The following is a 57,671-nucleotide window of genomic DNA, read 5'->3' as shown; positions in this document are numbered from 1 at the left end:
GCCTCGCCGCTGTCCGCCGTCATGCAGCGAATGCCATCGAGCCCGAGAATTTCCGCCAGCAGTTCACGGGCGTCTTTATCGTCATCGACGATCAGCACCCGTTGCGGCGGTAGATCAGGCTCCAGCATCACGGCGCTCAGCGCCTCGCGCTCGGCATCACTCAAAATATCTTGGTCGGGCATAGATTTCTCGGCAGTTTCTCTCAATCTCCCAGCACAGAAGTCAGACATCGCCGGAAGGGCGAACAATGTGCACTTCGTCGGATAGATTTCCTAGTGGGAGATCTACGGGGTTTGGACCATATTCATGTAAGGTTTTTCCCTAGTCATTGAAGGCCGGATAGCTACCTAGACTTACGTCCAATGGGCACCCGCCGCGTGGGGGTCGACCATGAGGGACGATAACGACAAAAAAACTGCGGTCATGGTTATGAGTAAAGCTGATGCTTTCACCCAGGCAGGGAAAACTGCGGTGTTGCAGAACATTCACGGCACCCTGCAATTCCTGCAACGCTTCCCGCCGTTCAACCAAATGGAAAACGCCCACCTGGCGTTTCTGGTGGAACAGTGCCAATTGCGCTTCTATGGCCCCGGCGAGAGCATTCTCAAGCCTTCGGCAGGCCCCGTGGAGCACTTCTACATCGTCAAGCAAGGGCGTGTGGTGGGCGAGCGGCCGGATTCGGCGCAAACCACCTTCGAAATCACCACCGGCGAATGCTTCCCCCTGGCCGCGCTGCTGGGGGAGCGGGCGACCCGCACCGAGCACAAGGCCGCCGAAGATACCTTCTGCCTGCAATTGAACAAGCCGGCCTTTATCAAGCTGTTTGCCCTGTCCAGCCCGTTCCGTGATTTTGCCTTGCGCGGGGTCAGCAGCCTGTTGGACCAGGTCAACCAGCAGGTGCAGCAAAAGGCCGTGGAAACCCTCGGTACCCAATACTCGTTGAACACCCGCCTGGGCGAGTTGGCCATGCGCCACCCGGTGACGTGCAGCCCGCTGACGCCGCTGCGCGAGGCGGTCACGCTGATGCACGAGCAGCAGGTCGGCAGCATCGTGGTGGTCGATGAACACAAGGCGCCCCTGGGGATCTTCACCCTGCGCGACCTGCGCCAGGTGGTCGCCGATGGCACCAGCGACTTCAGCCAGGCCATCGAACAGCACATGACCCAGGCGCCGTTTTTCCTCAGCCCGGATCACAGCGCATTTGATGCCGCGATTGCCATGACCGAACGGCATATCGCCCACGTGTGCCTGGTCAAGGATCGGCGCCTGTGTGGCGTGGTGTCCGAGCGCGATCTGTTTTCCCTGCAACGGGTCGACCTGGTGCACCTGGCGCGTACCATCCGCAACGCGCCCCGGGTCGACAACCTGGTGGCGATCCGTGGCGAAATCGGCCAGTTGGTCGAACGCATGCTGGCCCATGGCGCGTCCTCGACCCAGATCACCCATATCATCACCCTGCTCAACGACCACACGGTGTGCCGGGTCATCGAGCTGAGCATCGCCGACAAGGGCGACCCCGGCGTGCCGTTCAGTTGGCTGTGTTTCGGCAGCGAAGGCCGCCGCGAGCAGACGCTGCACACCGACCAGGACAACGGCATTCTGTTCGACGCCCGTGACGCGGCCCATGCGGCCGAGATTCGCGGCCTGCTGTTGCCGCTGGCGCAGCAGATCAACCAGAGCCTGGCGCTGTGCGGCTTTACCCTGTGCAAGGGCAATATCATGGCCGGCAACCCCGAACTGTGCCTGTCCCGCGCCGAGTGGGCCCGGCGTTTTGCGGCGTTTATCCGCGAGGCGACGCCTGAGAACCTGCTCAAATCCAGCATCTACTTCGACCTGCGGGTGGTGTGGGGCGATGAACAGGGTTGCGAGCAACTGCGCCAGGGCATTCTTGACCAGGTCGCGGACAATCGCCTGTTCCAGCGGATGATGGCCGAGAACGCCTTGCGCCAGCGCCCGCCGGTGGGGCGCTTCCGTGACTTCGTGCTGACGCGCAAGGGCTCGGACAAGGCCACCCTGGACCTCAAGGTGCAGGGTTTGACGCCCTTCGTCGATGGCGCACGCCTGTTGGCCCTGGCTAACGGGATCGCAGCCAACAACACCCTGGAGCGTTTACGCCAACTGGTGGAGCACGAGGTGATCGAACGCCTGGACGGCGCGGCCTATGAAGAGGCCTACCACTTTATCCAGCAAACCCGCATGCAGCAGCACCAGTTGCAGACCCGCGAGAACCAGCCGTACTCCAACCGGGTCGACCCCGACAGCCTCAACCATCTGGACCGGCGCATCCTGCGTGAATCCCTGCGCCAGGCCCAGCGCCTGCAAAGCAGCCTGGCCCTGAGGTATCAACTGTGAGTCTGTTCAGTTGGCTGCGCCCTGCGCGGCCGGGCCTGGATGCCGCTCAACAGGCGCGCCTGCAACACCTGGCCGCCCCCAAGGCGCTCGGCGAACACAGTTTGCGCGAGCAGCGCTGGGTCGTCCTCGACCTGGAAACCAGCGGCCTGAACCTCAATCGCGATCTGGTGCTATCGATTGGCGCGGTGGTCATTGAAGACGGTGCCATCGACTTTTCCCAGCAGTTCGAACGCACCCTGCTACGGGCTCAAACCAAACTCAGCCCCAGCGTACTGATCCACGGCCTCGGCCCCAGTGCGATCGCCGCCGGTTGCGATCCGGCCGAGGCGTTGCTGGACTTCATGGATTTTGTCGGCGACAGCCCGCTGCTGGCGTTCCATGCACCGTTCGACCAACACATGCTTGGGCGCGCGCTCAAGGACAGCCTGGGTTACCGCCTGGTTCATCCATTCCTCGACGTGGCGGACCTGGCGCCGCTGCTGTGCCCGCAGGCGCATATTCGCGAAGCGGGCCTGGATGACTGGATCGGCCACTTCAACCTGCAGGTCGGCGAACGCCATCACGCCAGCGCCGACGCCCTGGCCACCGCTGAATTGATGTTGATTCTGTTCAGCCGCGCCCGCCAGCAAGGGCTGGACAGCCCGGCGGCACTGCAACAGCGCCTGAGCCAATGGAAACGCCGCAAGCAGGCCCCCTCCCTATAGGAAGCATCACCCGACCAACGCCAATTGCACCCATCCGCTGCCTCTGCCACAATCGCGAATAATTCTCGTTAGTTTAAACATCTCGATTGGTGATGCCTTGTCGTCAGCCCAAAGTCCCCACAGTGAGCTTGTTGGCACGTTGTACCGTGACCATCGCGGCTGGCTGCTGGCATGGCTGCGGCGCAACGTGGCCTGCCCCAGTCGGGCCGAAGACCTCAGCCAGGACACCTTCATGCGCCTGCTGGGCCGTGAAGAACTGCGCGAACCCCGCGAGCCCCGGGCGTTCCTGGTGGCCATCGCCAAGGGCCTGTTGTTCGACTATTTCCGCCGCGCCGCGCTGGAACAGGCCTACCTCAGCGAACTGATGCTGCTTCCGGAAAGCGAACACCCGTCCCCAGAAGAACAGCACCTGATCCTCGAAGACCTCAAGGCCATCGACCGCCTGCTCGGCAAACTCTCCAGCAAGGCCCGCGCCGCCTTCCTCTATAACCGTCTCGATGGCCTGGGCCACGCCGAAATCGCCCAGCGCCTGGGGGTTTCCGTGCCACGGGTGCGCCAGTACCTGGCCCAGGGTATTCGCCAGTGCTACATCGCGCTGTATGGCGAGCCGCTGTGACTCAGATCAGTTCCAAACCGGTTTCGGCACGAGTGCTGGATGCTGCGATAGCCTGGCAACTGTCCCTGGATTCCGGGAATCGCAGCGCCGTAGAGCAGGAAGAATTCAATAAGTGGCTGGCCAGCAGCGATGAACATGCCCGTGCCTGGCGCCAACTGGGCATGCTCGACCAGCGCTTCAGTGTGGCCAGCGGCCCGGCGCGGGCGGCGTTGCTGCAATCGCGTGAAAGTATCCGCCGCCGGGTGCGCAAGCTCGGCAGTGGCCTGGCCAGTGTGGTGCTGGTCTGCGGCCTGGCGCTGTTCGCCGGCCAGCGCTACGCACCCCTCGACTATTGGCTGGCCGACCAACGCACCGCCACCGGCGAACAACGCACCCTGAAACTGGCCGATGGCACGCTGATCAACCTCAATACCCACAGCGCCATTGATGTGCGCTTTGACGAAAAGCGCCGGGTGATTGTGTTGCAGGACGGCGAGATTCTCGTAGAGACCGGCCATAACGACGCGCGCCCCTTTTTCGTCCAGACCCGCGACGGCAGCCTGCGCGCCCTGGGTACGCGGTTTATCGTCAAGCGCGAGGACGACGGAACGCGGCTCAGCGTGTTGCAGTCGGCCGTCGCGGCGCAGCCCGAGGCGGTGCAGCAGGAGCAGGTGTTCAAGGAAGGCCAGCAGGTGCTGATGCGCCATGACGGCCTTGGCCCGTTGCTCGCCGTCAGCCCCGGCACCGACGCCTGGACCCGCGGCATGCTGGTGGTCGACAACGCGCGGCTGGCGGATGTGGTCGAGGAACTGTCGCGCTATCGCACCGGCTACCTGGGCGTGGACAAAAACGTCGCCGACCTGCGCATCACTGGCAGCTTCCCGCTGCACGACACCGACCTGGCCTTGAATGCCCTGCTGCCGACTTTGCCGGTGCAGATCCAGCAGCGTACGCCATGGTGGGTAAACGTGGCCGCCGGGCCCGCGCCAGGCGGCTCTGCTAGTAACAACTGAATAAAGACAATTTCGAAAAAGTCCAAAAAACTGTCATTTTTCACAGGTTATGAACACTACCTTTTGCCATCCAATAAGCCTTCGCTTTGCCGGCAACCCGCTGGCTAAAGCGTTTCTGTTAGGCCAACGAGGATGGACCCATGTCAACCCAACTCAATGTTTACCGTCAGAACTATGTCTTTGGCTTTCCTGGCCAAGGCAGCGACCCCTGTGGCGCTTTGGCAGAGTTGTATCAGTGCGTTCCCCAAGCGCGGGAGCAAATTGACGCGACCCTGGCGATCATCGAACACCAGGCGGCCCAATACGAGCCAGATCCGCACCCTGGATTAGTGACCCAGGTTCTACTGACCCATGATCACGCACTCCCCCTGCCTTCCGGCGTTGCCCAGTTGGCGCTATATGGCGCAGCGGTGGTACTCAATCAATTGCTCCAGGCGGCAGGTGTGGTCCCTGCCCTGATCGTAGCGCAAAGTTTCGGCGAAATTGCGGCCAGGGTCTGTGGCGGCGTGCTCGACATTGCGCAGGGGGCACGCGCGGTGTGCGCTCTCAATGCCGCCTACCGCGACGAGGAGGGCCGAGGCAGCATGCTGCTGATCAACCTTTCGGCGCCGGCCACCCAAGCACTGCTGGACCGCTTCCCCGAGCGCAACCTGGTACTGGGCTCGGTCAACGCACCGGCGCAATGCATCATCAGCGGCGAGACGGCAGACCTTGCGCACCTGTGTGCCCACCATGACGGCAACGCGCCGCCCTTGCGCCCGATCCCCATCGCGTACGCTTCCCACTACCCCCCTCACCTGGAAGTTGCCCGCAAGCTCTACGAAAACCTGCAGCCCCTGATACCCCAGCCGTTCCATACACCGATCTACTCCACCGTACTGGGGCGCCGCTACGAACCCGAGGATGACCTGCACCACATGTTTACCCGGGGTGTCACGCAGCCGACCAACCTGCCCCACACCTTGGCGCAGCTGCCGACGGACGAACACACCGTGTTTATCGACCTCGGGGTGAACAACGGCCTGTCCACGTGCATACACAAGAGCTTGCCCGATGCACAGGTCTACGCGCCGCTGGCACAACCCATCGAAATCCTGCGCCTGTTGCTGACCAAGACACCCCTCGAACACGAAGCGATCATGGCCCTGCGCGGCCTGGCCAATGGCCCGGTCGATGCCCAGGTTCACGCACACATGGCGAAAATCTTCCGCGACCCTGAACTGCGCCCCCGCGCCAACCAGAGCTTTCACGACGGCCACCGCCATACCTACCAGCGCTTGCAGCACCTGATGCGGCAACTGCCCGAAGGCATTCACGGGTTTGCACAACCGCAGTTACTGATGGCCGTGGCCTCTCACGCGGCGATCAACGACCCCTCGCTTTTTATGGGCTGCGTGATTCAGCAAGGGCTTTGCATCGGCACACTCCTGGCGTTCGAACAGGATCACCCGCACGCTGCGCAGTGGCGACATCAACTGGAAACCGGCGCGAGACTTGGGGTGTACGCACTGACTGAGATAGGTCGCAGCAACTCCCATATGGGGGCCTGTGTCGAAGCAGTATTCGACCCCCAAACCCGCACGTTTGTGCTGAACACGCCAAACAAAGCGGCGCTGAAATTCGCCAACGTCGGCATCAATAACCTGGACAAGATGGGCGTGGTGTTTGCCCAGGTAACCGTGCAGGGCCAGGCCTGTGGCGTGTTCGCGTTTGTACTGCCACTGAGTGACGCCAAGGGCCCGCGCCCAGGGGTTTGCATGTCGTCACCGGCGGAGATTCGCGCAGTGCCGCTCGATTATGGCCTGGCAAGCTTTGATCGGGTGCGCCTACCGTTCGACGCGTGGCTGTGCGATGGCGCCTCGATCGACGCGGCCAATCACTTCCACGACCCATTGGGCAGCACCGACCGCCGCCTGATTCGCTCACTGTTTGCGCCCAAAAATGTCTGGGCCATGGTCGGTATCGGCTTGAGTTCGGTGATGCTGGCCTGTGCAACCCTGGCCCTGACCCATGCCAACCGGCGCACCACCCAGGCGCGGATCGGCAACGGCACCGGCTTGCTGGCTTTTCGTACCCAACGCCGTGCGCTGTTCGGCTGCCTGGCCACGGCCTACGTCATGAAGTGCTTTGCCAATGACTCCGCGCGCCTGTGGATCGAAGGCACGGCCAGCCAGGCATCGCTGCAGACCACCGGCAGCGGCGACGTGACGTGGACCCCATGGGCCGCCATCAGCCAGACCCTGGCCCTGACCAAGGCCCTCTGCGCGCCCGCCGCCGAGGCGCTGGCCACCGAATGCCGATTGCGCTGCGGAGTGGCCGGCGCGCTCAACCTCAATCGCTTCGCCGACTACGAAGGCATGGCCAAGATCTACCAGGATGCCGGGGGCAATAACCGCATGATCCTGTTGGACGCAGCCAAGGTCCTGATCGGCCAGCCCTTGGACGAACCCACCCGGCCAGACCCGCAAGGCGCACTGGATGATGCCGCGTACTGGCAGGCCATGGCGCACACCCTGGAGTATCGCTTGCTCAAGCAAGTGGCCGAACATGTCGCCCAGCATAGCGGCGAGGGTGAGGACGACATGCAGGTATGGAACTCGCAATTGATGATCGTTGCCCGCGCGGGTGAGGCCTACGCCCAGCGCCTGGCCATCGAGAGCGCGGTGCAGGCGAGCCACTCGCTGCCCCAGGGCCTGGCCAGGGAACTGGGTAGCGCGTTGTGCGGGATGTATGTGCTGGAATACCTGAATAAACACGCCGCCTGGTTTATCAGCGAAGGCCTTATGGACATTGCGCGCTACCGCGCCCTTGAGGAGCGCCTTGATGCGTTGAGCGATTACCTGGCCGCGCACGTTGAGCTATTGATTGAAGCGTTCGGCCATGGCGAGGCCACCCGCGCGGCAATCGCCGATACAGCGCCATACCCCGATGCACTGGCCAACAAACTGCAGTGGGCCGTCGGCTGAAAAACCCCGCTATCCTGAGCCTTGAGGGCCATGCATTACGAAGAGTTGTGAGCATTCACAGATTTATTTTCACTTGGCCCTATCACTTTTTGATTCTCGTCCGGCACCTAGGCAATTGAGAAATATTTCCATTCCGGAGCCGCCCTATGTCCCGCACACTAGACACCTTGTTGCGCCCCAGCCTGCTAGCCGTGGCGATCGCCCTCAGCGCCCCGCTGGCCAGTACTGCGCTGATCGCCGCCGAACAGGCATCCAGCGTGCGTGCCTACAACCTGCCGGCCGCACCGTTGGCCAGCACCCTGAACCAGATCGCCAGCCAGGCCGGCCTCGCGCTGACCCTCAGCCCGGCACTGGCCGCCGGCAAGACCTCGGCCCCGGTCAAGGGCCAGTTCGATGCCCCGGGCGCACTGCGCGAGGCCTTGCGTGGCACTGGGTTGCAGCTGGAGCAAAGCAGCGCGGGCACCTACAGCCTGGTAGCGATTCCAGAGGGTGTGGTGTCGTTGCCGCAGACCAATATCACCGGGCAGGGGAATTACGAGAGCGCGTGGGGGCCGGTGGAGGGTTATGTGGCTACGCGTACGGCGGCTGGGACCAAGACCGATACAGCCCTGGTAGAAGCACCTCGCTCGATTTCCGTCGCCACCCGCCAGCAAATGCAGGATCGCAACGTGCAGAACCTGGATGACGCGGTCAAGTACATGCCTGGCATCGTGTCCGCCAGCTACGGCAGTGACACCCGCTATGACTGGATGCGCGTACGTGGCTTCGAACCCACCCATTTCCTCGATGGCCTGCCATTGCCACGTGGCGTGTACGCCAACCCGAAAGCGGAAACCTGGAACCTCGACCGCCTCGCCCTGCTGCGTGGCCCGGCTTCGTCGGTCTACGGCCAGACCCCGCCAGGCGGTCTGCTGGATATGGTCAGCCGGCGCCCCAGCGCGGAATCGAGCAATGCCATCCAGGTGCAATACGGCAGCGACAACTACCGCCAGATCAACTTCGCCAGCACCGGCAAGATCGATGATGACGGCCAGTTCCTCTATGGCCTCAGTGGCGTGGTGCGCGACGCCGGCACCCAGGTCGATCACATCGACAACAAGCGCTACAACATTGCGCCCAGCCTGACCTGGAACATCGACACCGATACCAAGCTGACCCTGCTCTCGCAGTTCACTCGCGACGATACCGGCACCACCAGCCAGTTCCTGCCGATCGTGGGCACCAAGATCAAGTCGCCGCTGGGCGACGTCTCCCACCACAAGAACCTGGGTGACCCGGACTACGAGTTCTACGACCGTACCTACTACGCCTTGGGCTACGCCTTTGAACACCGTTTCAACGATACCTGGCAGTTCAAGCAAAACCTGCGTTATACCAAGTCGGAGCTGTCGTTCCAGCAACTGACCGTGGGCTCTTACTTCTACGCTCCGGTGGACGCCGAGGGCAACATCAGCCGCTCCTCGACCAATGTGGACGAGGACATCGCGCAGTTTGCAGTGGACAACAATTTCCAGGCTGACTTCGCTACCGGCAATATCAACCACACTGTGCTGATCGGCCTGGATCATCAGCGCACTAACTCCTCCTATCTGTCCATTTTCGGCGGCGCCGGCACAGTTAACATCTACAAGCCGGTTTATGGGCAGCCAATTGAGCGCCCGGCGCGCAAAGATGCGTACTACGACTACGACCAGAAAACCGTCCAGACCGGCCTCTACGTGCAAGACCAGATGGCCCTGGACCAATGGCGCCTGACCCTGGGCGGCCGTGAAGACTGGGTGCATCAAGGCACCACGTACCTCAACAAGAGCGACGTGACCAACACCGACCGCAGCAAGAACTTCAGTGGCAACGCGGCACTGAGTTATGTGTTCGACTCGGGTTTTGTACCGTACCTGTCCTACGCCGAATCATTCCAGCCAGCGAGCAACGCCAGCGTCGACCCGGTCAAGTCGTACAAACCTACCGAAGGCAAGCAGTGGGAACTGGGGGTCAAGTATCAGCCACCTGGCTCCAATACCCTGCTTAGCGCGGCGGTGTATGACCTGACCCAGAAAAACGTGCTGGTCACCCGATTCGGCTCGGCTGGCGAGTCGATCACCGACCAGGCCGGCGAAGTGAAGGTCAAGGGCCTGGAACTGGAAGCGGTGTCTGACGTGACCGAGAACCTCAAGGTCATCGCTGCCTACACCCTGGCCAAATCCGAAGTGCAAACAGGCATCTACAAAGGCAACCGCCTGCAACTGATACCCAACCAGCAAGCCTCCCTGTGGACCGACTACACCTGGCACGATGGCGTGCTCGACGGTTTCGGCATTGGCGCTGGCGCCCGCTACACCGGCAACACCTATGGCGACCAGGGCAACACCTGGCTGGGCAAGGCCGATGCCTACACAGTGTTCGATGCGTCGGTGCATTACGATCTCGGCCGCCTGGACAACAGCCTCAAGGGTGCCTCGGTGAAACTGAACGCCACCAACCTGTTCGACAAGCAGTACATCTCCACCTGTGATGCGTCCTACTGCTACTACGGTGATCAACGCAGCGTCGTCGCCAGTGCCACTTACCAGTGGTAATCGGCTGAGTTAACAACCAGGCCGCCCCGTGGGGCGGCTTTGGTGTGTCTGAAGGCTATGAAATGAAAAGCACAACCATCCGCCGCTGGTCCTTCATCCACACCTGGACCAGCCTGATCTGCACCGTGTTCCTGCTGATGCTGGCGCTGACCGGGCTGCCGCTGATCTTTCACCACGAGATCGATCACCTGCTGGGCAATGAACCCGAGCTCAAGCAGATGCCGGCCGATACCCCGCAGCTCAATCTCGAGCAACTGGTGGCCAAGGCCCAGGCCCATCGCCCTGGCGAAGCCATGCAGTACCTGGCCTGGGACGAAGACGACAAGAACGGTGTGATTGCGATCATGGCGGCCACCGCCGGGACCGAGCCCAATTCGTCCCACACCTTTATGCTCGACGCGCGCACCGGCGAAAGTGTGGAGATGCCGTCGGCCAATGGCGGCTTGACGATGTTCCTGCTGCGCCTGCATGTGGATATGTTCGCCGGGCTGCCGGGCAAATTGCTGCTGGCGTTCATGGGGGTGCTGTTTGTGCTGGCGATTGTTTCCGGCACGGTGTTGTACCTGCCGTTCATGCGGCGCTTGAAGTTCGCCACGGTGCGCCAGGACAAGTCCACGCGCCTGCGTTGGCTGGACCTGCATAACCTGATCGGTGTCGTCACCCTGACCTGGGCGCTGGTGGTGGGCGTCACCGGGGTGATCAGCGCCTGCGCCGACCTGATCATCGCCGCGTGGCGCAGCGACAGCCTCACCGCGATGATCGAACCCTACAAGAACGCGCCGCCGCTGACCTTGCGTGCGCCGGCCACCAACCTGCTGAACATCGCCGAACAAGTCGCACCGGGCATGACCCCAGACTTTATTGCGTTCCCTGGCACGCGGTTTTCCAGCGAGCATCACTACGCGGTATTCATGAAAGGCAGCACGCACCTGACCTCGCACCTGCTGACCCCGGTGCTGATCGACGCCAGCGACCTGAGCGTCACCGCCGTGGCCGAGCGGCCGTGGTACATGGACGCCATGGGCATGTCCCAGCCCCTGCACTTTGGCGACTATGGCGGCATGCCGATGAAAATCCTCTGGGCGGTGCTGGATGTGCTGACCATCATCGTGTTGGGCAGCGGTGTGTACCTGTGGTTGGTGCGGCGCAAGGCGGCCAAGCCATGAGGCCCCGGCAGTCGAATTTCTGGAAGGTGTTCGGGGTGCCCTTGGTGATCGGGCTGCTCAGTGCTGCCGGGTTGTTTGCGGCGTTGCTGGGGGATGGGGGTTGGGATTCCCTCAGTTGGCTTGGGCTGGGGATCCCGGCGGTAATCGGTGTCTGGGGGTTGCTGCGGCGGCCGTGAGGACGCCATCGCAGGCAAGCCAGCTCCCACAGTTTGATGTGCGAACACCGTCCAATGTGGGAGCTGGCTTGCCTGCGATGAGGCCCGCAAAAACAACCAAGATCCCCCTCGCCAGTCACCTCGCAACTGTCTAGTCTATGGCCGACCCTTTCCGAGGATTGCCCATGTTCGCGCCCAGCATGACCTTGTTCCACAACCCCGCTTCGCCGTTTGTCCGCAAAGTTTTGGTGCTGCTCCACGAAACCGGCCAGCAAGAGCGGGTTACCCTGGAGACCGTGCTGGTCACGCCGGTCAACCCGATCACCGCGTTGAACGAGGGCAACCCCCTGGGCAAGATCCCGGCCCTGCGCCTGGCCGATGGCAATGTGTTGCACGACAGCCGGGTGATCCTCGACTACTTCGACCACCAGCACGTCGGCAACCCGCTGATCCCCCGCGACGGCTCGGCCCGCTGGCGCCGCCTGACCCTGGCCTCGACGGCCGATGGGATCATGGACGCGGCGGTGTTGGTGCGCTATGAAACCGCCCTGCGCCCGGCCGACAAACACTGGGACAGCTGGCTGCAGGAGCAGCGCAACAAGATCCGCCGCGCCCTGGCCGAGTTGGAACAGGACGCCATCGCAGAGCTGGCCAGCCATTTCGACATCGCCGCCATCAGCGTCGCCTGCGCCCTGGCGTACCTGGACTTTCGCCATCCGGACCTGCGCTGGCGTTCAAGCAATCCCAAACTGGCTACCTGGTACGCCGAGGTCAGTCAGCGGCCTTCGATGTTGGCGACCCAGCCGCCGGCCTGAGTGGTGCCTCCCTTGTAGGGGCGAGCTGGCTCGCGAAGGTATTCCAGGCGCATTGTCGAGGGGGAGGCACGCCCGCTCCAAGGGTCGGGCAGCAATGCCCTGATCATCGCCACCAGCTCTCCCCTCTCCCGCTGATCCTCACGCAAGCCGATCATTGCACCGCCTCCAGGTCAAACGCCAACGGCTCGGCCACCTTGCGTTTGCCCACGCCATACCAGTCCAGTTTGCGCGTCAGGACCATCACCGTGCCCAGCAGCCCGAACAGCAACAACGAGCCCATCAGCAGCGCGTAGTCCTCGGCGCTCAACAACCCGTACAGCAAGCCATACAGCGCCGCCAACCCCGCCGAGAACCCCAGGCCGTGGGCCACGCTGCGCAGCACATGGCACACATAAAAACCGATCAACAACACACAGGCACTGGCCGAAATCAGGTACGCCAGGGCAAAGCCGATATGCTCGGACAGCGACAACAGCAGCAGGTAGAAAAACGCCAGGGCCACCCCCACCAACGCGTACTGGATCGGGTGTACCGCCAGGCTCTTGAGCACTTCGAACAGGAAGAAGCCGGCGAATGTCAGGGCGATAAACAGCAGCGCATATTTGATCGCGCGATCGCTCTTGAGGTACTGGTCCACCGGGTCGATAAAGTTCACGCCGAAGCTGCGCTGGTTGAAGTCCTCGCAGCGACTGCCGACCACACAGCCTCCCAGTGATTCTTCAAGGTTGGTGGAGAAAAACGAGGTCTGCCAGCTGGCGCTAAAACCTTGGTCGTTGATCTCGCGCTGCACCGGCAGGAAGTTGCCGACGAAGCTTGGATGGGGCCAGTTGGAGGCCAGCTTGACCTTACTCGTCTTGCCCACCGGCAGCACCAGCAGTTGTTCGGTACCTTGCAGCCGCAGGTCGAACGCGAAGTCCAGCGGCGCGGGGTTCTTGCTGTCCTGGGCGGGCAACGGTACATGCACACCGGCGCCAAGGAAGCTCACCTGGGTGCCCGGGGCAAACTCCAGGCGCTGGCTGCCCAGCTCCAGTTTCAGGGCGTTTTCAATGCCGCGGATATCGCTGATACCGACCGCCAAAAATGCCTGGCCAAACGTGTAATCGGCAAAGTCCTCCTTGATGCCCATCTGCGCCGGCAGCACAAAGCGGCCGCTGATGCGGTTGTCGGCATGGAACAGCCGCGCCTGGTAGATCCCCCGGGCGCGCAGTTCGGTTTGCACCTTGCCGTCGAGTTCGAACTGCTCCGGCAGGAAGTACAGGCGGCCGTCTTCTTCGCTGAGCACTTCATAGCGCTTGTTGAGTTTTTCGTTGAGCTTCCACTCACGCACGGTCTTGCGATACGGCACCACCATCAACGGCCCGCTGACCTGCTGGCTGTAGCTGGAGCTGCGGGCAATGTCCATCAAGACGCCGTCGCGCAGTTCCTGGCGGTCGTTGATGATGCCGTTGATCATCAGCAACGGAATCAGCAATAGCAGGATCAGCAGCGCGATGGCGCCCAGTTTGAATAGCAGGCTGCGGTTCATGGGTCTCTCCCTGTTTTGATGGGGAGAGTCTGGCGGCGGCCTGTGGGGGATTTATGAGGGCAATGTGGAGACTGTGTGGAGATGCAGCACCACTTGCACGCCACCCGGGACGTTGCCGATCTGCAATGAGCCGCCGTGCAGCTTCACTACTTCTTCGACAAAGTTCAGGCCCAGGCCGGTGCTTTTGCGCCCGCTGGCCGGGCGCGGCAGGGAGTAGAAGCGCTCGCTCAGGCGTGGCAGCGCGTATTCGGGGATCGGTGCAGCCTGGTTGAACAAGCACACATCCACATCGTGATGCCGCACCTGGGCACTAAAGCGCAGAGTGCCGCCGGGCGGGGTAAAGTCCAGGGCGTTTTCCAGCAGGTTGCCCAAGGCCTGGCGCAGTAAAAACGGCTCGCCATACAGCTTCACATCCGCTTCGATCAGGCGCTCGACCTGCAACCCGGCCTGTTCGATCCGCGCGCATTGCGCCTTGAGGACTTCATCGACCAAGGCGGCCAACGGTACCGGGACTTGCTGCTCCAGCCCCTGGCGCTGCTCGACCTGGGCCAGGTTCAGCAGGCGCTCGATCAACTGCTGCAAGCGCGCGCTTTCGCTGGCGATATTGCCGACAAACCGCTGTTGCTGGGCGACAGTCATTTCCCCCTGCAACAACTCCGCCGCGCCGCGAATCGCCGCCAACGGGCTTTTCAGTTCGTGGGTCAGGGTGTGCACGTAACGCTCGACGTAGGCCTTGCCCTCCAGTTGCGTGCGCATGTGCTCCACAGCGGTGGACAACTGCGCCAGTTCACCGCCGCGATAATGCGGCAACTCGGCGCGCCGCCCCTCGCTGACCGCCTGGGCATAGGTGGTCAGGCGGCGTAGCGCAGCACTCAACCACCATGACAGCAACGCCCCCAGCAACAAGCCCAGCGCCACCAGGCCGGCGCCGTACCACAGCAGGCGGCGCTCGGTGCGGTCGACATAGGGCTGTAGCGAACTGTTGGGCTTGGCCACGGTAACGGCGCCGATGATCTGCCCGTTATCGCGGATCGGCGCGCCGACATGCATCACCGACGACGCCGGGTCATCGGCATCGCTGCGGGTCGAGCGGGCGCCGTACTCACCGCGCAGGGTCAGGTACACGTCGTTCCATTTCGAGTAGTCCTGGCCCACGGCTGTTCCTGCCGAGTCCAGCAGCACAACGCCCCGGGCGTCGGTCACATAGATGCGGTGGTTGACCTGATTCTTCGCCAGCCCCCAGATCGTCGCGCCCGGCTGGCGCTCGCCGTACGCCTTGAGCACGGTAGGCCAGTGGCTTTGGCCAAGGGTGCCGTTTTTCACATCGTCACGCAGGATTTCCGCCAGCAGGTTGGCGGTATCTACCAGGGTTTCCTCGGTGGACTGACGCACGCCGGGGCGGATTTCCTTCATCACCGTGTTGAGCACAAAGTAGCCGGTGAGGCCGATAAACAGCGCATACACCAGGAAAATCCGCAGCCCCATGCGCATCAGGCGTGGCTCGGGCTGTAGCTGTAGCCCAGGCCCCGATGGGTCTGGATCGGCTCGGCCTCGGCGGCCACGCCACGCAACTTGCTGCGCAGGCTTTTGATATGGCTGTCGATATTGCGCTCGTAGCCGGCATCGGCGGCCACGCCGACGGCATCCAGCAGTTGCTCGCGGCTGAATACCCGCCCGGGCTGTTCCAGCAGGCAGTTGAGCAGGCGGAACTCATGCCGGGTCAGGCCCAGCAACTGGCCGCGATAGAGGATTTGCACCCGCTCGTGGTCCACCTGGAACGGCCCGCCGCTGGCCGGCGCTGCCACCGGTGCCACGCGCTTTAAGATCGCCTTGACCCGCGCCGCCACTTCCCGCGGGCTGAAGGGCTTGACCACATAATCATCCGCGCCGATTTCCAGGCCCACCACACGGTCGATTTCACCGTCGCGGGCACTGAGGAACATCACCGGTACTTCGCTGAAGCGGCGCAGTTGCTTGCAGGTTTCAAAGCCGCTGATGTCCGGCAGGCCGATGTCGAGGATCAGCAGATCGGCCGGGGTTTGGCGTTGATGCTCCAGCGCCGCCTGGCCGAGGGTCAGCCAGGTGGTGGTAAAGCCTTCGCCTTGCAGGGCAAAAATCAGCGTATCGGCTATGGCCGCTTCGTCTTCGACAATCAGGATATGAGGCATGGCGTCCGAGCACTGGGAGCTAAAGGTGAACGGTGCCCCATGCCTTATGCGGCGTCAATCAGCAGTCGGGCTTGTCCGCGGTATAGCGACGAGCCGGGTTCACGGCGGCGCCGAACTCACGCAGGGCCTTGGCCCCGATCAGCAGCGGGTAGTTGAAGCTGCTGCGGTCGGTAAGGTTGACCTCCACCGTGCGCTTGACGTTGCCCAGGCACATTTCCAGGTCCACCACCGGGCGCTTGGCCACGCTGGTTTCTTCGCCGTCTTCATCTTCGTCGGCGCGGTTCTTGATTTTGCTGATGCGCGCCACTTTGTGTTCGTAGACCTTGTTGCTCACGTCCTTGCCGCTGAGACGGAACCGCACCCAGTCCTCGCCATCGCGGGTGAAGGTCTCGATGTCGCGGGCCGACAGCGAGGCGGTCAACGCGCCGGTGTCCATCTTGGCCTTGAAGGTCTCGCCGATTTCCGGCAACTGGATATATTCGTAGCGCCCGTACAGGGTCGGCTCGGCGGCCATCACGGGCAGGGCAACCACGGCTAATAGGGCAAGGAGGGATTTCACGTAGGAGGATTCCTTGAAGTAAGTAGACGAATACTAGACTGCAAACGCTGCCTAAAGTTGGATCGTTGCCCAGCATACGCAACACAAAGTGAAACATTCGTCAGGCCATTTGCGATTTGGCCTCTAGACTCAAGCTGCTTATCATGGCCCGTCCAATCGCTTGCAAGAGTTGCTTATGCGCCGCCTGCTCACCGGCTGTTTCGTCACACTGCTGCTGTTACTCAACACACTGATCCTGATCGGCCCGCTGCTGGTATTCGCCCTGCTCAAGCTGGTGGCGCCCGGGCGGTCACGCGATTACGCCTCCTGGGCCGTGATGTGGATCGCCGAGACCTGGGCCGAGATCGACAAGCTGATCTTTGCCCTGTGCATCCCCACCCAATGGGATATTCGCGGCGACACTGGGCTGAGGGTCGATACCTCATACCTGGTGATCAGCAACCATCAATCCTGGGTGGATATCCCGGCGCTGATCCAGACCCTCAACCGGCGCACGCCGTTCTTCAAGTTCTTCCTGAAAAAGGAGCTGATCTGGGTGCCCTTCCTGGGCCTGGCCTGGTGGGCCCTGGATTACCCGTTCATGAAGCGCTACAGCAAGGCGTTCCTGGCCAAGCACCCGGAACTGGCGGGCCAGGACCTGAAGATCACCAAACAGGCCTGCGAGCTGTTCAAGCGCCAGCCGGTGACGGTGGTCAACTACCTGGAAGGCACGCGTTTTACCGAGGCCAAGCGTGCCCAGCAGGGCTCACCTTTCACTCACCTGCTCAAGCCCAAGGCCGGTGGCGTGGCGTTTGTGCTGGCCGCGATGGGCGAACAGCTGGATGCGATCCTCGACGTGACCGTGGTGTATCCACAGCAGAAGATTCCAGGGTTCTGGGACTTGATCAGCGGCGCGGTGCCGCGCGTCATTGTTGATATCCGCACCCGCGAGCTGGATCCGGCGTTGTGGCAGGGGGATTACGAGAATGATCCGGCGTTTCGCCAGACCGTCCAGAACTGGGTCAACCAGCTCTGGATGGAGAAGGATGCGCGCATTGCCCAACTGCGCGCCGAGCGACCTTAGCTACCGGTACCCCAGGCCTGGGCCAGTTTGCCAAGCAGTGAGCTGTCGGCACCCTGGCCGCCCAGGTATTGCAGGATCACCGGGGCAAACTGGCCGATCATGCCGCTGTCCATGCCCAAGGCGCTGAACGCGGTGTTCAGGTCGTTGGTGTTCTTCACGTTACCCAGCACGCCGTCCAGGCCGCTGGTCTTGCTGCCACCGTTCTGGCCAAGCATGCCGCTCAAGGCGCCAAGGCTACCCAATGCGTTGTTGCCCGACAGCTTGTCCAGGCCCGGTACGCTTTTGCCCAACTGCGAATAATCGGTGCTGCTCAGTTGGTTCTTGGCCAGGCCCAGCATCGCACCGGTACCGCCGACGGCCTGCTCCGGGGTGACATTCAGTTGCTGGGTCAGTGCGCCCAGCAAGCCAGCGGTCTGTGAGGTCGGCGCAGCGGCGGCGGCCTTGTTGGTGCCCTGGGCGCCAGAAACGGCGTTGGCCACATCGCCCAGGCTGAAACCTGCTGCAAATACCGGGCTGGCCGCCACGGTCAGGAGGCAGGACAGGGCAAAACCGCGTGAAATCTTCATCGAGACAACCTCGTAAATGTAGGAGCTAAAGCAGCCGTTTGACTCAGCATCCAACAGGTTGTTCCACGTCACAGATTTGTTCAGAAAAGCACCAAAGCCCGGCACCATCAAACTGCCACTAGGAACCCATCGCCTGCCACAGGGTCAATCAACACACTACAAAACTTGTCAGGAAGAGCCTTATGACTGCGTCCCAACCCCCAGTGATCGAGCACAAGCCCTCATTCTGGACCCGCCCGCGCCTGTTCATCGGCGTCTGCGTGGTGGTGGTTGCCGGTATCGGCGGCGCGCTCTACACCCAGGACAGCGTCAAGTCCGCCGCGACCCTGGTCAGCAGCACCCAACAACCGGCGGCGCAAATTGTGGCGCACAAGGATTACCTGGAAGTCCAGCCCATCGCCGCCACCGCGCCTGAGCCGGACCGCAGCCTCGAACTGTGGGCCCTGCCGGCCGGCGGCACGCCTGTGTCTTTGGGCCTGTTGCCTGAAGATGGCAAAGGCATCATCGGCCTCAACCCACGCCAGCAGGAAACCATCAGCCAGCCGGTGGAGTTAATGGTCAGTTCGGAAACCAAAGGTGGCTCGGTGAGCAAGCAGCCTACCGGCCCGACGGTGTACCAGGGCGCGCTGGCAATTCGCTAACCGCCCTGCCTCCCCCCAAAAAACACTGTGGAAACGGGCTTGCCCGTGATAGCGCACGCGCCGTGAAGTTCGCAAAAAAAACCTGCTCCTTTGCAGGTTTTTTTGCGCCTGCGCATTTGCTCGGTCGCAGTCGCGGCGTTTGAAATAAGACACGTACTTTTAATTGCATTTAATTTTATCTAACTGTCATTTCCCACAGTAGGCACCCTCCAACTCCCGTTGCAACATGAAGCCTCCCACAACAAAGGAACGTTGATCATGCACAGCAAAATTGCAATCGGAGCACTCGTCTTCATGGCCCTGACCGGTCAGACCCTGGCGGCAGACATTAGTAGTTGTCCCGACGTAAGCGCGATCAAATCGTCACCTTACAGCGACCCCGCGCTTGGAACGTTTGCTGATGGTTTCAAATACGAAGCCAGCAGCAACGGCAAGAAGTGGGAGGGCGTAACGGCCGGCACCGACGATGACTACCTTGATCCCAAATACAAACTCAAAGCTGAAGGCTTCAACCAGGCAAATGGCAAGCTGACATGTATTTATGGTGGCGAGGCGGTGAAGGCGGGCGAACCTGGCAAAGAAGTCTATTCCAACCCCTTCCTGAAATTACATGCCCCCGAGTAGTCCGCCCCGGTATCAAAACGCAAAAACGATGACCGTTGGATCTAATGCCGATCAGTCAAGAGAAGGCGCAGACAGGCCGCTGTTCGCTCTTGGTTGGTCGGCATTAACCTCGGGTCACCGTTTTGTATTACGAGTGCCTACGCCGCGCTGAACAGCTTGTGCGGATCAATCACAAACTTCTTCGGCACCCCGGCATCGAACTCGCCGTACCCACGCGGCGCGTCATCCAGGCTGATCACCTGCACGCCGACGATCTCGGCGATGTTGATGCGGTCCCACATGATCGCCTGCATCAACTGGCGGTTGTACTTCATCACCGGGGTCTGGCCGGTGTGGAAGCTATGGGACTTGGCCCAGCCCAGGCCAAAACGAATGCTCAGGCTGCCCATTTTCGCGGCGGCATCCACCGCCCCTGGATCTTCGGTGACGTACAGGCCGGGGATGCCGATCTTGCCTGCGACGCGCACCACCCCCATCAGTGAGTTGAGCACCGTGGCCGGCGCCTCGTGCTTGACGCCATCATGCCCGTGGCCGCGCGCCTCAAAGCCCACGCAGTCCACCGCACAGTCCACTTCCGGCTCGCCCAGCAACGCGGCGATCTGCTCGTGCAGCGGCGTGTCCTTGGACAAATCGGCGATTTCAAAACCCTGGGCCTTGGCGTGGGCCAGGCGGATCGGGTTGACGTCACCGATGATCACCACCGCCGCGCCCAGCAGACGCGCCGAAGCGGCGGCCGCCAGGCCTACAGGACCGGCGCCGGCGATGTACACGGTACTGCCAGGGCCAACGCCAGCAGTGACGGCGCCGTGATAGCCGGTGGGCAGGATGTCGGAGAGGCACGTCAGGTCACGGATTTTTTCCATGGCCTTGTCGCGATCCGGTAGTTTCAGCAGGTTGAAGTCGGCGTACGGCACCAGTACGTATTCGGCCTGGCCGCCGGTCCAGTCGCCCATGTCGACGTAGCCGTAGGCACCACCGGCACGGGCCGGGTTGACGGTCAGGCAGACGCCGGTGTGTTGTTCCTTGCAGGAGCGGCAGCGGCCGCAAGCAACGTTGAAGGGCACAGACACCAGGTCGCCGAGCTTCAGGTTCTCGACGTCGCTGCCCTTCTCGATCACCTCGCCGGTGATTTCGTGACCGAGCACCAGGCCGGTCTGGGCGGTGGTACGGCCGCGCACCATGTGCTGGTCGGAGCCGCAGATGTTAGTGGAGACCACGCGCAGGATGACGCCGTGCTCGATCTTCCTGCCACGGGGGTCCTGCATTTTGGGATAGTCGATTTTCTGTACTTCGACCTGACCGTTGCCGAGATACACGACACCACGATTACCAGACATGCTTTCACCTCGCTGTTGTTTTTATGGAACTGCGGTGCCCGTTCGAGTGGGCAGCGCGTTTAAGTGCTCGGGTTACAGATGCTGTTTTTGCGTTGTTTGTAAGGGCCTCATCGCGGGCAAGCCCGCTCCCACATTTGATCGGGTTCACATATCACCCTGTAGGAGCTGGCTTGCCTGCGATGGCGTCAGTCAGAGCACCACCGTTCTATTGGCATTCAAGAACACCCGCCGCTCAATGTGGTACCCCACCGCCCGCGCCAATGTCAGCCCTTCGATATCCCGCCCCTTGGCAATCAGGTCCTCGGGATAGTGGCTGTGATCCACCACCTCCACGCCCTGGGCGATGATCGGGCCTTCGTCCAGGTCGTTGTTGATGTAGTGCGCAGTGGCGCCGACCAACTTCACGCCCTTGTTGTACGCCTGGTGGTAGGGCTTGGCGCCCTTGAACCCCGGCAGCAATGAGTGATGGATATTGATCGCCTTGCCATCGAGCTTGCGGCACAGCTCCGGCGACAGCACTTGCATGTAGCGCGCAAGGATCACCAGTTCGGCACCCGCGTCTTCAATCACTTGCCACACCTGACGCTCCTGGGACGGCTTGTCGTTGGGGTCGAGGGGGAAATGGTAGTAGGGAATCTGGTGCCAGTCGGCCAACGGCTTGAGATCGGGGTGGTTGGACACCACCGCGACCACATCCATCGACAGTTGGCCGATACGCTGGCGGTACAGCAGGTCGTTAAGGCAATGATCGGCCTTGGACACCATGATCACTACTTTTGGCCGGTAGTTCGGTGCCGTCAGCTCGAAGATCATCCCAAAGGCTTCGCCTCGCGTGGCCAGGCCATCGCGAAAACCTTGCTCGTCGAAGCCATCGGGCTGACGGAACTCCACGCGGATAAAAAAGCGCCCCGAGAGGCGGTCATCGAACGAATGGTGCTCGGTGACGTAGCAGCCCTGCTCGAACAGATAGCGGGTGACCGCGTCCACCGTGCCGAGCACGCTGGGGCAGTCGGCGGTCAAAATCCATGTATCGGGTGCGCGGCTCATTACAGTTGACTCCTCAGGGATGCGTTCCCACGCAGCGCATGGGAACGATCATCAGGCTTGGACATTCAGGCCGAATTCGGCCGAGGCATCCTGCAACCACAACCACCAGTAGTCCGAGAAGCTGCGACGGATCAGCAGTTCCCAGGTGTCTTCGGCGGTATGGCGGATCACCAGCTGCGACTTGGCGAACACCGTGCCCACTGCCTTGCCCACCGGGAAGTTGTCGGGGTGCACGTCGTAGCTGGTGGACTTCATCAGCACATCGCGCACGTTCGGGCCGCTGAGTTCGAGGATCTGCTGGCCGCCGCTGACGTTGACGACCTGGATGTGCAGATCGCCCAGGGCGGCCCGCAGGTTTTGCTCGGCGGCAAATTCTTCACCGCCTGGCACGATCAGCAACCACTCATCCGGGCCGAGCCATTGCAGGCTGGTTTCGCCTTTGACGATGACCTGCAGGGCGCCGGGCAGTTCGATGCCCAGGGCCTTGTGCACGCCAGCGGCGAAGGCCGCATCGTGGCCGTCGCCGCGCAGGGTCAGGTGGCCGAGGAGTTTCTTTTCGCGCACGGTCACGCCGGCGTTCTTGCGGCCCTTGCCCACCTGGCTGGCGAGGTCGGCATGGTGCAGCGACGACTCGGCCTTGGCGCCGGAGGTGGGGCGTTGTTGGTACACATTGGCTGCTGTCATAAAGCACCTATCTGAATTCCAATGAACACCACAACCCCTGTAGGAGCCGGCTTGCCGGCGATGAGGCCCTCAAGCCTGGCGGCGATTTCCGAAACGCCATCGCCGGCAAGCCGGCTCCTACAGGGAGTGGTGTCAGATGTTTTGGCGATCGCCTTTCGGGTCGAAGAACACCGAAGACACAATCTCCGCTTCGATCACGCTGCCATCGGCCTGGGGCGAGAACACCCGCTCGCCGATACGCTTCAAGCCGCCCTTGACCACCGCCATCGCAAACGAATAGCCGAGGGAGTTGTGCGCATAGCTGGAGGTGACGTGGCCGACCATCTTCATCGGGATGCTCTGCTTCGGATCAAACACCAGTTGCGCGCCTTCCGGCAGCCACACCTTCGGATCGATCGGCTTCAAGCCCACCAGTTGCTTGCGCTCTTCACGCACGCAATCCTCACGGTTCATCCCACGCCAGCCGATCCACGAGAACGGTTTGGTACGACCCACGCACCAGCCCATGTTCAGGTCGTCCGGGGTCATCGAGCCGTCGGTGTCCTGGCCGACGATGATGAAGCCCTTCTCGGCCCGCAGCACGTGCATGGTCTCGGTGCCATATGGGGTCAGGTTGTACTGTTTGCCGGCCTCTACGATCTGTTCGAGCACGCCCATGGCGTAGTCGGCCTGCACGTTGACTTCGTACGACAGCTCACCGGTAAACGAGATCCGGAACACCCGCGCCGGCACACCGCCCACCAGGCCTTCTTTCCAGGTCATGAACGGGAAGCCATCCTTGTCCAGGTCGATATCGGTGACCTCGCTCAACAGCTTGCGGCTGTTGGGCCCGGACAGGGTCATGGTCGCCCAGTGGTCGGTGACCGAGGTGAAGTACACCTTGAGGTCCGGCCATTCGGTCTGCTGGTAGATTTCCAGCCACTGCAGCACGCGAGCGGCGCCGCCGGTGGTGGTGGTCATCAGGAAGTGGTTGTCGGCAAGGCAGGCGGTCACGCCGTCGTCGAAGACCATGCCGTCTTCCTTGCACATCAGGCCGTAGCGCGCCTTGCCCACGTCGAGCTTGGTCCAGGCGTTGCTGTAGATGCGGTTGAGAAACTCCCGGGCATCCGGGCCCTGGATGTCGATCTTGCCCAGGGTCGAGGCGTCCAGCAGGCCGACGCTGTCGCGCACGGCCAGGCATTCGCGCTTGACTGCCGCATGCAGGTCTTCACCGTTGCGCGGGAAGTACCATGGGCGTTTCCACTGGCCGACATCCTCGAACTCGGCGCCGTTTTTTACGTGCCAGGCTTGCAGCGCGGTGTAGCGCACCGGCTCGAAGATATGCCCGCAGTGCCGGCCCGCCACGGCGCCGAAGGTCACCGGCGTGTAGTTGGGGCGGAACATGGTAGTGCCCATCTGCGGGATGGTCACGTTCAGCGAGCGCGCGGCAATCGCCAGGCCGTTGACGTTACCCAGCTTGCCCTGGTCGGTGCCAAAGCCCAGCGCGGTGTAGCGCTTGACGTGTTCCACCGACTCGAAGCCTTCGCGGGTCGCCAGTTCGATGGCGGCGGCGGTGACGTCGTTCTGCAGGTCGACAAATTGCTTGGGCGCCCGTGCAGTGGCTTTTTCGTGAGGCACCTGGAACAGGGCCAGGGTCGGCTCTTCCAGGCGCGTCAGGGCCTTGGGCAGCGTACCTTCCACCGGGGCAAACCCGGCCTCGCTGGCCGCGCGCACGCCGCCTTCAAAGCCATCGGCCAGGGAATCACCCAGGCCGTAGACGCCATTGATACCGCCCACGCACACGCGTTTTTGCGGTGCTTGGCCCGGTACAAAACCGAGGATATCTTCACGCCAGGTCGGCTTGCCGCCCAGGTGCGAGGCCAGGTGAACCACCGGGCTGTAGCCACCGGAGCTGGCCACCAGGTCGCAGTCCAGCCACTCGCCGGGGCTGGTGACCTTATGGGCTTTGACGTCGATGGCCGCCACACGGGCGCCAGTGACGTGCTTGCTGCCACGGGCTTCGATCACGGCGCTGCCGGTAAGGATGCGAATGCCTTTGGCGCGGGCCTCTTCCACCAGCGCGCCGCGTGGGTTGTGGCGTGCATCGGCTACCGCGACCACGCTGAGGCCAGCGTCGAACCAATCCAGCGCCACACGGTAGGCGTGATCATTGTTGGTCGACAGCAGCAGTTTTTTACCCGGCGCCACGCCATAACGGCGCACGTAGGTCGAAACCGCACCCGCCAGCATATTACCCGGCACATCGTTATTGCCGTACACCAGCGGACGCTCGCAGGCGCCGGTCGCCAGCACCACACGCTTGGCACGCACACGGTGAATACGCTGGCGCACCACGCCAATCGGCGCACGGTCGCCGAGGTGATCGGTGAGGCGCTCGTGGATGGTCAGGAAGTTATGGTCGTGATAGCCATTGACGGTAGCGCGAGGCAGCAGCACCACATCCGGCAGGGCCTTGAGCTCGGCGATCACGCTGGCGACCCACTCGGCCGCCGGCTTGCCGTCGAGGCTTTCGCGCGAGTCGAGCAGCGACCCACCGAATTCTTCCTGCTCATCGACGATGATCACCCGCGCCCCACTGCGCGCAGCAGCCAGGGCCGCTGCCAGGCCCGCTGGGCCTGCGCCGACGATCAGCACGTCGCAATGGCGGTTCATGTAGTCGTAGGTGTCCGGATCATTCTCGGTCGGCGAGCGGCCAAGCCCGGCGGCCTTGCGGATGTACTTCTCGTAGGTCATCCAGAACGATTGCGGGTACATGAAGGTTTTGTAGTAGAAACCCGGCGGCATCAGCTTGCCGCCGACCTTGCCGAGGATGCCCATCATGTCGTTGTTCACGCTCGGCCAGCCGTTGGTGCTGGTGGCCACCAGGCCCTGGTACAACGCCTGTTGCGTGGCGCGCACGTTGGGGATCTGCGTGGCTTCGGTGGCACCGATCTGCAGCACCGCGTTCGGTTCTTCAGCGCCGGCGGCAAAGATGCCGCGCGGGCGCGAGTACTTGAAGCTGCGGCCGATGATATCCACGCCGTTGGCCAGCAGGGCGGCGGCCAGGGTGTCGCCTTCAAAACCTTTGTAGCTCTGGCCGTTGAAGGTAAACGTCAGGACTTTATTGCGGTCGATGCGGCCACCGTTGGACAGGCGATTGATCTGGCTCATACCTTCTCTCCAGAAGCCTTGGCGGTGAATTGCGGCTGGGTGCCAATTTTGTAGGTTTCAAGAATTTCGTAGGTCAGGGTGTCGCGGGTGGCGTTGAAATACTGGCGGCAACCGGCGGCATGGATCCACAGCTCGTGGTGCAGGCCGCGCGGGTTATCGCGAAAGAACATGTAGTCACCCCACTCTTGATCGGTGCAGGCATTCGGGTCCAGCGGGCGCGGGATGTGCGCTTGGCCGGAGGCGTGGAATTCCTCTTCGGAGCGCAGTTCGCCACAGTGAGGACAGAAGATATGCAACATAGGGAATTTCTCCTGTTAGTGGGCGACGGCCGCAGCGCCGTGTTCGTCGATCAGCGCACCGTTGTGGAAACGGTCGATGGAGAAAGGTGCCGCCAGCGGGTGCATCTCACCCTTGGCCAGGCTCGCGGCAAATACGTTGCCTGAGCCGGGGGTGGCCTTGAAGCCACCGGTGCCCCAGCCGCAGTTGAAGAACATGTTCGGCACCGGGGTCTTGGAGATGATCGGGCACGCGTCCGGCGTGGTGTCGACGATGCCGCCCCACTGGCGGTTCATGCGCACCCGCGAGAGCACCGGGAACATCTCGACGATGGCCTGGATGGTGTGTTCGATCACCGGGTACGAGCCGCGCTGGCCGTAGCCGTTGTAGCCGTCGATACCGGCGCCGATCACCAGGTCGCCCTTGTCGGACTGACTGATGTAGCCGTGCACGGCGTTGGACATGATCACGCTGTCGATAATCGGCTTGATCGGCTCCGACACCAGCGCTTGCAGCGGGTGGGATTCGATCGGCAGGCGGAACCCGGCCAGCGAAGCCATGTGCCCGGAGTTACCTGCGGTGACCACCCCAACGCGCTTGGCGCCGATAAAGCCCTTGTTGGTCTCCACGCCGATGCACACGCCGTTTTCCTTACGAAAGCCGATCACCTCGGTCTGCTGGATCAGGTCCACGCCCAAGGCATCGGCAGCACGGGCAAAGCCCCAGGCCACGGCATCGTGACGGGCCACGCCGCCACGCCGTTGCACGGTGGCGCCGAGGACCGGGTAGCGGGTGTTTTTCGAGCAGTCGAGGTACGGGATCTCGTCCGCGACCTGCTTGGCATTGAGCAGCTCGCCATCCACGCCGTTGAGGCGGTTGGCACTCACGCGGCGCTCGGAATCGCGAATGTCCTGCAGGGTGTGGCACAGGTTGTAGACACCACGCTGGGAGAACATCACGTTGTAGTTCAGGTCCTGGGACAGACCTTCCCAGAGCTTCATCGCGTGCTCATACAGGTGCGCCGATTCGTCCCACAGGTAGTTGGAACGCACGATGGTGGTGTTGCGCGCGGTGTTGCCGCCGCCCAGCCAGCCTTTCTCGACCACCGCCACGTTAGTGATGCCGTGCTCCTTGGCCAAGTAGTAAGCGGTCGCCAGGCCATGCCCGCCGCCGCCGACGATGACCACGTCGTAGACCTTTTTCGGGGTCGGCGTGCGCCACATCTTCTGCCAGTTTTCGTGGTGGCTGAGGGAGTGTTTTAAGAGGCCGAAGCCCGAGTAGCGTTGCATAGGCATTACTCCAAAACCGCGCTCAGCGATAAACCGGGAAATCCGCGCACAGGGCAGACACGTGCTTGGCCACGTTGGCCTCGACGTCGGCATCGCCGAGGTTGTCGAGGATGTCGCAGATCCAGCCGGCCAGCTCCACACATTGCGCCACCTTGAAGCCACGGGTGGTCACCGCCGGGGTGCCGATGCGCAGGCCCGAGGTCACGAACGGCGACTGCGGGTCGTTGGGCACCGCGTTCTTGTTGACGGTGATGTGGGCGCGACCGAGGGCGGCATCTGCGTCCTTGCCGGTGAGGCCCTGGCGGATCAGGCTGACCAGGAACAGGTGGTTATCGGTGCCGCCGGAGACTACATCGTAGCCACGCTTGATAAACACGCTGGCCATGGCCTGGGCGTTGTCGATCACCTGCTGTTGATAGGCTTTGAAGCCTGGCTCCATCGCCTCCTTGAAGCACACAGCCTTGCCCGCGATCACGTGCATCAGCGGGCCACCCTGTGCGCCGGGGAACACCGCGGAGTTGAGTTTTTTCTCAATCTCTTCGTTGGACTTGGCCAGGATCAGGCCACCCCGCGGACCGCGCAGAGTTTTGTGGGTGGTGGTGGTGACCACATCGGCGTAGGGCAGCGGGTTCGGGTACAGGCCAGCCGCCACTAGGCCGGCGACGTGGGCCATGTCGACGAACAGCAGCGCGCCGACCTTGTCGGCAATCTGACGAAAGCGTGGGAAATCCAGGGTCTTGGAGTAGGCAGAGAAGCCGGCGACGACCATCTTCGGTTTGTGTTCCACGGCCAGGCGCTCGACTTCGTCGTAGTCGATCAGGCCGGTGTCGGTGTTGATGCCGTACTGCACCGCGTTGTACAGCTTGCCCGAGGACGACACCTTGGCGCCGTGGGTCAGGTGGCCGCCGTGGGCCAGGCTCATGCCGAGGATGGTGTCACCGGCATTGATCAGCGCCAGGTACACCGCACTGTTGGCGGACGAACCGGAGTGCGGCTGCACGTTGGCGTAATCGGCGCCGAACAGTTGCTTGGCGCGCTCGATGGCCAGGGCCTCGACCTTATCCACATGCTCGCAGCCGCCGTAGTAGCGCTTGCCAGGGTAGCCTTCGGCGTATTTGTTGGTCAGGCCGCTGCCCTGGGCCTGCATCACGCGCTTGCTGGTGTAGTTCTCCGACGCGATCAGCTCGATATGATCTTCCTGGCGCTGCTCCTCGGCATTCATGGCCGCCAGCAGTGCGTCGTCATATCCCTGGATCTGGTCTTGTTTGCTGAACATCGCGTCTCTCCCAGCCTTTCGTATTGTTGAGGCCCGTGCAGGGCCCTTTGATGCGATGGTAGGGCTGGCGCAGGCAGGTCAAATGCCTACGCACGCCACGCAAAGGTGCGTTTACGACATGGCGGCAACAACACTGAACAAATGTGGGAACGCTTGTGTGGGAGCTGGCTTGCCTGCGATGGCAGCACCGCGATTTTGCTGACACACCGCGCTGCTCGCATCGCAGGCAAGCCAGCTCCCACAAGGATTAGGCGATGATCTGGCGCACGAGTAGCAGCAGCAGGAAATGCAGGGGATAGAGAGCGTAGGCCCAGCGCCGCATAGCCGGCGGTGACACATGTGTGACCTGTCGCAATAAGACCAGCCCGGCGAGCGGCGCAATCAGGCATGCGGCCAACCCGAGCATCGCGACGAGATTGCCGCTATTGAGTAAGACCTGCCATTGATTGGCAGCTACACACACCAACCCCGGCAACACGCTGAAATACCAGGGGCGACTGAACACCAGCAACATCGCCAGCGGCAGTAATACACCAAAAAAGCCGAACATCAGTTGCGCCGAGAACGTACCGGCGATCAACAGCGCGATCAGCGCCAATCCCCGGTCAAAAAGCGTCTTTTGCTGCCATCCCCTGGCAACCAGTAGCCCCAGCGCCAGGGTCGGCAGCACGTTCAATGTATCGGCATCGTCGATAAACATCCGATACGGCACCTCGCTGATCACGCTGAACAGCAGCAACCAGCCCAGGTAACGCCATTGCCCGCTGACCGGCGCATCCCGGACCCGCTGCAAATTGGCCGCAATCGCCAGGCAAAACCACGGGAACGCCAGGCGCCCCGGCACGTACAGGCCATCGAGGCTTAAACCGACATAACGCAGGTGGTCGAGCACCATGCTCAATAGCGCCAGCCATTTGAGCAGGTCCAGAGCGCCATCGCGCCCGCGCTGCAAAAGAATCGTTTCAGTACCGTGCATAATTCCCCAGAGACTTTGCATTAACAGTGCGTGCGCCCGCCGGATATTCTTGGTTAAAGTGCGCACCAACATCGACCACAGGAACGGGCCATGACCGACAAGAGCCAACAATTTGCCAGCGACAACTATTCCGGGATCTGCCCGGAAGCCTGGGCCGCCATGGAGCTCGCCAACCAGGGCCACCAACGCGCCTATGGCGACGATGAATGGACCCATCGTGCTGCCGACGGTTTCCGCAAACTGTTCGAAACCGACTGTGAAGTGTTCTTCGCCTTCAACGGAACAGCGGCCAACTCCCTGGCCCTGTCTTCCTTGTGCCAGAGCTACCATAGCGTGATTTGCTCGGAAACCGCCCACGTCGAGACCGACGAATGTGGCGCGCCGGAGTTTTTCTCCAACGGCTCCAAGCTGCTCACCGCGCGCACCGAAAACGGCAAGCTGACCCCCGAATCCATCCGCGAGATCGCCCTCAAGCGCCAGGACATCCACTACCCCAAGCCACGCGTCGTGACCCTGACCCAGGCCACCGAAGTGGGCAGCGTGTACACCCCGCAAGAAATCCGCGCCATCAGCGTCACCTGCAAGGAACTGGGGCTGAACCTGCACATGGACGGTGCGCGTTTCTCCAACGCCTGCGCGTTCCTCGGCTGCTCACCTGCCGACCTGACCTGGAAAGCCGGTGTGGATGTGCTGTGCTTTGGCGGCACCAAGAACGGCATGGCGGTGGGTGAAGCGATCCTGTTCTTCAACCACAAGCTGGCGGAAGACTTCGACTACCGCTGCAAACAGGCCGGCCAGTTGGCGTCGAAAATGCGCTTTTTGTCAGCCCCGTGGGTCGGCCTGCTGGAAAACGACGCCTGGCTCAAACATGCACGCCACGCCAACCACTGCGCCCAGTTGCTCAGCAGCCTGGTGGCGGATATTCCCGGCGTGGAATTGATGTTCCCGGTGCAGGCCAACGGCGTGTTCCTTCAACTCTCGGAGCCGGCCATCGCCGCGCTGACGGCCAAGGGCTGGCGCTTCTACACCTTCATCGGCAAGGGCGGCGCGCGCTTCATGTGTGCGTGGGATACCGAGGAAGAGCGGGTGCGAGAACTGGCGGCGGATATTCGTGAGGTGATGGGAGCCTGATCTCCCCCCCGAAGGAGCCGGCGTGCCGGCGATGGCGACCCTGAGGGCGCCATCGCCGGCACGTTGTTGCCTACAACTGGAGGGGTTGTAATGCGTCCCACTGATCAATCGGCCCGGGATTGTGTTCGATCGTCCCACCGCCAAACTTGACCGCCAACTTGTTCACCGCATTCAACGCCGTCGTCACCCCGCCCTCGGCCCAGCCCCCGGTCCAGGAAATATCATCTCCAGACAGAATGAAACCGTCCGGCGCGCCCTCCTTTACACCACTCATGAACTGGGAAAACAGCAGTCTTTGATACTCATACTGCCCCGGCAGGTTCATCTTGAAGGCACACAGGTAGAACGGCTCATTTTCCCAGTTGATCTCGATAAAAGGATCAACCATGCCGAACTCGGCCGCCAGGTTTAGTTGCGTGTCGGCATACACCGTATCGAGTAAGGTCGTACACAAATCGACATGAGACGGCAACGGCGCGCTGCGGTCGCCAAGGAACTTCAGGCTGTCATCGTTCCAGGTATATGAGAGAAACATGCCGCTGCCCTTGTTCACCCCGTTGCTTGGGGCATAGTCCAGCAGATAGGTGCCACGGGTAAGGCGGTCCGACAAGGTCACACTCATCTTGTAGCGACCGTTCTCGACATCATTCCAAAACGGCCGTCGAGTGTTGGCGAAGATCTTTGCCGATTGCATGTAATGGGTATACATCACCGCTTCCCAGGTAGCCTGGGGCAGTAAGTTGTTCATCGGCGTAAAGCGCTCTTTGCCATCCATATAGCGGAACTTGTCGAGCACTCGCACGTGAGGCGTATAAATCACACTTTTAAAGTTACGCAGGGTGTCTCCACCCTGTTTGTTGTCATGCAGGTACACATCGAACGTGCCATCGGCCAGGCGGTGGATCTGCCGGACTTCCTGGTTGAGAGGGTCAGCAATCTCCCGCCGCGTCAAACTCTCCACCGTCGTGCCTGCCGGCCAATGGACCTGGGTGTCGCCGAACGAAGCCGGCGTGCGGCTCCATAGGCGCAGGGGCAGCTCGCTGGAACCGTCATACATCAACGTGTGGTTGGTATCCAGGCCGGTGTACAACACCCGCAACACTTCCAGGAAACAGTTCGGATAGTCGGTGTTCCAGCCGCCAGTGCCGAAGCCTATCTGGCCAAACAGGTCAATGTCTTCGCGGCTCCACTTGGCTTGCTCGACCATGGCGGCATAGAAACTCAGGTCATCCCAGCCCGCCCTGAGGATCGTATTCCAGATCGCTTTGATTTCACCTTGGTCCACTGCCGTTTCCTGCATCGCGTTTTCCATGTCGGTGAACCGGATCGGGTCTTGTTCAAGGAATTCGCCGAAGAACATATCTTCGATTCGCCTGTATTTTTGCGGCAGGTCATTGCGTTCGTAGTAGGTCTGCTCGTTCTCGTAATCGACGAGGGTACTGGGGGCGGCGGGCGAGCCGGGGTTAGGGAAATCCGCCGAGTTGGCGCTCATCCCGACCTTGGCAAAGTAGTGCATCAACGCCTTGCCGGACTTGGGGAAGCGCATCGCCCCCAGTTCACAGATCACCCGGCCTTCTGGGTCGTTGCGATCACCCAGCACATGGGAATAGAGCCGCCCGCCAATGCGCCCCGAAGCTTCCACCACTATCGGATGCAGGCCCATGCGCATCGCCTCGTAGGCTGCCACCAGCCCGGACACGCCGGCACCGACGATCAACACCTGCTCGCCAAGATGCTGCGCGGCAACTTGGGCCAGGGGCTTTTTAAGGATCGCGGCCTGCCATAAATAGCGGGCGTAATGAAACGGAAAGTCAGGAATCAGCGCCGTGACATTTTTGTTCAAAAGCCGCTGAGCACCTTGGGAGCGGGAGGGAATCGCAGACATGATGGCGTCCTTGCAGGTTGGGTAAATGTCCACCCTCTACTACAAGGCTAAAGGCGAATGCGACGAGACTAAGAGCCAGCCTAGTAGACCGTCCTCGCCACGATTAGATCGCTTTGCAATAAGAAAGAACGGCTCCATCGCCCCCCACGCGCAAAAGCCATTACTTAAGGAAAGTCTGAAGTGATTATTTATAGATCAGGATTTAATCGGGCCATCAGTTGCCCGATGCTGCGGCACTCACTATAAAAACAAGCCGTGAATCTATGAACGCCCTATCTGACAAGACGGTTCCCTGCGTCGCCCCTCGCCCAAAAATCGAGACCCGTTCCATTGACTATGTGCCGCGCAACGAACGGCACGGCAAAGTCTGGCATCAGGGACCCTTCTGGTTCACCGGCAACTTCGTCCTCACCACCATGGTCACCGGGTTCACCGGCGCCGCACTGGGCTTGAGCCTGGTCTACGCGATCCTGGCGATTGTCATCGGCGTGGGCCTGGGCACCTTTGCCATGGCATTCCACGCCAACCAGGGCCCGCGCTTGGGCTTGCCGCAGATGATCCAGTCACGGGCCCAGTTCGGCCTGCGCGGCGCTATCGTGCCGTTTGTCGCGGTGATCTTTGTGTACATCGGCTTCAATGTGTTCAACGTGATTCTCGCCACCGACGCCATCAACACGGTGCTGCCGGGCAGCCGGGCGCCGTGGTATGCGTTGATGATCATCCTCGCGGTGATGATTGCCGTGATCGGCCATGACCTGCTGCACACTGTGCAACGCTGGCTGACCTACGTGATGATCAGCGTATTCGCAGTGCTGACCGTTGCCGCCCTGATGAGCCTGTCGGCCGATGCCGCAGTGGCCGAGGCGCATTTCTCCTGGTCGGCGTTCCTGATCCAGCTCAGCGCCGCTGCCGGTTATCAGATCAGCTACGCCGTGTATGTATCGGACTACTCGCGCTACCTGCCCCATCAAACCCCGTCGCGCCGGGTGATTTTCTGGACCTACCTGGGGGCTGCCGGCTCGGCCCTATGGCTGATGTCCCTGGGCGCGTTCCTGGCCTCGGCCCTGCCCTCGCCCGATGCCATCGCCAGCGTGCGCACGGTGGGCAACCAGGTGATTCCTGGCTTCGGCACCTTGACCGTGCTAATCGCGGTGCCGGCGCTGATTGGCATCATGGCGGTCAATTGCTATGGCGCGATGCTGACCGGCATCAGTGCCATCGACGGTTTCGTGAAGATCCAGCCGCGCCTCAAGAGCCGGGTCATTGGCATCGGCCTGGTGGCAGTGATCATTTTCCTGATCGCCTTGAGCATTCCCGACAGCTATCTGGCCAGCTTCAACACGTTCGTGCTGCTGATGTTGTACTTCCTGGTGCCATGGACTGCCGTCAACCTCGCCGACTTCTACCTGGTGCGCAAAGGCCAATACGCCATCAGCGATATCTTCAACCCCGCCGGCATCTATGGCCTATGGGGCAAGGCGGGCTTGGTCGCGTACTGCCTGGGCCTGGTGTCGATGATCCCGTTCATGTCGTTGAGTTTCTACGAAGGACCGGCCGCCGTGGCGCTGGGCGGGGCCGATATCGCCTTCGTGATCGGCCTGGGCGTTTCCGCGCTTATCTATTGCCTGATGAGCCGCAACCTTGACCGCGATGCCGAACACCGTGCCATTGCCGCCAGCGAGGCCATGTTGGAAGGTGGTAAGCCATGAACACCCTACGTGTCGTCTGTGATCAACTCGCCCCGCGTATCGCCGATGTGGAACACAACCGCGCACTCAGCGCCAAGGCCATTCGCGGTGCGGCGGCGCTGGGCGCGCAAGTGCTGGTGTTGCCGGAGCTGATGCAAAGCGGCTACGCGTTCAATGACCGGGAGGAAGCCCTGGCAGTGTCCGAGGAGCTGGACGGCCCGACACTCACCCGCTGGAAAACCCTCGCGAGCGAACTGGGCATCATTGTCGTGGCCGGCTTTTGTGAGCGCCTGGCGGCAGGCCAGGTGGCCAACAGCGCCGCGCTGATAGAGCCGGGCGGCAGGCTGACGGTGTATCGCAAGGCGCACTTGTGGGATCGCGAGAAATTGATCTTCACCCCCGGAACTGAACCGCCACCGGTGGTGGAAACCGCCGCTGGACGGATCGCTGTCATGATCTGCTACGACCTGGAACTGCCGGAGTGGGTACGCCTGGCCGCCCTGGCCGGGGCTGACCTGCTCTGTGTGCCGGTGAACTGGCCGGACGGCCCGCGCCCAGCCGGTGAAAGACCGGCAGAAATCGTGCGGGTCCAGGCCAATGCGGCGGTCAACCGGATGTTTATCGCCGCATGCGATCGCCATGGCGAAGAGCGGGGGGTCAACTGGATTGGGGGATCCGTCATTGTCGATGCCGATGGCTACCCATTGGCCGGGGCGGTCTCACATCAGAACGAACAACGCCTGGTGGCCGACCTGCCCCTGGCCCAGGCCAGGGACAAGTTCATCAGCGAGCACAACCACGTGCACCAGGACCGTCGGCCGCAGTTGTACTGATCCGCCCGTTAACTCCCCTGATCGCTCCCACGCTCCACGTGGGAACGATCACACGATCTATCAGAACTCGATCCGCACATCGCCCTTCGGCACGCTGCAGCACGACAGGATGTAGCCCTCGGCTTCGTCTTCCTCGGTAATCCCGCCGTTGTGCTCCATTTCTACTTCCCCGCCCAGTTTCATCACCTTGCACGTGCCGCAAATGCCCATGCCGCAGGCCTTGGGGATCAGCAGGCCGAGCTTGGCCGCTGCCGCATGCACGGTTTCCCCAGGGGCCACACGGATACTTTTGCCCGACGAGATGAACTCCACCTGGTGCAAGTCCGCCAGGTCGATTTCTGGCGCATCGGCCGCCTGTTCGGCTTGCTCCACCGCATCGGCACGCGCCTCTGGCGGGGTCGCACCGAAGGACTCCTCGTGGTAGCGGGTCATGTCAAAACCATTGGCTTCCAGCAGGCGCTTGACCGCGTTCATATAGGGCGTAGGGCCGCAGCAGAACACTTCGCGCTCAAGGAAGTCCGGCACCATCAGTTCGAGCATTTTCTGGTTGAGGTAGCCCCGATATCCGGCCCACGGTTCGCCCAGGCCGTGCTTCTCGCAGATCAGGTGCAGGCTGAAGTTGTCGATGCGCGAGGCCATATGCTCCAGCTCGCGGTGGTAGATGATGTCTTTGGGTGACCGGGCGCTGTGCACGAACACCATGTCGACATTGGCGTTGGTGTCGTAATACCAGCGCGCCATGGACATCACCGGGGTGATCCCCACGCCGCCGCTCAGGTACAGCACCTTGGGGTTGCTGAAGTCGATGGCGTTGAACAGCCCGACCGGCCCGTGTACTGCCAGTTCCTGGCCTTCGTGCAGGGTGTCGTGCAGCCAGTTGGAGACCTTGCCACCGGGCACGCGCTTGATCGTCACCGAGAAGCTGTAGGGCACCGACGGCGAGCTGGAGATGGTGTACGAGCGCATGATCGGCTGGCCGTCGATTTCCAGCTCCAGGGTGACGAACTGCCCCGGCTTGAAAAAGAACAGGATCGGCTGGTCGGCCATAAAGCAGAAGGTGCGCACATCCCAGGTTTCCTGGATGACTTTGACACAACGGACGATGTGCCGACCATTGGCCCAGGTCTGGGTGGTGACAGGATTCAGGAAGCTGTTGGACATGCTGTTCTCCACGGCCGTAGTTCGGCTTGATGCTGGCGATTCTGCGTAAGGCCGCAACCTGCCATTTACCTATCTGCGACATTCGCATACTTATCGCGACCAGCCCCCATACCACTGGGGTTGCGCGTCGGGAACAGAGTGGGCCATGTCGTTAATGGACAAGGTTGCGGGCAGCGCCGGGCCCACACTCGCAGCCAACAACGACGCTTTCTTTACGCCTTGCTGCAAACCTGATTAGCCACTTATCGCGGCCACACAGAATGGCCTTGAGGACACACACGATGGACGTCACCGCAACCTTGAGCTTGGGCGATCCGCTGGAACCCGCACGCAAGGCCACCGCGCAAATGCTGCAGGAGCGCGAGCGCACTTTTTCACTGCCACAGCCGTTTTACTCTGACCAGCGCCTGTTCGATATCGACATGCAGGAGATCTTCCAGAAGGAATGGTTGATCGCCGGCATGACCTGCGAGATCCCCAGCAAGGGCAACTACCTGACCCTGCAGATCGGCAAGAACCCGATCATCGTGATCCGTGGCGCCGAGGGCGTGGTGCATGCCTTCCACAACGTCTGCCGCCACCGCGGCTCGCGCTTGTGCACCAGCGACAAGGGCAAGGTCGCCAAGCTCGTATGCCATTACCACCAGTGGACCTACGAACTGGACGGGCGCCTGCTGTTCGCCGGCACCGAGATGGGCGCTGACTTCGACATGAAGCAGTACGGCCTCAAACCGGTGAACGTGAAGACCGCCGGCGGCTACATCTTCATCAGCCTGGCCGAGAACCCGCCGGCCATCGATGACTTTTTGTCGACGCTGAACCACTACATGGAACCCTACGACATGGAGAACACCAAGGTGGCGATCCAGACCACCTTGTTCGAAAAAGCCAACTGGAAACTGGTGCTGGAAAACAACCGCGAGTGCTACCACTGCAACGCCTCGCACCCCGAACTGCTGAAAACCCTGCTGGAATGGGACGACGTCACCGACCCACGGGCCGACCAGGCCTTCAAGGACCACGTCGCCGCCTCCGCCGCCGCCTGGGACGCCGAGAAGATCCCTTACGCCCACGCCAGCTTCGGCCTGCGTAACCGCATCGTGCGCATGCCGTTGCTCAAGGGCACCGTGTCCATGACCCTGGATGGCAAGCAGGGCTGCAAGAAACTGATGGGCCGGATCAAGAACCCCGACCTGGGCTCGATGCGCATCCTGCACCTGCCCCACTCGTGGAACCACTGCATGGGTGATCACATCATCGTGTTTACCGTGTGGCCGATCAGCGCCCAGGAAACCATGGTCACCACCAAATGGATTGTCCACAAGGACGCCGTGGAAGGCGTGGACTATGACGTCGACCGCATGCGCCAGGTGTGGGACGCCACCAACGACCAGGACCGGCGCCTGGCCGAAGAGAACCAGCGCGGGATCAACTCCACCGCTTACCAGCCGGGGCCGTACTCCAAGACCTATGAGTTTGGTGTGGTGAACTTTGTGGACTGGTACAGCGAGCGCATGCTCAACAACCTGGGAGCGGCGCCGGCGCCGTACCTTAAAGGTGTCGCCGCTCACGAATAAGGGACACACCAGAGATCAAACTGTGGGGCTTGTGTGGGAGCGGGCTTGCCCGCGATAGCGGTGTATCAGTCACAGATTTGTTGGCTGACCCACCGTAATCGCGGGCAAGCCCGCTCCTACATTTGGTTACTCATCTGGTCAGAAATTAATCATCGCGCCTCCAGCCCGCTATTACCCTGCCCTCCAGCCATTCCCCAACAACTTATCCACAAAGCCACCCACAGTAATTGTGGGCAACTGCCTTATTTCCTTGAAATAAAACCAAGAAAATCCGTGACTTATTCAAAGCAGCGGGTTTGATCGAACATTGATCATTTTTTAATCAAGAGCTTACAAGCCACGTTTTATATGGCCTGTAGCGGATCGCAAACACCTTATCCACAGAAGCGCCAACAGACTTTGGGGGCAACTTCGGCCATTCTGTGGAAAACCGCCTGCAACCAAGCAAAATCGAGGCTTTAAGCGCGTAAACCGATTGAAATGGCGATATTGATCATATTTCAACCAACCCACTGCAAGCCTCTATTCACATGGCCTGTAGCGGGTAGCGAACATCTTATCCACAGAAGCACCAACAGACTTTGGGGGCAACTCCGAGCCGGGCTTTTTCCTTATCCACAGAAAAAGCCCAGCAAAAACCGTCGCTTAGGTTGGTTGTTTTTCGTACAGAGGGCTACAGGGCTTGATTTACATGGGGTGTGGACAGCCGCGAACAGGTTATCCACAGCTGGGCTAACAGGGATTGTGGGTAACACCGCAAACCCTGTAGGAGCTGGCTTGCCTGCGATGCAGGCACCGCGGTTTTTCAGTTACACCCAGGTGACGCCATCGCAGGCAAGCCAGCTCCTACAGGGTCAGCGCACCACGCCCTCTTCGACCAACAGCTTGAGAATCGCCTCGGCACCCGCCTCAGGGCTCACCCCCTTGAGCACCTGCCCACCGCCACCACTGGCCTTGGCCGTGGCGGCTTTCATGCGGTCGGCGCCGCTCTTGGCCTTGATCACCTTGAGTCGCTTGGGCCGAGGCTTGGCCGGTTGCAGCACGGCGCCTGTGAATAACTCATCGTCCACCACCTGCACGTCATGCTCCTGCAGCACGCCACGCTGGGCCGGGCCGTAGGCGCTTTGCCGAGGCTTGGGCGCGGCGTTATCCACCGTGGCCAAAAAGGGCAGGCGCACCTTCAGGCGCCGCCGCTGACCGCGAGGCAGCGCTTGCAGCACAAGGGCCACGCCGCTGTCGATGGACTCCACCTGGGCCAGGCCGACGATCAGCGGCCAGCCCAGTTGCTCGGCCAACAGGAACGGCAACATGCCCGAGCCTTCGCCGGTTTCGGCCTGGCTGCCGGTGAGCACCACCTGGGCGCCAGCGTCCCGCAGGTAGTCACCGAGTACCGGCAAGGCATCGGCGCCAGCCGGTTGTTCCAGCACGTGCAACTGCGCCAGCCCCATGCCCAGGTAGGCGCGCAGGGTCGGTTCGGCGATGTCGCCGGCATGCAGGACTTGCAGGTTATCCCCAGCCAGTTGCAGCCCCAGCTCGACGGCGCGGGCATCCTGTTCGGCACGACGCGGCCGGCCGGAGGTCGGGTGGGCGCCTATGGATACCAGGCTGATTACATGGGTGGTCATGGCCATATCCTTTGTTTAAGCCGCATCGCGCTTGGCGCCGTTGCGGTGGGCCTGGACCGCTGCAATCAAGGCCCGGAGAATGTCACCGCTGTCGCCGATTACCGACAGGTCGGCGCGCTTGATCATGTCGCAACCCGGATCGAGGTTGATCGCCACCACCTTGTCGCAGGCCCCGATGCCTTGCAGGTGCTGGATCGCCCCGGAGATCCCGACCGCCACATACACCCGCGCGGTGACCCAGATACCACTGGCGCCGACCTGGCGATCACGGGCCATAAAACCATCGTCCACCGCCACCCGCGACGCACCTTCGGTGGCGCCCAGGGCAGCGGCGGTCTGGTGGAACAGGTGCCAATCCTTGACCCCGTTGCCACCGGAGAAAATAAACTCGGCCTCGGCCATGGGAATCGCACCGGGATCCACCGCCACCGCGCCCAAATCCTCGATACGCGGCAAGCTGCGCGCCAGGGCTGTGGATAACTCCACAGGCAACACTTCGTGACGCGTATCGCTGACCGGATCAGCGCATTCCACAGCAGCCAGGATCAGCCGTGGCAGCGCGCGCGCCAGGTCTTCCCGGCCTGCGCCGGCACGGCCGATGCACTCAGAGCCCTTGATCTGCCACACCCGGGTGGCCGGGCGTTCCTTGAGGCTGGCGGCAAAGCGCCGCCCCAGTTCGCCACCGCCACTGCGGCTGTCGGGCAGCAGCCAATGACGCGGGCTGAACTGGTTATCCACAGCCCGCAGGCCATGGACCCGCTGCTCCGGTGAATAACCGTCGAATTCGTGCCCGTCGAGCACCAGCAGGCGGTCCACGCCGGCCGTGTCGAAGGCACTTTCCTTATGCTCGCCAAACACCACCGCCAGCACCGCGCCGTCGCTGCCGGCCAGTTGCCGCGCCAGGCCGAGCAAGTCGCGGTCGTGGCTGCTCAGGCGGCCGCCGACCATGTCCGGCACCACGTTGATGTAGAACGCCGGGGCTGGCACCTGGTGCAACGGCAACTGCACTTGCGCCGCTGCCGTACGTTTGGTCGCACCGCCCTGCTGGGCGCCGCTGCGGTCGATACGCTTGATGCCGTTGGGCCCGATAAAACCTATGCCATGCACGTTTTTACGGAGGATGCCGTTAGGCCCCATCCAGCTGTGCTGTTCCGGTTGCATCGCCGCATGCAGCGGGTGCAAGCGGTTGCGGGCGATCCATTCGGCCCGTGGGTCGCGGCGGATAATGTCGCTCATCAGTGGACCTCCGCTGGTACACGCGTGTTCTTGGCCGGTACAGCCTCTTCGAGCAAGGCGTCCGCCACCAACTCGGCAATGTCCTTGATCAGTGGGCGGGGTTCGACCACCCCTTCGAGCATCGCCGTGCACTGTGGACAACCCACGGCCACCAGTTCGGCGCCGGTCTCGCGGATGTCTTCCATGCGCATGTCGGGGATGCGCTGCTTACCGGGAATATCGGTGATCGGCGCGCCGCCACCGCCACCGCAACAACGGGAACGGAACCCCGAACGTTGCATCTCCTTGACCTCGATCCCCAGCGCCCGCAGCACTTGGCGCGGTGCCTCGTACTCACCGTTATAGCGGCCCAGGTAGCACGGGTCGTGGTAGGTCACGCTGTTGCCTTTGTGCTGGCCCAGGTTCAGCAGGCCTGCGTCGATCAGCTCGGCCATGTAGGTGCTGTGGTGCTGCACCCGGTAGTTGCCGTCGAAGGCGCCGTATTCGTTTTTCAGCACATGGAAGCTATGGGGATCGCAGGTGACGATGCGCTGGAAGCGGTACTTGGCCAGGGTCTGGATATTGCGCGCGGCCAGCAGTTGGAACGTTGCCTCATCGCCCAGACGCCGGGCCACGTCGCCGCTGTCACGCTCCTCAAGGCCCAGTACGGCGAAGTCGACCTTGGCCGCCTTCAGCACTTTGACGAAGGCGCGCAGGGTGCGCTGGTTACGCATGTCGAAGGCGCCGTCGCCGACCCAGAACAGCACGTCGGTGCTGCCTTTATCGCCAAGCAGCGGCAGGTTCAAGTCCGCCGCCCAGTTCATCCGCCCACCTGGGGCGAACCCGCCGGGGTTGTCGGTGGCGATCAGGTTCTCCAGGACTTCGGCGCCCTTGTTCGGGGTCGCGCCTTTTTCCAGGGTCAGGTGGCGGCGCATATCGACGATGGCATCTACGTGCTCGATCATCATCGGGCATTCTTCGACACAGGCACGACAGGTGGTGCAGGACCACAATGTCTCGGCATCCACCAGGCCATTGACGATCGGTTGATGCGGGTTGCCGCTGTGTTCGCCGATGGCCTTGCCCGGGTAAGGGCTGCCGGCGAACTTGGCATCGGTGCCGCCGGCCAGGCCGACCACCATGTCCTGGATCAGTTTTTTCGGGTTCAGCGGCTGGCCGGCGGCAAACGCCGGGCACGCGGCTTCGCACTTGCCGCACTGCACGCAGGCGTCGAAGCCCAGCAGTTGGTTCCAGGTGAAATCCTTGGGTTTTTCCACGCCCAGGGGCGCGCTCTTGTCGGTCAGGTCCAGCGGCTTCAAGCCGGTAGAGCGGCCCCCGCCAAAGCGTTCGGCGCGGCGGTGCCAGGCCAGGTGCAGAGCGCCGGCAAAGGCGTGTTTCATCGGCCCGCCCCAGGTCATGCCAAAGAACATTTCCGACACACCCCACAGCACGCCCACACCAAGCAGCGCGGCCAACAGCCAGCCACCGAAGTCGGCGGGCAGGATCCCGGCCACCGGCAAGGTCAACAGGAAGAAGCTCACCGAGAACGCCATCAGGCTTTTCGGCAGGCGCATCCACGGGCCTTTCGACAGCCGCGACGGCGGGTTGCGCCGGCGCAGATAGACGAAGGTGGCGCCGACAAACATCAGCACCGACGCCAGCAGCAAGGCGTAGCCGAGGATGCGGTTATGCAGGCCGAAGCCGTGCACCAGGATCGCCAGCAATGCCGACAGCACAAAGCCCAGGGCCGTGGCGACGTGGGTGTTGGCGATGTATTTGTCGCGGGCGACCACGTGGTGCAGGTCGACCATATAGCGCTTGGGCATGGCCAGCAGGCCGCCCAGCAGGTCGACCTTGGCAGCACGGCCCCGGCGCCACATGTTCATCCGGCGCACAGCACCGAGGACGGCGAGGCCTATCGCTGCGAACAAAAGAATAGGAAGCAAGGTGTTCAACATGGTGAAGCTCCCACAGACCACGCAAGTCTCGCGTGGGACCCGGCTCAATGTGGGAGCTGGCTTGCCTGCGATGGCATCACCCAGGTCTCACTCGAGACCGAGTTGCCTGCATCGCGGGCAAGCCCGGCTCCTACATAAAGCAGCTCCCACATTTTTGACCGAGTCCACATTGGTTCGGTGTTGGGTCAGAAATCCTTGCACAAGCGCAGGGCGTCGTAGATCGCAGCGTGGGTATTGCGCTGGGCCACACAGTCACCGATGCGGAACAGCAAGTACCCTTCCCCCGGCTCGCTCAGGCACGGTTGCGGCTTGATCGCGAACAGCGCCTCGACGTCCATCTGCCCCTTGTTGCGCGCCCCTTGCTTGAGGGCGTAGTAGATTTCTTCGTCCGGACGCACGCCGTTCTCCACCACCACCTGGTCCACCACCCGTTCTTCCTTGGCGCCGGTGTATTCGTTCTCCAGCACGGCTATCAGCTTGTCGCCCTCGCGGTAGACTTTCTCCAGCATCATGTCGCCGGTCATGATCACTTCCTTGGGATACATGCTGCGGTAGTAGGTCGGGAATGACGTACCGCCGATGGCCACGCCAGGCTTGATGTCGTCGGTGACGATCTCGACCTGGCAGCCCTTGTCGGCCAAAAAGTCGGCCACCGACATACCGGTGAATTCGCAGATGGTGTCGTACACCAGCACGTTCTTGCCCGGCGCCACCTTGCCGTCGAGCACGTCCCAACTGCTGACCACCAGGCCTTCTGCCGCGCCCCAGTGTTCGTTCTGCTCGATGAACGGATGCCCGCCCACCGCCAGCACCACCACATCGGGGCGCAGGTCGAGGATGGTCGCGGCATCCGCCGCCACGCCCAGGCGCAGGTCGACGTTCAGCCGCGCCAGTTCCAGCTGGAACCAGCGGGTGATACCGGCGATCTGGTCGCGCTGCGGCGCCTTGGACGCCGTGGTGATCTGCCCGCCGATAAAGTCTTTTTTCTCGAACAGAGTCACGTCGTGGCCGCGCTCGGCAGCGACCCGCGCCGCTTCCATCCCGGCCGGGCCGGCACCGACCACCACCACTTTGCGCTTGGGCCCGGTGGATTTTTCGATGATGTGCGGCACGCCCATGTATTCACGGGAGGTTGCCGCGTTCTGGATACACAGCACGTCCAGGCCCTGATACTGGCGGTCGATGCAATAGTTGGCGCCGACGCACTGCTTGATCTGGTCGATCTGGCCCATCTTGATCTTGGCGATCAGGTGCGGGTCGGCCATGTGCGCGCGGGTCATGCCGACCATGTCCACATAGCCGCCTTCGAGAATGCGCGTGGCCTGGTTCGGGTCCTTGATGTTCTGCGCGTGCAGCACCGGGGACTTGACCACTTCCTTGATCCCGGCCGCCAGGTGCAGGAACGGCTCCGGTGGATAACTCATGTTGGGGATCACGTTGGCCAGAGTGTTGTGGGTGTCGCAACCTGAGCCCACCACGCCGATGAAGTCGAGCATGCCGGTGTCGTCGTAGTACTTGGCGATCTGTTTCATGTCCTCGTGGGACAGGCCGTCCGGGTGGAATTCATCCCCGCACAAACGGATACCCACGCAAAAGTCCGGGCCGACCTCCGCACGCACAGCCTTGAGCACTTCCAGGCCGAAACGCATGCGATTTTCAAAGCTGCCGCCCCATTCATCGGTGCGTTTGTTGACCCGTGGGCTCCAGAACTGGTCGATCATGTGCTGGTGCACCGCCGACAGTTCCACGCCATCCAGGCCACCGGCCTTGGCCCGGCCTGCGGCGCTGGCGTAGTTGCCGATCACCCGCCAGATTTCTTCCGGCTCGATGGTCTTGCAGGTCGCACGGTGCACCGGCTCACGCACGCCCGAGGGTGACATCAGGGTCGGCCAGTTGAAGCCGTCCCAACGCGAGCGGCGCCCCATGTGGGTAATCTGGATCATGATCTTGGCGCCATGCTTGTGCATCGCGTCAGCCAGGTTCTGGAAGTGCGGGATGATGCGGTCGGTGGACAGGTTCACCGAACTCCACCACTCCTGCGGGCTGTCGATCGCCACCACCGAGGAGCCGCCACAGATCGCCAGGCCAATGCCGCCCTTGGCTTTCTCTTCGTAATACCTGATGTAGCGCTCGGTGGTCATCCCGCCGTCGGTGGCATACACCTCGGCGTGGGCGGTACTGAGCACGCGGTTACGGATGGTCAGTTTGCCGATCTGGATCGGCGCAAACATTGCTTCGAAAGCCATGGCACGGTCCTCGGCTTACAACGGCTTGACGGTGAACAGACCGTCGTCGTGGCCCTCTTCGGAGCCTCCGTAGACTTGTTCGGCGACGGTGCGGATGTTGCTGCCGCGCGCTTGCAGAATCTGGTCCATGGCACCGGCAAACCAGCCGGTGAACATGTAGTCGACCTTGCGCCCGACCTTGCCGTACACATAGACGAAGGCCGAGTGTTCGAGGGTGACGCTGGCGGTGCCTTTATCGAGGTCGATGTCCTGGATCTTGAACAGGCCCCAGCCGCGCTGCGACAGGCGCTTCATGTAGTGTTCGAACACCGCGACGCCTTCCAGGCCGTGGCATTCTGCTTCTTTTTCACACCAGTGCCAGGCGGACTTGTAGCCGGCCTTGTAGAGGATTTCGGCGTAGGCATCAGCGCCCAGGACCTCTTCGATACCCATGTGGTTGTTGACGAAGAAATGGCGCGGTACGTACAGCATCGGCAGGGCGTCGGAAGTCCAGACACCGGTTTCGCTGTCGACTTCGATAGGCAATTGCGGGGCGATCTTGGCCATGGAAACTCAACTCCAGAAAATTCGGTTTGGTGCCCGCTGCACGGATGGCAGCGGGAAAGAATGCAGGGCTTATTCGCCCCAGACGTCCTTGAGAACGTTGACCCAGTTCTCGCCCATGATCTTGCGCACCACGCGCTCGCTGTGGCCGCGCTTGAGCAGGGTTTCGGTCAGGTTGGGGAACTCGCCCACGGTGCGGATGCCCAGCGGGTTGATGATCTTGCCGAAGCTGGTCAGACGGCGGGCGTAGCCCTTGTCATGGGTCAGCATTTCGAAGAAATCCTGGCCATGGCCCTGGGTGAAGTCGGTGCCGATGCCGATGGCGTCTTCGCCGACGATGTTCATGGTGTACTCGATGGCTTCGGCGTAGTCGTCGATGGTCGAGTCGATGCCCTTGGCCAGGAACGGCGCAAACATGGTCACGCCGACAAACCCGCCGTGGTCGGCAATGAACTTGAGTTCTGCATCGGACTTGTTGCGCGGATGCTCTTTCAGGCCGGACGGCAGGCAATGGGAGTAGCACACCGGTTTCTTCGATTCGAGGATGACTTCTTCGGATGTCTTGGAGCCGACGTGGGACAGGTCGCACATGATCCCGACACGGTTCATCTCAGCAACGATCTCACGCCCGAAGCCCGACAGGCCGCCGTCACGCTCGTAGCAGCCGGTGCCCACCAGGTTCTGGGTGTTGTAGCACATCTGCACCACACCGACGCCGAGCTGCTTGAAGATCTCGACGTAGCCGAGCTGGTCCTCAAAGGCATGGGCATTCTGGAAGCCGAAGATGATGCCGGTCTTGCCCTGCTCCTTGGCGCGGCGGATGTCGGCGGTGGTCTTCACCGGGATCACCAGGTCGCTGTTCTCGCGGATCAGGGTCTGGCTGGCCACGATGTTATTGATGGTGGCCTGGAAGCCTTCCCACACCGACACCGTGCAGTTGGCGGCGGTCAGGCCACCCTTGCGCATGTCCTCGAACAGGTCGCGGTTCCACTTGGCAATGATCAGCCCGTCGATAACGATGCTGTCGGCGTGCAGTTCGGCTGGGCTCATCAGGCGTCCCCTTATTGGCGATTCATGCGCCGAATCGTCTGCCGGCGCTTTGGGGCCAGCATATGCCCAGGGGCTGACAGAGCCGGGTGCAAAAACGACAGGGGAATTGCCGAAAGCGTCAATCCACGACAAAGGGTGCACGCAGGTGTCTGTCCTGCATCTGTTCTTTGGCCTACGCTTGAGCCAGAATTCGACCCATCCACTGATATGAGAAGGCGCAATGAAACCGATTTTCCTGGCTTTGGCACTCCTCGCCACCGGCGTCCACGCAGCCGAAGACACCGACAGCACCCCGTGTGATGGCATCGAAAACGACAAACAGACCCTGGAATGCGCCTCCTACAACAAAACCACCGCCGAACAGCTGCTCAAGGATAACTACCAGGGCCTGCTGGAACGCATGGGCTCCACCTACGCCAGCAACAAGGCGCAGTTGGCGGACATCACCGCTCGTCTGAAGGATGCCCAGCAGAAGTGGGAAAAACTGCGGGATGCCGACTGCGCGGTGGACACCTTCCCGGCAGTCACCGGCACCAAGGCCTACGCCATTGCGCAAAATGACTGCCTGGCGCGGATGAGTGATGAGCGGTCGGAGTTTTTGGAGTCGATCGGGCAGGAGTAGCGTTAAAAGACTCAAACACCGGTTTGAAACGTCAGCGGGGCAGGAAAAGCCCCCGCAGCACTCTGCGCCGCCTGCCAGAGCCGCGCCAAACTAACGAACAACAGGTCCAGTCTAAATCGGTATCGTATAAACGCCGGTTTTAAATACGTTCCGCAGTTGCGCCTTCACCTGCTCCAGCCTAGCGCTCATACCACACTCAAATAGCACATTTGCAAAATCTGCCGTGGATAACAGGCAAGAGATTGCCAGACGAATTGCCGATGCTCTGTCAGTCTCTACATCTTTCGTGAGATAGACTTTCCCATCCTTCAGAGCAAAACGCTTTCCGACGGATTCGGTTCCCCAGTGATGATAGTCTGACATAGGGTAATAATATTCGTCATAAAGACGCTCAAACCCGACCTTCTTTACAATTGAATAAATACTTTCGTCATCGCGCCAGGTAGCGGCATAGCTCCCGTCTTCACGTTTGAACAGGCGATCACAATCAGGCAACTGAGTGTCAATGTACGCCCTTATTTCAGGAGGTACCGGAAGTCCACACTTATCAGAAAGATCGATTTTTTGTTTATCCAAAACAATACAATACTTCCGCCAGCGTGTTGCGACCTGGGCATCCTTAGAGGCATACATCAAATAAAGCGCTCCCTCAAACATACTTCTGGAAATCAATTGCGCATCACATGACTCCTTAAGAAGAACCAGACTTCGCATATGCTCAATCTGCCGTAGAAAAAAAGCCTGGCACATGTACTTCAAATCATCATGACCATCACCCTTCATTGGAATGATCATATCCTTGCAGATTGACAGCAACTCTTCGATTACACCATTCACGTCAACCAAAATGACCTCGACAACAAAAAATCATTGATCCGCGCAACAAAACTAGAACCCGTGCGCCTTCCCGGCAGCCGCTCACCAGCCACCCTTGTAAAAACCACATAAAATGACTACTTTTAGTTGACACACCCAACAACCACTATGTACTTTATCACGCACTAAAATTGATAGGGATGTCACATGGATCACTCGCTAAAAAGCCTAGCTGAACTAGAGCTTCAAATTCGCAATCGCCTTACCGAGTTTGAGGCAAAGCGCGCTAAAAATCAAAAGTACAACCGACTTTTTTCGCTGGCTCAAATACTCCTTACCGCTTTAACTACATTACTTATAGCAATTAATACCAAGTACACCACTTTTCCGCTCGCCGTCATTGCCATCATCACCAGTTCCATGGCAGCAGTCGCAGGTCAACTGCTAAGTAAGTTCATGTATCAAGAACGAATGGCCATGGATATAGCCACGACTTGCGCGCTTCGCGAACTGGCCCACTGCATCACCATGGATAGAAGAAAAGAAGAAGACGACGAAGCCAATTGCAAAATCACACTTAAACAGGTTGACGCTTATCAAGCGCGCTATCAGACGATTTTAAATACCGCAAACGGCCAATGGCAAAAAAACATACAGAAAAGTAAAAAATAGAATGACTATTTTTTCGAAAATTCTCACATTAAACAAACTGCACATCATTGAAAAAATACTGTGCCCGGCCGCCACAAGCGAACAACAAGCCGATTATTTCAACATTGGTAATCCCATCGAAAACCCACCCCTGCTCAGAGGCTCAATTGTCCTAGAGTTAAATATATCTTTCTTGACAGACAATATCAGCGCATTTGAAATGGGCAGCCCTATTGATACCGGCAGCTTAAAATTCGGATTTCTTAAGCCGAACCATGACAAAGAACTTTTTCTCGAAATGGTCCACTGCAACTACACTAAATTTCACGCACTGACAACCGAGTTATTTGGCCTGCCTGAAGACTCACTAAAAAGTCTTGTCTCTCATAGCGCCTGCCTTTCATTAAAGCCTACTTTTGAAAAACATTTCGAACCGACCGTCATAGACTTCATGTACAGCGAAGCCAACCCCCACGCCCGACTATTTGAGTTTCGCCTCAACAAAAACTATAGCATTACAGAAAAACACATAAACAGAATATTCATACCCAACACCTACCTGTCCAACCAAACGATAAATAAGTTAAAACGAAGACTTGCAAGCAAGGTCATCACCTACAACCCTAAATACGGTATTGAGAGCAGAACCGCCTGATGAAAAATTTTTATATTGTCGGGTTTTACGAAGATTTCAAACTTAACGTCTTCCCAACACATGCCTCACCGATCATCGCAGAGCAGCAGAACGGACAATTCCGCCGATGGGCCTACCGGATCGAAAAACCGTACAAAATAATACCCACTCATTCCGTCGGGCAATTTTATGACTCGCCAAACTTAATGTTTGCGTACATCACTTACACCCTCAGCACCCCGACACCGTTGCAACAGCACTCTCAGATAGTTGCCATTTCGAGAGACAAGATACTGGTTGAACATCGCAAGTTTCATCTCTGTTGTAAAATACTTACAGAAGCGCTGAAAAATTTTCATAATTTCGGCTTTGTCTATCGCGCCTACTTATCGATTAAAAACGCGATATCTTGAAGCCCGGAAAATTCCTAACCATATTGAACGGGCCCAACCGTTTTTCCCAAAAATACAGGGGTGACTCATGAACATCTGCGGCATCGAAATCAAAGGCAGCGAAGCCATCATCGCCGTTGCCACCCTGGATCTGGCCCACGTCGCCCTGGCCACCAAGAAAATCGCCCTCGAGGACGATGACGAGGCGGCCAACGTCAAAGCTTTCGCCAGCCAGGTGGCCGCGTTTGTACGCGACAACGCCATCACCCGTATCGCGATCAAGAAACGCAGCAAAAAAGGCGAATTCGCCGGCGGCCCGACCACGTTCAAGATTGAAGGAGTGCTGCAGTTGCTGGACGGCGTTGAAGTGACACTGCTGTCGCCGCAGACCATCAATGCGCAGAACAAGAAGCACGACTTTGCGTTGCCGGCGACGCTGAACAAGTATCAGCATGAGGCGTTTAAAACCGCGTGCTCGGCCTTGGTAAAAAAGTAAGCCCCACCACAAATCCGATGTAGGAGCTGGCTTGCCTGCGATAGCGGTGGGTCAGCAACTTATCTGCCAACTGATACACCGCTATCGCAGGCAAGCCAGCTCCTACATGGGGTCGGCGTATACGCAATAGACTTACACCACCTCCCGTCGCCGATCCTCCCGCGGGCACTTGGCAAACCGCGCCCGGTAGCTTCGAGTGAAATACGACGGCGACTCGAACCCACAGGCAATGCTTACTTCCAGCACGCTCATGCCGCTCTGGCGCAGTAACTGCCGGGCTTTTTCCAGGCGCAGGCAGAGGTAGAAGTTGCTCGGGGTGTCATTGAGATGCAGGCGGAACAGGCGCTCCAGTTGGCGCCGTGTGACCTTGATCATCTGCGCCAGCGCCAGGGTGCTCAGGGGCGGTTCGGTGTGTTGTTCCATCTCGCCAATCACCTGCACCAGTTTCTGGTTGTTGATGCCGTAGCGCGTGGCGATCTGCATGCGCTGGTGGTCTTTGCGCGGGCGGATGCGGCCCAGCACGAATTGCTCGGAAACCTGGATCGCCAGCTCCGGGCCGTGGGCCTGGCTGATCAGGTCGAGCATCAGGTCGATGGACGCGGTGCCGCCGGCGCAGGTGATACGCCGGCGGTCGATCTCGAACAGTTCCTGGGTCACGGCCAGTGCGGGATAGGATTCCTTGAAGGCATCGATGGCCTCCCAATGCAGGGTCAGGCGGTAGCCGTCGAGCAGGCCGGCCTGGGCCAGGACGAAACTGCCGGTGTCGATAGCGCCGAGGGTCACGCCGTCATGGTCGAGGCGGCGCAGCCAGTGCTCCAGGGCCGGCGTGGCGAATTCCAGGGGCTCGAAGCCGGCGACTACCAGCAGAGTCGCACCTTTTTTCAGAGGCTCAAGCCCGGCGTCGGCGTTGACCGACATGCCGTTGCTCGCCAGCACTGCACCACCGTCAGCGCTCAGCACATGCCAGCGATACAGCTCGCCGCGAAAGCGGTTGGCCACGCGCAGCGGTTCGATGGCCGAGATAAAGCCGATGGCCGAGAAACCCGGCATCAGCAGGAAGTAGAAATCCTGGGACATGGTGCGCACTCGTGGGACGGGTAGCGTGGTCACTGTGATACGCCAGTTCCAGCGCCCATTCAAGGGCACAGGTCGCTGCAGTGCAAGAGTGGGTCGCCGCCGTGCGTTTTGCCGCGCCGCAAGCTGGGTAACTTGGCGGCACGGTGCACAAAGACGCCGGAACCCACAATAACGACCTGCCGAGGGATCCATCATGAACCGACTGATCAGCCGCTGCATGCTCGCACTCAGTGCCGTCTTGAGCACCAGCCTGTGGGCCGCCGATGCCGCTTCCTGTAAGAACGTGCGCATGGGCGTGGTGAACTGGACCGACGTGATCGCCACCAGCGCCATGACCCAGGTGCTGCTCGACGGCCTCGGCTACAGCACCAAGCAAACCAGTGCGTCCCAGCAAATCATCTTCTCCGGCATTCGCGACCAGCGCCTGGACCTGTTCCTCGGCTACTGGAACCCGCTGATGACCCAGACCATCACCCCGTTCGTCGACGCCGGGCAGGTCAAAGTCCTCGAGGCGCCCAGCCTCAAGGACGCCCGCGCGACCCTGGCGGTGCCGACCTATCTGGCAGACAAGGGCCTGAAAACCTTCGCCGACATTGCCAAGTTCCAGAAAGAGTTGGGCGGCAAGATCTACGGCATCGAACCAGGCTCCGGGGCCAACACCCAGATCAAGGCGATGATCGCCAAGAACCAGTTCGGCCTGGGCAAATTCCAGTTGGTGGAGTCCAGCGAGGCCGGCATGCTCGCCGCCGTGGACCGCGCCGTACGCCGCAACGAAGCCGTGGTGTTCTTTGGCTGGGCGCCGCACCCGATGAACGTCAATGTGCAGATGACCTACCTGTCCGGCAGCGAGGACGCCCTGGGGCCCAATGAAGGCATGGCCACGGTCTGGACAGTGACCACCCCGACCTATGCCGAGCAATGCCCGAATGTGCACAAGTTGCTGACCAACCTGACGTTCACCGCCGCCCAAGAGAGCCGGATGATGCAGCCGTTGCTGGAGCACAAAGATGCGTTCGAGTCGGCCCGCCAGTGGCTCAAGGATCACCCCCAGGACCAGCAGCGTTGGCTGGAGGGCGTGACCACGTTCGACGGCAAGCCTGCTGCCGCCCATCTGCAATTGACCAGCAAATAACCTCTCCCGAATCACCGTTTCGCGGCCAACAACGGCCGCGAACGGCACTACCACGCCTGTAAGGAACCTGCCCCATGAACCACGACGTCATCATCACCTGCGCACTCACCGGTGCTGGCGACACGACCGCCAGAAGCCCCCACGTGCCGGTCACCCCCAGGCAAATCGCTGCAGCTGCGGTAGAGGCCGCCAAAGCCGGCGCCACCGTGGTGCATTGCCATGTGCGCGACCCGCACACCGGCAAGTTCAGCCGCGACGTGGCGCTGTACCGCGAGGTGATGGAGCGCATCCGCGAGGCGGACATCGACATCATCGTCAACCTCACCGCCGGCATGGGCGGCGACCTGGAAATCGGCGGTGGCGAGAACCCCATGGCGTTCGGCCCCAATACCGACCTGGTCGGCCCGCTGACCCGCCTGGCCCACGTCGAGGCACTGCTGCCGGAAATCTGCACCCTGGACTGCGGCACCCTGAACTTTGGCGATGGCGACACTATTTATGTGTCCACCCCGGCCCAGCTGCGGGCGGGCGCCAAGCGCATCCAGGAACTGGGGGTGAAGGCCGAGCTGGAGATTTTCGATACCGGCCACCTGTGGTTCGCCAAGCAACTGATCAAGGAAGGCCTGCTCGACAACCCACTGTTCCAACTGTGCCTGGGCATCCCCTGGGGTGCGCCGGCCGATACCACCACCATGAAAGCCATGGTCGACAACCTGCCCGTCGACGCGGTGTGGGCCGGCTTTGGCATCGGGCGCATGCAGATGCCGATGGCGGCGCAGGCGGTGCTGCTGGGCGGCAACGTGCGGGTTGGGTTGGAAGACAACTTGTGGTTGGACAAGGGCGTGCTGGCGACCAATGGGCAACTGGTGGAGCGTGCCGGGGAAATCCTCAGCCGCCTGGGCGCGCGGGTTCTGACCCCGGCTGAAGGCCGAACCAAGATGGGCCTGACCAAACGTAGCTAATCCCCTGCCGCAACCGGCTCAAAAATGTAGGAGCTGGCTTGCCTGCGATAGCGGTGTATCAGTTGATGCATTTGGCACTGACCCACCGCTATCGCAGGCAAGCCAGCTCCCACAATGAACCTCTTTAGCACTGGAAATTACCGAAATGAGCTTTATCACCGAAATCAAAACCTTCGCCGCCCTGGGCAGTGGTGTCATCGGCAGCGGCTGGGTATCCCGCGCCCTCGCCCACGGCCTGGATGTGGTGGCCTGGGACCCGGCGCCCGGCGCCGAAGCGGCCCTGCGCAAGCGTGTCGCCAATGCCTGGGCCGCCCTGGAAAAGCAGGGCCTGGCACCGGGCGCCTCCCAGGACCGTCTGCGGTTTGTCGCGACCATCGAAGAATGCGTGCAAGACGCCGACTTCATCCAGGAAAGCGCCCCCGAACGCCTGGAGCTGAAGCTGGAGCTGCACAGCAAGATCAGCGCGGCAGCCAAGCCCAATGCGTTGATCGGCTCCAGCACTTCGGGGCTTTTGCCCAGCGAGTTTTATGAAAGCGCCACACACCCGCAGCGCTGCGTGGTCGGCCACCCGTTCAACCCGGTGTACCTGCTGCCGCTGGTGGAAGTGGTCGGCGGCAAACACACTGCGCCCGAAGCGATCCAGGCGGCGATAAAAGTCTACGAATCCCTGGGCATGCGCCCGCTGCATGTGCGTAAGGAAGTCCCCGGTTTTATCGCCGACCGCTTGCTTGAGGCGCTGTGGCGCGAGGCGTTGCATCTGGTCAACGACGGTGTAGCGACCACCGGCGAGATCGACGATGCGATCCGCTTTGGCGCCGGTTTGCGCTGGTCGTTCATGGGCACGTTCCTCACCTACACCCTGGCCGGCGGCGATGCCGGGATGCGGCATTTCATGGCGCAATTCGGCCCGGCGTTGCAGCTGCCGTGGACGTACCTGCCGGCCCCGGAACTGACGGACAAACTGATTGATGATGTGGTCGATGGCACCCGCGAGCAGTTGGGCAGCCATAGCATTGCGGCGCTGGAGCGCTATCGTGATGATTGCCTGCTGGCGGTGCTGGAGGCGGTGAAGACCACCAAGGAAAAACACGGCATGAGCTTCGCCGAATAGCGGCTGTTTATTTCTGTGGGAGCTGGCTTGCCTGAAATAACGGTGTTGGATTGACCACCACCATCGCAGGCAAGCCAGCTCCCACAGTTGACCGCGTACAGATCTGGAATTGACGACATGCCCGCACTGACGACCTACACCACCCACATCATCCCCGACTGGGTCGATTACAACGGCCACCTGCGGGATGCGTTCTACCTGCTGATCTTCAGCTACGCCACCGATGCGTTGATGGACACCCTGGGCCTGGACAGCGACAACCGCGAAGCCAGCGGCCACTCGTTGTTTACCCTGGAGCTGCACCTCAATTACCTGCACGAAGTGAAACTCGGGGCCGAGGTCGAGGTGCGCACCCAGTTGATCGCCCATGACAACAAGCGCCTGCATCTGTATCACAGCCTGCACCTGGTGGGCGAAGAGCGGGAGCTGGCGGGCAATGAGCAGATGCTGCTGCATGTCGACCTTGCCGGGCCACGCTCGGCACCGTTCAGCGCAGCGGTGGCACAGCGCCTGGCGGTAATCAGCACCGAGCAATCAGACCTGCCCCGGCCGGCCCTGCTCGGGCGTGTCATCGGCCTGCCCGGCAAATAAAAAAAGCCCCGATCAAGCCGTGACAGGATCGGGGCAGAGTGCTTTGTGCGAGCGTGCGGGCCGAGGGTGACCAAACCTTCAATCTGCTTGCTTGAGCCTGAGTGTGCCCACAACCACTCTTGGCAACTGGCCCGAAAACGACCTGTTCATAGTCGTTCCAGCCATTGCGCCATTCAGGCCTTGCCGACCCGCTGACGGCCCACCAGAATCGAACCTGATCGAAGTCTCCCCTAACCAGGATGAACATCATGATGCACGCGGATTTGATTGATCAGGATGACCTGCTGAGCCAACTGCGCTCCCTGGGTTTCGAGGTGTCCAGCGGCGCCACTGCCGAGCAGGCCTGTGAATGTGCGGTACGCGGCTTGAGTGAAGCGCGGGCCAAGGCACTCAAGGGCATGGTCGAGCAGATGTACACCGGCAGCGCGACGATTCTGCCGGCGGTGCGCCAGGCGATTGATAAGCAGTTGTTGCCTGCTTTGGTGGCATTCAGGAAGAGTTCCGGGGCCTGATACACCGCTATCGCGGGCAAGCCCGCCCCCACAGGGGAATGCATTCCAAATGTGGGAGCTGGCTTGCCTGCGATGCAGGCGACTCGGTCTACAGCCTTACACTGGCAAACGTCGACTCATTGCGCGCCTGGCTCAACGCCGACATCGGCCCCGCCAACGGTGACAACACCAACGCCTGCGGAATCGGCATCATCGCCACTTGCTGGGTGGTGTTGGAACCGACGCGTTCATCCCGTGGCGGAATGCCGAAATACTCGCGGTAGCACTTGGAGAAGTGCGGCGTGGACACAAACCCGCACACCGAGGCCACTTCGATGATCGACATCGGCGTTTGCTTGAGCAACTGCCGGGCACGGATCAGGCGCAGCTTGAGGTAGTAGCGCGACGGCGAGCAGTGCAGGTATTTCTGGAACAGGCGCTCCAGCTGGCGCCGCGAGACGGCGACGTAGACGGCCAGTTCATCGAGGTCGATCGGCTCCTCCAGGTTGGCTTCCATCAGCGCGACGATTTCCTGCAGCTTCGGCTGGTTGGTGCCGAGCATGTGCTTGAGCGGCACACGCTGGTGATCCTGTTCATTGCGGATACGTTCGTACACAAACATCTCGGAAATCGCCGCCGACAGTTCACGGCCGTGGTCGCGGCTGATCAGGTGCAGCATCATGTCCAGCGGCGCGGTGCCGCCCGAACTGGTGAAGCGATTGCGGTCGAGGGTGAACAGGCGCGTGCTCATCGACACCCGAGGGAAAGCTTCCTGCATCGACGCCAGGCATTCCCAGTGCACGCTGCAATCAAACCCGTCGAGCAAGCCGGCGCAGGCCAGGGCCCAACTGCCGGTGCACACCGCGCCGAGGCGGCGGGACTGGCGCGCCTGGCTTTGCAGCCACGACACATGTTCGCGGGTCACGGTGCGCTGGATACCCACGCCGCCGCAGACAATCACGGTGTCCAGGGCCGGGGCTTTGTGCATGGAGCAATCGGGGGTGATTTGCAGGCCATCGCTGGCCCATACCTGGTTGCCGTCGACGCTCAAGGTGGTCCAGCGATACAGCTCGCGACCGGACAATTGGTTGGCCATGCGCAGTGGCTCCACTGCGGACGCCAGGGAAATCAGCGTGAAATTGTCCAGCAGCAAAAAGCCGATGGATTGAGGCGCACGGTTCTGGGGTTGAGCCCCGGAGTTGAACGACGTCATCGCGGTATCTCCTCACACAAAGCAGGTGATGGCCTCAGGCGAGGCTCTTGTTATTGCACTCTTCGTCCGTCAGGAGAGAGGCTTTGAATTGATAGAGCAAATGCCATGCCTAAAGTTGAATAGGTATTCAATAACTCCTGAAAACGACCTATTGAGGTGTCTATATAAGCCCGCGCCCGGCGTGAGGATATGAGTCGGAAAAAGCCTACGCTCAAGGTCTGTGAGCAGATCGGTAGCACTTGTGGGAAGGCGCTTTCAGGGCGTAGGAAAAGTGTGTCACCACACGCACAGGTGACGGGTGGTCGGGAGGGAAATCGTTTGGGGGCTACTTATCTGTTTGCGACGCGCTAAAAGGTGGCGTGTTGGGGGTGAAGTGTTCACTTTATGAGCAGTGGGGTTTGACACTCCGTCATCGCGGGCAAGCCCCAATGCCAGTCAGTTAAGCGCAGATCCCCTGTGGGAGCGGGCTTGCTCGCGAATGCGGTGCATCAGTCAACATCTTAATTGACTGACCCACCGCATTCGCGAGCAAGCCCGCTCCCACATTTGATCTTCACTGCTTTGAGCATTGGATTCGCTTAACACTCGACAGCACTCACCGCCAACCCTCCCCGCGAGGTCTCCTTGTACTTGTCATGCATATCCGCCCCGGTATCGCGCATGGTGCGGATTACCCGGTCCAGGGAGATAAAGTGCTGGCCGTCGCCACGCAACGCCATCTGCGCGGCATTGATTGCCTTGACCGCTGCAATCGCATTGCGCTCGATGCACGGCACTTGCACCAGGCCGCCCACCGGGTCGCAGGTCAGGCCGAGGTTGTGCTCCAGGCCGATTTCGGCGGCGTTGCACACCTGCTCCGGCGAGGCGCCGAGAATCTCTGCCAACCCCGCCGCCGCCATGGCGCAGGCCGAGCCGACTTCGCCCTGGCAACCGACTTCGGCGCCAGAGATCGAAGCATTCTTTTTGCACAGAATGCCGATGGCCGCCGCACCGAGAAAGTAGTCCACCACATTGGCCTCGGTGACTTCCTCGCTGAACTTCATAAAGT

Annotated in this window: 51 protein-coding genes and 1 pseudogene (2 of these 52 running past the window's edge); 26 read left to right on the top strand and 26 right to left on the bottom strand. The window is 61.2% G+C overall.

The genetic code is table 11. From position 1 onward, the window contains the following. On the bottom strand, positions 1–182 hold the start of the coding sequence (locus HBO19_RS13120) for a response regulator (RefSeq protein WP_169953748.1). Its footprint begins 265 nt before the window's first position; 182 of the gene's 447 nt are visible here — the first part of the coding sequence; the start codon lies at positions 180–182; its stop codon lies off the left edge, out of view. A gap of 247 nt (positions 183–429) precedes the next feature. Here HBO19_RS13120 and HBO19_RS13115 point away from each other — a divergent pair, with 247 nt between their 5' ends. The 9 genes from HBO19_RS13115 to HBO19_RS13075 all read left to right on the top strand — a co-directional run bounded on the left by HBO19_RS13115 (position 430) and on the right by HBO19_RS13075 (position 12,342). Beyond that, on the top strand, positions 430–2,352 hold the full coding sequence (locus HBO19_RS13115) for a putative nucleotidyltransferase substrate binding domain-containing protein (protein ID WP_169953746.1): 1,923 nt from the start codon (positions 430–432) through the stop codon (positions 2,350–2,352). Beyond that, the gene (locus HBO19_RS13110) at positions 2,349–3,056 is read left to right on the top strand and encodes a 3'-5' exonuclease (RefSeq protein WP_170057630.1); all 708 of its coding nucleotides are present in this window, start codon (positions 2,349–2,351) and stop codon (positions 3,054–3,056) included. Before HBO19_RS13115 ends, HBO19_RS13110 begins: the two co-directional genes overlap by 4 nt. A 97-nt stretch (positions 3,057–3,153) precedes the next feature. Further along, positions 3,154–3,672, top strand: a complete 519-nt coding sequence (locus HBO19_RS13105; RefSeq protein WP_169953742.1) for an RNA polymerase sigma factor — start codon at positions 3,154–3,156, stop codon at positions 3,670–3,672. Beyond that, complete coding sequence (locus HBO19_RS13100) at positions 3,669–4,664, top strand: FecR family protein (protein WP_170057629.1); 996 nt, start codon at positions 3,669–3,671, stop codon at positions 4,662–4,664. The genes HBO19_RS13105 and HBO19_RS13100 overlap by 4 nt, the downstream gene beginning before the upstream one ends. Positions 4,665–4,804: 140 nt before the next feature. After that, on the top strand, positions 4,805–7,630 hold the full coding sequence (locus tag HBO19_RS13095) for an acyltransferase domain-containing protein (RefSeq protein WP_170057628.1): 2,826 nt from the start codon (positions 4,805–4,807) through the stop codon (positions 7,628–7,630). Positions 7,631–7,776: 146 nt separating this feature from the next. Beyond that, positions 7,777–10,206, top strand: coding sequence for a TonB-dependent siderophore receptor (locus tag HBO19_RS13090; RefSeq protein WP_170057627.1), 2,430 nt, complete (start codon positions 7,777–7,779; stop codon positions 10,204–10,206). Between the two features lie 62 nt (positions 10,207–10,268). After that, positions 10,269–11,372: a PepSY-associated TM helix domain-containing protein gene (locus tag HBO19_RS13085; RefSeq protein WP_170057626.1), complete on the top strand. Its 1,104-nt coding sequence runs from the start codon at positions 10,269–10,271 to the stop codon at positions 11,370–11,372. Beyond that, positions 11,369–11,548 carry a hypothetical protein gene (locus tag HBO19_RS13080; RefSeq protein ID WP_170057625.1) on the top strand — a complete coding sequence of 60 codons (180 nt, stop codon included), beginning with the start codon at positions 11,369–11,371 and terminating at the stop codon, positions 11,546–11,548. Before HBO19_RS13085 ends, HBO19_RS13080 begins: the two co-directional genes overlap by 4 nt. A 164-nt stretch (positions 11,549–11,712) precedes the next feature. After that, complete coding sequence (locus HBO19_RS13075; RefSeq protein WP_170057624.1) at positions 11,713–12,342, top strand: glutathione S-transferase family protein; 630 nt, start codon at positions 11,713–11,715, stop codon at positions 12,340–12,342. Positions 12,343–12,493: 151 nt separating this feature from the next. Here HBO19_RS13075 and creD read toward each other — a convergent pair whose 3' ends face one another. The 4 genes from creD to HBO19_RS13055 are packed head-to-tail and all read right to left on the bottom strand — an operon-like array spanning position 12,494 to position 16,594. Continuing rightward, complete coding sequence (gene creD, locus HBO19_RS13070; RefSeq protein ID WP_169953733.1) at positions 12,494–13,867, bottom strand: cell envelope integrity protein CreD; 1,374 nt, start codon at positions 13,865–13,867, stop codon at positions 12,494–12,496. Positions 13,868–13,918: 51 nt separating this feature from the next. Then, positions 13,919–15,358: a two-component system sensor histidine kinase CreC gene (creC, locus tag HBO19_RS13065; protein ID WP_170057623.1), complete on the bottom strand. Its 1,440-nt coding sequence runs from the start codon at positions 15,356–15,358 to the stop codon at positions 13,919–13,921. Next, positions 15,358–16,035, bottom strand: a complete 678-nt coding sequence (gene creB, locus HBO19_RS13060; protein ID WP_170057622.1) for a two-component system response regulator CreB — start codon at positions 16,033–16,035, stop codon at positions 15,358–15,360. Before creB ends, creC begins: the two co-directional genes overlap by 1 nt. Positions 16,036–16,093: 58 nt before the next feature. Further along, entirely contained in the window at positions 16,094–16,594 is a 501-nt protein-coding gene (locus HBO19_RS13055) for an ATP-dependent zinc protease (protein WP_029296952.1), read from the bottom strand. A 175-nt stretch (positions 16,595–16,769) separates the two neighbouring features. Between HBO19_RS13055 and HBO19_RS13050 the strand changes: the two genes are divergently transcribed. Continuing rightward, complete coding sequence (locus tag HBO19_RS13050) at positions 16,770–17,657, top strand: acyltransferase (RefSeq protein WP_169953727.1); 888 nt, start codon at positions 16,770–16,772, stop codon at positions 17,655–17,657. On the opposite strand, the gene HBO19_RS13045 is transcribed toward HBO19_RS13050, so the two are convergent. Next, positions 17,654–18,223 carry a DUF2780 domain-containing protein gene (locus HBO19_RS13045; protein ID WP_170042198.1) on the bottom strand — a complete coding sequence of 190 codons (570 nt, stop codon included), beginning with the start codon at positions 18,221–18,223 and terminating at the stop codon, positions 17,654–17,656. The two genes, HBO19_RS13050 and HBO19_RS13045, sit on opposite strands and share 4 nt — an antisense overlap. Positions 18,224–18,405: 182 nt before the next feature. Here HBO19_RS13045 and HBO19_RS13040 point away from each other — a divergent pair, with 182 nt between their 5' ends. Together HBO19_RS13040 and HBO19_RS13035 are read left to right on the top strand one after the other, a co-directional pair. Beyond that, entirely contained in the window at positions 18,406–18,864 is a 459-nt protein-coding gene (locus HBO19_RS13040) for an anti-sigma factor (protein WP_169953723.1), read from the top strand. A 258-nt stretch (positions 18,865–19,122) separates the two neighbouring features. Next, complete coding sequence (locus tag HBO19_RS13035; protein WP_178121185.1) at positions 19,123–19,488, top strand: hypothetical protein; 366 nt, start codon at positions 19,123–19,125, stop codon at positions 19,486–19,488. Positions 19,489–19,625: 137 nt separating this feature from the next. Here the strand turns inward: HBO19_RS13035 and fdhA are convergent, their stop codons facing one another. From fdhA to HBO19_RS12995, 8 genes are all read right to left on the bottom strand, one after another. Next, positions 19,626–20,825, bottom strand: a complete 1,200-nt coding sequence (gene fdhA / locus HBO19_RS13030; protein ID WP_038443950.1) for a formaldehyde dehydrogenase, glutathione-independent — start codon at positions 20,823–20,825, stop codon at positions 19,626–19,628. A gap of 189 nt (positions 20,826–21,014) precedes the next feature. Next, on the bottom strand, positions 21,015–21,872 hold the full coding sequence (gene purU / locus HBO19_RS13025; protein ID WP_169953721.1) for a formyltetrahydrofolate deformylase: 858 nt from the start codon (positions 21,870–21,872) through the stop codon (positions 21,015–21,017). Positions 21,873–21,923: 51 nt separating this feature from the next. Further along, a complete protein-coding gene (soxG, locus tag HBO19_RS13020) occupies positions 21,924–22,556 on the bottom strand; it encodes a sarcosine oxidase subunit gamma family protein (protein WP_169953719.1) in 633 nt (210 codons plus the stop codon). A gap of 132 nt (positions 22,557–22,688) precedes the next feature. Next, on the bottom strand, positions 22,689–25,706 hold the full coding sequence (locus HBO19_RS13015) for a sarcosine oxidase subunit alpha (RefSeq protein WP_170057621.1): 3,018 nt from the start codon (positions 25,704–25,706) through the stop codon (positions 22,689–22,691). Then, the gene (locus tag HBO19_RS13010; protein ID WP_169953715.1) at positions 25,703–26,005 is read right to left on the bottom strand and encodes a sarcosine oxidase subunit delta; all 303 of its coding nucleotides are present in this window, start codon (positions 26,003–26,005) and stop codon (positions 25,703–25,705) included. Before HBO19_RS13010 ends, HBO19_RS13015 begins: the two co-directional genes overlap by 4 nt. A 15-nt stretch (positions 26,006–26,020) precedes the next feature. After that, entirely contained in the window at positions 26,021–27,271 is a 1,251-nt protein-coding gene (locus HBO19_RS13005; RefSeq protein WP_170057620.1) for a sarcosine oxidase subunit beta, read from the bottom strand. 22 nt (positions 27,272–27,293) lie between these two features. Then, positions 27,294–28,547, bottom strand: a complete 1,254-nt coding sequence (locus tag HBO19_RS13000) for a serine hydroxymethyltransferase (protein WP_029296971.1) — start codon at positions 28,545–28,547, stop codon at positions 27,294–27,296. Positions 28,548–28,794: 247 nt separating this feature from the next. After that, complete coding sequence (locus HBO19_RS12995; RefSeq protein WP_170057673.1) at positions 28,795–29,523, bottom strand: TraX family protein; 729 nt, start codon at positions 29,521–29,523, stop codon at positions 28,795–28,797. A gap of 90 nt (positions 29,524–29,613) precedes the next feature. On the opposite strand from HBO19_RS12995, the gene HBO19_RS12990 reads away from it, so the two are divergent. Then, positions 29,614–30,654: a low specificity L-threonine aldolase gene (locus HBO19_RS12990; RefSeq protein ID WP_169953713.1), complete on the top strand. Its 1,041-nt coding sequence runs from the start codon at positions 29,614–29,616 to the stop codon at positions 30,652–30,654. Positions 30,655–30,724: 70 nt separating this feature from the next. On the opposite strand, the gene HBO19_RS12985 is transcribed toward HBO19_RS12990, so the two are convergent. Beyond that, a complete protein-coding gene (locus HBO19_RS12985) occupies positions 30,725–32,539 on the bottom strand; it encodes an NAD(P)/FAD-dependent oxidoreductase (RefSeq protein WP_170057619.1) in 1,815 nt (604 codons plus the stop codon). A gap of 263 nt (positions 32,540–32,802) precedes the next feature. Here HBO19_RS12985 and HBO19_RS12980 point away from each other — a divergent pair, with 263 nt between their 5' ends. Together HBO19_RS12980 and HBO19_RS12975 are read left to right on the top strand one after the other, a co-directional pair. Then, entirely contained in the window at positions 32,803–34,248 is a 1,446-nt protein-coding gene (locus HBO19_RS12980) for a cytosine permease (protein ID WP_170057618.1), read from the top strand. Beyond that, positions 34,245–35,060 carry a nitrilase-related carbon-nitrogen hydrolase gene (locus tag HBO19_RS12975; RefSeq protein WP_170057617.1) on the top strand — a complete coding sequence of 272 codons (816 nt, stop codon included), beginning with the start codon at positions 34,245–34,247 and terminating at the stop codon, positions 35,058–35,060. The genes HBO19_RS12980 and HBO19_RS12975 overlap by 4 nt, the downstream gene beginning before the upstream one ends. A 60-nt stretch (positions 35,061–35,120) precedes the next feature. On the opposite strand, the gene gbcB is transcribed toward HBO19_RS12975, so the two are convergent. After that, the gene (gbcB, locus tag HBO19_RS12970; RefSeq protein ID WP_169953703.1) at positions 35,121–36,221 is read right to left on the bottom strand and encodes a glycine-betaine demethylase subunit GbcB; all 1,101 of its coding nucleotides are present in this window, start codon (positions 36,219–36,221) and stop codon (positions 35,121–35,123) included. Between the two features lie 281 nt (positions 36,222–36,502). On the opposite strand from gbcB, the gene gbcA reads away from it, so the two are divergent. Next, entirely contained in the window at positions 36,503–37,798 is a 1,296-nt protein-coding gene (gbcA, locus tag HBO19_RS12965) for a glycine-betaine demethylase subunit GbcA (RefSeq protein ID WP_169953701.1), read from the top strand. An 854-nt stretch (positions 37,799–38,652) separates the two neighbouring features. Here gbcA and HBO19_RS12960 read toward each other — a convergent pair. From HBO19_RS12960 to HBO19_RS12935, 6 genes are all read right to left on the bottom strand, one after another. Then, the gene (locus HBO19_RS12960) at positions 38,653–39,423 is read right to left on the bottom strand and encodes an electron transfer flavoprotein subunit beta (protein ID WP_169953699.1); all 771 of its coding nucleotides are present in this window, start codon (positions 39,421–39,423) and stop codon (positions 38,653–38,655) included. Between the two features lie 15 nt (positions 39,424–39,438). Next, positions 39,439–40,659: an electron transfer flavoprotein subunit alpha/FixB family protein gene (locus HBO19_RS12955; protein WP_170042191.1), complete on the bottom strand. Its 1,221-nt coding sequence runs from the start codon at positions 40,657–40,659 to the stop codon at positions 39,439–39,441. Continuing rightward, entirely contained in the window at positions 40,659–42,596 is a 1,938-nt protein-coding gene (gene dgcB / locus HBO19_RS12950) for a dimethylglycine demethylation protein DgcB (protein ID WP_170057616.1), read from the bottom strand. The genes HBO19_RS12955 and dgcB overlap by 1 nt, the downstream gene beginning before the upstream one ends. A 185-nt stretch (positions 42,597–42,781) precedes the next feature. Beyond that, positions 42,782–44,842 (bottom strand): dimethylglycine demethylation protein DgcA, encoded by a 2,061-nt coding sequence (gene dgcA / locus HBO19_RS12945; protein ID WP_170057615.1) that lies wholly within the window; start codon positions 44,840–44,842, stop codon positions 42,782–42,784. A gap of 15 nt (positions 44,843–44,857) precedes the next feature. Then, positions 44,858–45,388 carry a DUF5943 domain-containing protein gene (locus tag HBO19_RS12940; RefSeq protein ID WP_169953691.1) on the bottom strand — a complete coding sequence of 177 codons (531 nt, stop codon included), beginning with the start codon at positions 45,386–45,388 and terminating at the stop codon, positions 44,858–44,860. A 69-nt stretch (positions 45,389–45,457) separates the two neighbouring features. Next, complete coding sequence (locus tag HBO19_RS12935; RefSeq protein WP_169953689.1) at positions 45,458–46,435, bottom strand: dipeptidase; 978 nt, start codon at positions 46,433–46,435, stop codon at positions 45,458–45,460. 220 nt (positions 46,436–46,655) lie between these two features. Here HBO19_RS12935 and HBO19_RS12930 point away from each other — a divergent pair, with 220 nt between their 5' ends. Further along, a complete protein-coding gene (locus HBO19_RS12930) occupies positions 46,656–47,057 on the top strand; it encodes a lysozyme inhibitor LprI family protein (RefSeq protein ID WP_169953687.1) in 402 nt (133 codons plus the stop codon). Between the two features lie 111 nt (positions 47,058–47,168). Here the strand turns inward: HBO19_RS12930 and HBO19_RS12925 are convergent, their stop codons facing one another. Beyond that, the gene (locus HBO19_RS12925) at positions 47,169–47,894 is read right to left on the bottom strand and encodes a DUF5677 domain-containing protein (protein WP_346266491.1); all 726 of its coding nucleotides are present in this window, start codon (positions 47,892–47,894) and stop codon (positions 47,169–47,171) included. A gap of 186 nt (positions 47,895–48,080) precedes the next feature. Between HBO19_RS12925 and HBO19_RS12920 the strand changes: the two genes are divergently transcribed. From HBO19_RS12920 to HBO19_RS12905, 4 genes are all read left to right on the top strand, one after another. Next, positions 48,081–48,545, top strand: coding sequence for an SLATT domain-containing protein (locus HBO19_RS12920; protein ID WP_170057613.1), 465 nt, complete (start codon positions 48,081–48,083; stop codon positions 48,543–48,545). Position 48,546: 1 nt separating this feature from the next. Next, the gene (locus tag HBO19_RS12915) at positions 48,547–49,179 is read left to right on the top strand and encodes a hypothetical protein (RefSeq protein WP_170057612.1); all 633 of its coding nucleotides are present in this window, start codon (positions 48,547–48,549) and stop codon (positions 49,177–49,179) included. Further along, the gene (locus HBO19_RS12910) at positions 49,179–49,571 is read left to right on the top strand and encodes a hypothetical protein (protein WP_170057611.1); all 393 of its coding nucleotides are present in this window, start codon (positions 49,179–49,181) and stop codon (positions 49,569–49,571) included. Before HBO19_RS12915 ends, HBO19_RS12910 begins: the two co-directional genes overlap by 1 nt. Positions 49,572–49,638: 67 nt before the next feature. Next, the gene (locus HBO19_RS12905; protein WP_170057610.1) at positions 49,639–50,046 is read left to right on the top strand and encodes a DUF3010 family protein; all 408 of its coding nucleotides are present in this window, start codon (positions 49,639–49,641) and stop codon (positions 50,044–50,046) included. Between the two features lie 132 nt (positions 50,047–50,178). Here HBO19_RS12905 and HBO19_RS12900 read toward each other — a convergent pair whose 3' ends face one another. Beyond that, positions 50,179–51,123 (bottom strand): GlxA family transcriptional regulator, encoded by a 945-nt coding sequence (locus HBO19_RS12900; protein ID WP_170042187.1) that lies wholly within the window; start codon positions 51,121–51,123, stop codon positions 50,179–50,181. A 193-nt stretch (positions 51,124–51,316) separates the two neighbouring features. Between HBO19_RS12900 and HBO19_RS12895 the strand changes: the two genes are divergently transcribed. The 5 genes and pseudogenes from HBO19_RS12895 (at position 51,317) to HBO19_RS12875 (ending at position 55,431) form a co-directional block, all read left to right on the top strand. Continuing rightward, positions 51,317–52,255, top strand: a complete 939-nt coding sequence (locus HBO19_RS12895) for a choline ABC transporter substrate-binding protein (protein ID WP_170057609.1) — start codon at positions 51,317–51,319, stop codon at positions 52,253–52,255. Between the two features lie 74 nt (positions 52,256–52,329). Continuing rightward, a complete protein-coding gene (locus HBO19_RS12890) occupies positions 52,330–53,217 on the top strand; it encodes a 3-keto-5-aminohexanoate cleavage protein (RefSeq protein WP_170057608.1) in 888 nt (295 codons plus the stop codon). Between the two features lie 145 nt (positions 53,218–53,362). Next, positions 53,363–54,328, top strand: a complete 966-nt coding sequence (locus HBO19_RS12885) for an L-carnitine dehydrogenase (protein ID WP_169953677.1) — start codon at positions 53,363–53,365, stop codon at positions 54,326–54,328. Positions 54,329–54,445: 117 nt separating this feature from the next. Then, positions 54,446–54,942: pseudogene (locus tag HBO19_RS12880) on the top strand (thioesterase family protein). A 225-nt stretch (positions 54,943–55,167) separates the two neighbouring features. Beyond that, complete coding sequence (locus HBO19_RS12875; RefSeq protein ID WP_170042183.1) at positions 55,168–55,431, top strand: hypothetical protein; 264 nt, start codon at positions 55,168–55,170, stop codon at positions 55,429–55,431. A gap of 88 nt (positions 55,432–55,519) precedes the next feature. Here the strand turns inward: HBO19_RS12875 and HBO19_RS12870 are convergent, their stop codons facing one another. Together HBO19_RS12870 and HBO19_RS12865 are read right to left on the bottom strand one after the other, a co-directional pair. After that, positions 55,520–56,623 (bottom strand): GlxA family transcriptional regulator, encoded by a 1,104-nt coding sequence (locus tag HBO19_RS12870; protein WP_029300670.1) that lies wholly within the window; start codon positions 56,621–56,623, stop codon positions 55,520–55,522. Between the two features lie 578 nt (positions 56,624–57,201). Beyond that, positions 57,202–57,671 carry the 3' end of an L-serine ammonia-lyase gene (locus tag HBO19_RS12865; RefSeq protein WP_170057606.1) on the bottom strand. Its footprint extends 907 nt past the window's final position, so the window shows 470 of its 1,377 coding nt (coding positions 908–1,377); its start codon lies beyond the right edge, outside the window; it ends in the stop codon at positions 57,202–57,204.

Origin of the sequence: Pseudomonas sp. WS 5021, from assembly GCF_012985535.1 — a bacterium.
In the GTDB taxonomy this organism is placed as follows: Bacteria; Pseudomonadota; Gammaproteobacteria; order Pseudomonadales; family Pseudomonadaceae; genus Aquipseudomonas.
The sequence above is the reverse complement of the archived record's forward strand: the minus strand, read 5'-3'. Positions and strand labels throughout refer to the sequence as shown.

Bases quoted from the DNA above. Each gene is read 5' to 3' on its own strand.
- HBO19_RS12870 (WP_029300670.1), bottom strand. From the start codon at position 56,623: ATGACGTCGTTCAACTCCGGGGCTCAACCCCAGAACCGTGCGCCTCAA.
- HBO19_RS12905 (WP_170057610.1), top strand. From the start codon at position 49,639: ATGAACATCTGCGGCATCGAAATCAAAGGCAGCGAAGCCATCATCGCC.
- HBO19_RS13010 (WP_169953715.1), bottom strand. From the start codon at position 26,005: ATGTTGCATATCTTCTGTCCTCACTGTGGCGAACTGCGCTCCGAAGAG.
- gbcA (WP_169953701.1), top strand. From the start codon at position 36,503: ATGGACGTCACCGCAACCTTGAGCTTGGGCGATCCGCTGGAACCCGCA.
- HBO19_RS12895 (WP_170057609.1), top strand. From the start codon at position 51,317: ATGAACCGACTGATCAGCCGCTGCATGCTCGCACTCAGTGCCGTCTTG.
- HBO19_RS12910 (WP_170057611.1), top strand. From the start codon at position 49,179: ATGAAAAATTTTTATATTGTCGGGTTTTACGAAGATTTCAAACTTAAC.
- HBO19_RS12960 (WP_169953699.1), bottom strand. From the start codon at position 39,423: ATGACCACCCATGTAATCAGCCTGGTATCCATAGGCGCCCACCCGACC.
- HBO19_RS12980 (WP_170057618.1), top strand. From the start codon at position 32,803: ATGAACGCCCTATCTGACAAGACGGTTCCCTGCGTCGCCCCTCGCCCA.
- gbcB (WP_169953703.1), bottom strand. From the start codon at position 36,221: ATGTCCAACAGCTTCCTGAATCCTGTCACCACCCAGACCTGGGCCAAT.
- dgcB (WP_170057616.1), bottom strand. From the start codon at position 42,596: ATGTTGAACACCTTGCTTCCTATTCTTTTGTTCGCAGCGATAGGCCTC.
- HBO19_RS13050 (WP_169953727.1), top strand. From the start codon at position 16,770: ATGCGCCGCCTGCTCACCGGCTGTTTCGTCACACTGCTGCTGTTACTC.
- HBO19_RS13045 (WP_170042198.1), bottom strand. From the start codon at position 18,223: ATGAAGATTTCACGCGGTTTTGCCCTGTCCTGCCTCCTGACCGTGGCG.
- HBO19_RS13080 (WP_170057625.1), top strand. From the start codon at position 11,369: ATGAGGCCCCGGCAGTCGAATTTCTGGAAGGTGTTCGGGGTGCCCTTG.
- HBO19_RS13090 (WP_170057627.1), top strand. From the start codon at position 7,777: ATGTCCCGCACACTAGACACCTTGTTGCGCCCCAGCCTGCTAGCCGTG.
- HBO19_RS12990 (WP_169953713.1), top strand. From the start codon at position 29,614: ATGACCGACAAGAGCCAACAATTTGCCAGCGACAACTATTCCGGGATC.
- HBO19_RS12885 (WP_169953677.1), top strand. From the start codon at position 53,363: ATGAGCTTTATCACCGAAATCAAAACCTTCGCCGCCCTGGGCAGTGGT.
- soxG (WP_169953719.1), bottom strand. From the start codon at position 22,556: ATGACAGCAGCCAATGTGTACCAACAACGCCCCACCTCCGGCGCCAAG.
- HBO19_RS13075 (WP_170057624.1), top strand. From the start codon at position 11,713: ATGTTCGCGCCCAGCATGACCTTGTTCCACAACCCCGCTTCGCCGTTT.
- HBO19_RS13115 (WP_169953746.1), top strand. From the start codon at position 430: ATGAGTAAAGCTGATGCTTTCACCCAGGCAGGGAAAACTGCGGTGTTG.
- HBO19_RS12930 (WP_169953687.1), top strand. From the start codon at position 46,656: ATGAAACCGATTTTCCTGGCTTTGGCACTCCTCGCCACCGGCGTCCAC.
- HBO19_RS12955 (WP_170042191.1), bottom strand. From the start codon at position 40,659: ATGAGCGACATTATCCGCCGCGACCCACGGGCCGAATGGATCGCCCGC.
- HBO19_RS12890 (WP_170057608.1), top strand. From the start codon at position 52,330: ATGAACCACGACGTCATCATCACCTGCGCACTCACCGGTGCTGGCGAC.
- creD (WP_169953733.1), bottom strand. From the start codon at position 13,867: ATGAACCGCAGCCTGCTATTCAAACTGGGCGCCATCGCGCTGCTGATC.
- HBO19_RS12915 (WP_170057612.1), top strand. From the start codon at position 48,547: ATGACTATTTTTTCGAAAATTCTCACATTAAACAAACTGCACATCATT.
- HBO19_RS12940 (WP_169953691.1), bottom strand. From the start codon at position 45,388: ATGGCCAAGATCGCCCCGCAATTGCCTATCGAAGTCGACAGCGAAACC.
- HBO19_RS12900 (WP_170042187.1), bottom strand. From the start codon at position 51,123: ATGTCCCAGGATTTCTACTTCCTGCTGATGCCGGGTTTCTCGGCCATC.
- dgcA (WP_170057615.1), bottom strand. From the start codon at position 44,842: ATGGCTTTCGAAGCAATGTTTGCGCCGATCCAGATCGGCAAACTGACC.
- HBO19_RS12875 (WP_170042183.1), top strand. From the start codon at position 55,168: ATGATGCACGCGGATTTGATTGATCAGGATGACCTGCTGAGCCAACTG.
- HBO19_RS12935 (WP_169953689.1), bottom strand. From the start codon at position 46,435: ATGAGCCCAGCCGAACTGCACGCCGACAGCATCGTTATCGACGGGCTG.
- creB (WP_170057622.1), bottom strand. From the start codon at position 16,035: ATGCCTCATATCCTGATTGTCGAAGACGAAGCGGCCATAGCCGATACG.
- purU (WP_169953721.1), bottom strand. From the start codon at position 21,872: ATGAGCCGCGCACCCGATACATGGATTTTGACCGCCGACTGCCCCAGC.
- HBO19_RS13015 (WP_170057621.1), bottom strand. From the start codon at position 25,706: ATGAGCCAGATCAATCGCCTGTCCAACGGTGGCCGCATCGACCGCAAT.
- HBO19_RS12920 (WP_170057613.1), top strand. From the start codon at position 48,081: ATGGATCACTCGCTAAAAAGCCTAGCTGAACTAGAGCTTCAAATTCGC.
- HBO19_RS12985 (WP_170057619.1), bottom strand. From the start codon at position 32,539: ATGTCTGCGATTCCCTCCCGCTCCCAAGGTGCTCAGCGGCTTTTGAAC.
- HBO19_RS13000 (WP_029296971.1), bottom strand. From the start codon at position 28,547: ATGTTCAGCAAACAAGACCAGATCCAGGGATATGACGACGCACTGCTG.
- HBO19_RS12975 (WP_170057617.1), top strand. From the start codon at position 34,245: ATGAACACCCTACGTGTCGTCTGTGATCAACTCGCCCCGCGTATCGCC.
- creC (WP_170057623.1), bottom strand. From the start codon at position 15,358: ATGCGCATGGGGCTGCGGATTTTCCTGGTGTATGCGCTGTTTATCGGC.
- HBO19_RS13035 (WP_178121185.1), top strand. From the start codon at position 19,123: ATGCACAGCAAAATTGCAATCGGAGCACTCGTCTTCATGGCCCTGACC.
- HBO19_RS12995 (WP_170057673.1), bottom strand. From the start codon at position 29,523: ATGCACGGTACTGAAACGATTCTTTTGCAGCGCGGGCGCGATGGCGCT.
- fdhA (WP_038443950.1), bottom strand. From the start codon at position 20,825: ATGTCTGGTAATCGTGGTGTCGTGTATCTCGGCAACGGTCAGGTCGAA.
- HBO19_RS13005 (WP_170057620.1), bottom strand. From the start codon at position 27,271: ATGCAACGCTACTCGGGCTTCGGCCTCTTAAAACACTCCCTCAGCCAC.
- HBO19_RS13040 (WP_169953723.1), top strand. From the start codon at position 18,406: ATGACTGCGTCCCAACCCCCAGTGATCGAGCACAAGCCCTCATTCTGG.
- HBO19_RS13085 (WP_170057626.1), top strand. From the start codon at position 10,269: ATGAAAAGCACAACCATCCGCCGCTGGTCCTTCATCCACACCTGGACC.
- HBO19_RS13095 (WP_170057628.1), top strand. From the start codon at position 4,805: ATGTCAACCCAACTCAATGTTTACCGTCAGAACTATGTCTTTGGCTTT.